Annotated in this window: 52 protein-coding genes and 3 tRNA genes; 39 read left to right on the top strand and 16 right to left on the bottom strand. The window is 63.6% G+C overall.

Annotated features, from left to right (window positions below):
- Positions 1 to 94: 94 nt before the first annotated feature.
- Positions 95 to 934 carry a universal stress protein gene (locus ACLB6G_RS05945; protein WP_410355228.1) on the bottom strand — a complete coding sequence of 280 codons (840 nt, stop codon included), beginning with the start codon at positions 932 to 934 and terminating at the stop codon, positions 95 to 97.
- 143 nt (positions 935 to 1,077) lie between these two features.
- Positions 1,078 to 1,830: a competence/damage-inducible protein A gene (locus tag ACLB6G_RS05940; RefSeq protein ID WP_410355227.1), complete on the bottom strand. Its 753-nt coding sequence runs from the start codon at positions 1,828 to 1,830 to the stop codon at positions 1,078 to 1,080.
- 172 nt (positions 1,831 to 2,002) lie between these two features.
- Here ACLB6G_RS05940 and wrbA point away from each other — a divergent pair, with 172 nt between their 5' ends.
- From wrbA to ACLB6G_RS05905, 7 genes are all read left to right on the top strand, one after another.
- The gene (gene wrbA / locus ACLB6G_RS05935) at positions 2,003 to 2,602 is read left to right on the top strand and encodes an NAD(P)H:quinone oxidoreductase type IV (protein ID WP_410355226.1); all 600 of its coding nucleotides are present in this window, start codon (positions 2,003 to 2,005) and stop codon (positions 2,600 to 2,602) included.
- Positions 2,603 to 2,741: 139 nt separating this feature from the next.
- Entirely contained in the window at positions 2,742 to 3,707 is a 966-nt protein-coding gene (locus ACLB6G_RS05930; protein WP_410355225.1) for an alpha/beta fold hydrolase, read from the top strand.
- Positions 3,708 to 3,741: 34 nt separating this feature from the next.
- Positions 3,742 to 3,827 (top strand) — tRNA-Leu (locus tag ACLB6G_RS05925).
- Positions 3,828 to 4,543: 716 nt separating this feature from the next.
- On the top strand, positions 4,544 to 6,157 hold the full coding sequence (locus ACLB6G_RS05920) for an ABC transporter substrate-binding protein (RefSeq protein ID WP_410355224.1): 1,614 nt from the start codon (positions 4,544 to 4,546) through the stop codon (positions 6,155 to 6,157).
- Positions 6,158 to 6,435: 278 nt separating this feature from the next.
- The gene (locus tag ACLB6G_RS05915; protein WP_410355223.1) at positions 6,436 to 7,392 is read left to right on the top strand and encodes an ABC transporter permease; all 957 of its coding nucleotides are present in this window, start codon (positions 6,436 to 6,438) and stop codon (positions 7,390 to 7,392) included.
- 12 nt (positions 7,393 to 7,404) lie between these two features.
- A complete protein-coding gene (locus tag ACLB6G_RS05910) occupies positions 7,405 to 8,466 on the top strand; it encodes an ABC transporter permease (RefSeq protein ID WP_410355222.1) in 1,062 nt (353 codons plus the stop codon).
- A 4-nt stretch (positions 8,467 to 8,470) separates the two neighbouring features.
- On the top strand, positions 8,471 to 10,129 hold the full coding sequence (locus ACLB6G_RS05905; protein WP_410355221.1) for an ABC transporter ATP-binding protein: 1,659 nt from the start codon (positions 8,471 to 8,473) through the stop codon (positions 10,127 to 10,129).
- Positions 10,130 to 10,175: 46 nt separating this feature from the next.
- Here the strand turns inward: ACLB6G_RS05905 and ACLB6G_RS05900 are convergent, their stop codons facing one another.
- Entirely contained in the window at positions 10,176 to 10,298 is a 123-nt protein-coding gene (locus tag ACLB6G_RS05900) for a hypothetical protein (RefSeq protein WP_410355220.1), read from the bottom strand.
- A 338-nt stretch (positions 10,299 to 10,636) separates the two neighbouring features.
- On the opposite strand from ACLB6G_RS05900, the gene ACLB6G_RS05895 reads away from it, so the two are divergent.
- The 6 genes from ACLB6G_RS05895 (at position 10,637) to ACLB6G_RS05870 (ending at position 16,907) form a co-directional block, all read left to right on the top strand.
- Positions 10,637 to 11,587, top strand: coding sequence for an MBL fold metallo-hydrolase (locus ACLB6G_RS05895; protein ID WP_410355219.1), 951 nt, complete (start codon positions 10,637 to 10,639; stop codon positions 11,585 to 11,587).
- 79 nt (positions 11,588 to 11,666) lie between these two features.
- Positions 11,667 to 13,274 carry an FAD-dependent oxidoreductase gene (locus ACLB6G_RS05890; RefSeq protein ID WP_410355218.1) on the top strand — a complete coding sequence of 536 codons (1,608 nt, stop codon included), beginning with the start codon at positions 11,667 to 11,669 and terminating at the stop codon, positions 13,272 to 13,274.
- Between the two features lie 12 nt (positions 13,275 to 13,286).
- On the top strand, positions 13,287 to 13,490 hold the full coding sequence (locus tag ACLB6G_RS05885; protein ID WP_410355217.1) for a DUF2783 domain-containing protein: 204 nt from the start codon (positions 13,287 to 13,289) through the stop codon (positions 13,488 to 13,490).
- 53 nt (positions 13,491 to 13,543) lie between these two features.
- Complete coding sequence (gene hmgA / locus ACLB6G_RS05880; RefSeq protein ID WP_410355216.1) at positions 13,544 to 14,902, top strand: homogentisate 1,2-dioxygenase; 1,359 nt, start codon at positions 13,544 to 13,546, stop codon at positions 14,900 to 14,902.
- Between the two features lie 20 nt (positions 14,903 to 14,922).
- Complete coding sequence (gene fahA / locus ACLB6G_RS05875; protein WP_410355215.1) at positions 14,923 to 16,167, top strand: fumarylacetoacetase; 1,245 nt, start codon at positions 14,923 to 14,925, stop codon at positions 16,165 to 16,167.
- A gap of 185 nt (positions 16,168 to 16,352) precedes the next feature.
- Positions 16,353 to 16,907 carry a VOC family protein gene (locus ACLB6G_RS05870; protein ID WP_410355214.1) on the top strand — a complete coding sequence of 185 codons (555 nt, stop codon included), beginning with the start codon at positions 16,353 to 16,355 and terminating at the stop codon, positions 16,905 to 16,907.
- Between the two features lie 82 nt (positions 16,908 to 16,989).
- Here ACLB6G_RS05870 and ACLB6G_RS05865 read toward each other — a convergent pair whose 3' ends face one another.
- Both ACLB6G_RS05865 and ACLB6G_RS05860 read right to left on the bottom strand, forming a co-directional pair.
- Positions 16,990 to 18,150, bottom strand: coding sequence for an alpha/beta hydrolase (locus ACLB6G_RS05865; RefSeq protein ID WP_410355213.1), 1,161 nt, complete (start codon positions 18,148 to 18,150; stop codon positions 16,990 to 16,992).
- A gap of 132 nt (positions 18,151 to 18,282) precedes the next feature.
- Positions 18,283 to 19,737: a TrkH family potassium uptake protein gene (locus ACLB6G_RS05860; protein WP_410355212.1), complete on the bottom strand. Its 1,455-nt coding sequence runs from the start codon at positions 19,735 to 19,737 to the stop codon at positions 18,283 to 18,285.
- Positions 19,738 to 19,933: 196 nt separating this feature from the next.
- Between ACLB6G_RS05860 and ilvA the strand changes: the two genes are divergently transcribed.
- From ilvA to ACLB6G_RS05840, 4 genes are all read left to right on the top strand, one after another.
- On the top strand, positions 19,934 to 21,187 hold the full coding sequence (gene ilvA / locus ACLB6G_RS05855; RefSeq protein WP_410355211.1) for a threonine ammonia-lyase IlvA: 1,254 nt from the start codon (positions 19,934 to 19,936) through the stop codon (positions 21,185 to 21,187).
- Positions 21,188 to 21,202: 15 nt separating this feature from the next.
- On the top strand, positions 21,203 to 22,231 hold the full coding sequence (locus tag ACLB6G_RS05850) for an alpha/beta hydrolase (RefSeq protein WP_410355210.1): 1,029 nt from the start codon (positions 21,203 to 21,205) through the stop codon (positions 22,229 to 22,231).
- 42 nt (positions 22,232 to 22,273) lie between these two features.
- Entirely contained in the window at positions 22,274 to 23,857 is a 1,584-nt protein-coding gene (locus ACLB6G_RS05845) for a Na/Pi cotransporter family protein (RefSeq protein WP_410355209.1), read from the top strand.
- Between the two features lie 119 nt (positions 23,858 to 23,976).
- Entirely contained in the window at positions 23,977 to 25,170 is a 1,194-nt protein-coding gene (locus tag ACLB6G_RS05840) for an MFS transporter (protein ID WP_410355208.1), read from the top strand.
- A gap of 3 nt (positions 25,171 to 25,173) precedes the next feature.
- Here the strand turns inward: ACLB6G_RS05840 and ACLB6G_RS05835 are convergent, their stop codons facing one another.
- Complete coding sequence (locus ACLB6G_RS05835) at positions 25,174 to 26,148, bottom strand: alpha/beta hydrolase (RefSeq protein ID WP_410355207.1); 975 nt, start codon at positions 26,146 to 26,148, stop codon at positions 25,174 to 25,176.
- 135 nt (positions 26,149 to 26,283) lie between these two features.
- Between ACLB6G_RS05835 and ACLB6G_RS05830 the strand changes: the two genes are divergently transcribed.
- Positions 26,284 to 27,618 carry an MFS transporter gene (locus ACLB6G_RS05830; protein ID WP_410355206.1) on the top strand — a complete coding sequence of 445 codons (1,335 nt, stop codon included), beginning with the start codon at positions 26,284 to 26,286 and terminating at the stop codon, positions 27,616 to 27,618.
- Between the two features lie 18 nt (positions 27,619 to 27,636).
- Here ACLB6G_RS05830 and ACLB6G_RS05825 read toward each other — a convergent pair whose 3' ends face one another.
- Together ACLB6G_RS05825 and ACLB6G_RS05820 are read right to left on the bottom strand one after the other, a co-directional pair.
- The gene (locus ACLB6G_RS05825) at positions 27,637 to 28,437 is read right to left on the bottom strand and encodes an SDR family NAD(P)-dependent oxidoreductase (protein WP_410355205.1); all 801 of its coding nucleotides are present in this window, start codon (positions 28,435 to 28,437) and stop codon (positions 27,637 to 27,639) included.
- Positions 28,438 to 28,531: 94 nt separating this feature from the next.
- Positions 28,532 to 29,182: a ChrR family anti-sigma-E factor gene (locus ACLB6G_RS05820; protein ID WP_410355204.1), complete on the bottom strand. Its 651-nt coding sequence runs from the start codon at positions 29,180 to 29,182 to the stop codon at positions 28,532 to 28,534.
- A 226-nt stretch (positions 29,183 to 29,408) separates the two neighbouring features.
- On the opposite strand from ACLB6G_RS05820, the gene ACLB6G_RS05815 reads away from it, so the two are divergent.
- From ACLB6G_RS05815 to ACLB6G_RS05790, 6 genes are all read left to right on the top strand, one after another.
- Positions 29,409 to 30,446 (top strand): cysteine synthase A, encoded by a 1,038-nt coding sequence (locus ACLB6G_RS05815; protein WP_410355203.1) that lies wholly within the window; start codon positions 29,409 to 29,411, stop codon positions 30,444 to 30,446.
- Positions 30,443 to 31,180: an alanyl-tRNA editing protein gene (locus ACLB6G_RS05810; RefSeq protein WP_410355202.1), complete on the top strand. Its 738-nt coding sequence runs from the start codon at positions 30,443 to 30,445 to the stop codon at positions 31,178 to 31,180. The genes ACLB6G_RS05815 and ACLB6G_RS05810 overlap by 4 nt, the downstream gene beginning before the upstream one ends.
- Before the next feature lie 6 nt (positions 31,181 to 31,186).
- Positions 31,187 to 31,660 carry a GFA family protein gene (locus tag ACLB6G_RS05805; protein ID WP_410355201.1) on the top strand — a complete coding sequence of 158 codons (474 nt, stop codon included), beginning with the start codon at positions 31,187 to 31,189 and terminating at the stop codon, positions 31,658 to 31,660.
- A gap of 6 nt (positions 31,661 to 31,666) precedes the next feature.
- Positions 31,667 to 32,518: a 3-mercaptopyruvate sulfurtransferase gene (sseA, locus tag ACLB6G_RS05800; protein ID WP_410355200.1), complete on the top strand. Its 852-nt coding sequence runs from the start codon at positions 31,667 to 31,669 to the stop codon at positions 32,516 to 32,518.
- Positions 32,519 to 32,559: 41 nt separating this feature from the next.
- On the top strand, positions 32,560 to 33,048 hold the full coding sequence (locus tag ACLB6G_RS05795; protein WP_410355893.1) for a GNAT family N-acetyltransferase: 489 nt from the start codon (positions 32,560 to 32,562) through the stop codon (positions 33,046 to 33,048).
- Between the two features lie 100 nt (positions 33,049 to 33,148).
- Positions 33,149 to 33,724: an OmpA family protein gene (locus tag ACLB6G_RS05790; protein WP_410355199.1), complete on the top strand. Its 576-nt coding sequence runs from the start codon at positions 33,149 to 33,151 to the stop codon at positions 33,722 to 33,724.
- Between the two features lie 128 nt (positions 33,725 to 33,852).
- On the opposite strand, the gene ald is transcribed toward ACLB6G_RS05790, so the two are convergent.
- Positions 33,853 to 34,971: an alanine dehydrogenase gene (gene ald, locus ACLB6G_RS05785; RefSeq protein ID WP_410355198.1), complete on the bottom strand. Its 1,119-nt coding sequence runs from the start codon at positions 34,969 to 34,971 to the stop codon at positions 33,853 to 33,855.
- 144 nt (positions 34,972 to 35,115) lie between these two features.
- Between ald and ACLB6G_RS05780 the strand changes: the two genes are divergently transcribed.
- Complete coding sequence (locus ACLB6G_RS05780) at positions 35,116 to 35,589, top strand: Lrp/AsnC family transcriptional regulator (protein WP_410355197.1); 474 nt, start codon at positions 35,116 to 35,118, stop codon at positions 35,587 to 35,589.
- 15 nt (positions 35,590 to 35,604) lie between these two features.
- On the opposite strand, the gene ACLB6G_RS05775 is transcribed toward ACLB6G_RS05780, so the two are convergent.
- Genes ACLB6G_RS05775 through ACLB6G_RS05760 form a run of 4 tightly spaced genes read right to left on the bottom strand, consistent with a single transcriptional unit; the run spans position 35,605 to position 40,569 of the window.
- On the bottom strand, positions 35,605 to 36,858 hold the full coding sequence (locus ACLB6G_RS05775) for a class I SAM-dependent methyltransferase (RefSeq protein WP_410355196.1): 1,254 nt from the start codon (positions 36,856 to 36,858) through the stop codon (positions 35,605 to 35,607).
- Between the two features lie 60 nt (positions 36,859 to 36,918).
- Entirely contained in the window at positions 36,919 to 37,752 is an 834-nt protein-coding gene (locus ACLB6G_RS05770; protein WP_410355195.1) for a DUF1365 domain-containing protein, read from the bottom strand.
- 16 nt (positions 37,753 to 37,768) lie between these two features.
- Positions 37,769 to 39,106, bottom strand: coding sequence for an NAD(P)/FAD-dependent oxidoreductase (locus ACLB6G_RS05765; protein WP_410355194.1), 1,338 nt, complete (start codon positions 39,104 to 39,106; stop codon positions 37,769 to 37,771).
- Positions 39,103 to 40,569, bottom strand: coding sequence for a cryptochrome/photolyase family protein (locus ACLB6G_RS05760; protein ID WP_410355193.1), 1,467 nt, complete (start codon positions 40,567 to 40,569; stop codon positions 39,103 to 39,105). The genes ACLB6G_RS05765 and ACLB6G_RS05760 overlap by 4 nt, the downstream gene beginning before the upstream one ends.
- Positions 40,570 to 41,060: 491 nt before the next feature.
- Between ACLB6G_RS05760 and ACLB6G_RS05755 the strand changes: the two genes are divergently transcribed.
- The 7 genes from ACLB6G_RS05755 to ACLB6G_RS05725 all read left to right on the top strand — a co-directional run bounded on the left by ACLB6G_RS05755 (position 41,061) and on the right by ACLB6G_RS05725 (position 46,625).
- Complete coding sequence (locus ACLB6G_RS05755; protein ID WP_410355192.1) at positions 41,061 to 42,320, top strand: tyrosine-type recombinase/integrase; 1,260 nt, start codon at positions 41,061 to 41,063, stop codon at positions 42,318 to 42,320.
- Complete coding sequence (locus tag ACLB6G_RS05750) at positions 42,320 to 42,925, top strand: hypothetical protein (protein WP_410355191.1); 606 nt, start codon at positions 42,320 to 42,322, stop codon at positions 42,923 to 42,925. Before ACLB6G_RS05755 ends, ACLB6G_RS05750 begins: the two co-directional genes overlap by 1 nt.
- 64 nt (positions 42,926 to 42,989) lie before the next feature.
- On the top strand, positions 42,990 to 43,208 hold the full coding sequence (locus ACLB6G_RS05745; RefSeq protein ID WP_410355190.1) for a helix-turn-helix transcriptional regulator: 219 nt from the start codon (positions 42,990 to 42,992) through the stop codon (positions 43,206 to 43,208).
- Positions 43,205 to 43,396: a hypothetical protein gene (locus tag ACLB6G_RS05740; protein ID WP_410355189.1), complete on the top strand. Its 192-nt coding sequence runs from the start codon at positions 43,205 to 43,207 to the stop codon at positions 43,394 to 43,396. Before ACLB6G_RS05745 ends, ACLB6G_RS05740 begins: the two co-directional genes overlap by 4 nt.
- A 360-nt stretch (positions 43,397 to 43,756) precedes the next feature.
- Positions 43,757 to 44,287, top strand: coding sequence for a hypothetical protein (locus tag ACLB6G_RS05735; RefSeq protein WP_410355188.1), 531 nt, complete (start codon positions 43,757 to 43,759; stop codon positions 44,285 to 44,287).
- A 474-nt stretch (positions 44,288 to 44,761) separates the two neighbouring features.
- Positions 44,762 to 45,040 (top strand): hypothetical protein, encoded by a 279-nt coding sequence (locus ACLB6G_RS05730; protein WP_410355187.1) that lies wholly within the window; start codon positions 44,762 to 44,764, stop codon positions 45,038 to 45,040.
- 190 nt (positions 45,041 to 45,230) lie between these two features.
- Positions 45,231 to 46,625 carry a phage major capsid protein gene (locus tag ACLB6G_RS05725; protein WP_410355186.1) on the top strand — a complete coding sequence of 465 codons (1,395 nt, stop codon included), beginning with the start codon at positions 45,231 to 45,233 and terminating at the stop codon, positions 46,623 to 46,625.
- Positions 46,626 to 46,818: 193 nt separating this feature from the next.
- Here ACLB6G_RS05725 and ACLB6G_RS05720 read toward each other — a convergent pair whose 3' ends face one another.
- The 3 genes from ACLB6G_RS05720 to ACLB6G_RS05710 form a co-directional block, all read right to left on the bottom strand.
- A complete protein-coding gene (locus tag ACLB6G_RS05720; RefSeq protein WP_410355185.1) occupies positions 46,819 to 48,831 on the bottom strand; it encodes a calcium-binding protein in 2,013 nt (670 codons plus the stop codon).
- 510 nt (positions 48,832 to 49,341) lie between these two features.
- Entirely contained in the window at positions 49,342 to 49,575 is a 234-nt protein-coding gene (locus ACLB6G_RS05715; protein WP_410355184.1) for a hypothetical protein, read from the bottom strand.
- Between the two features lie 312 nt (positions 49,576 to 49,887).
- Positions 49,888 to 49,962: transfer RNA gene (locus ACLB6G_RS05710), tRNA-Asn, on the bottom strand.
- Between the two features lie 221 nt (positions 49,963 to 50,183).
- Between ACLB6G_RS05710 and ACLB6G_RS05705 the strand changes: the two genes are divergently transcribed.
- The 7 genes from ACLB6G_RS05705 to ACLB6G_RS05675 all read left to right on the top strand — a co-directional run.
- Positions 50,184 to 50,429 carry a hypothetical protein gene (locus ACLB6G_RS05705; RefSeq protein ID WP_410355183.1) on the top strand — a complete coding sequence of 82 codons (246 nt, stop codon included), beginning with the start codon at positions 50,184 to 50,186 and terminating at the stop codon, positions 50,427 to 50,429.
- Positions 50,430 to 50,650: 221 nt separating this feature from the next.
- Positions 50,651 to 50,724 (top strand) — tRNA-Cys (locus ACLB6G_RS05700).
- Between the two features lie 117 nt (positions 50,725 to 50,841).
- Positions 50,842 to 51,498: a protein-L-isoaspartate O-methyltransferase family protein gene (locus ACLB6G_RS05695; protein WP_410355182.1), complete on the top strand. Its 657-nt coding sequence runs from the start codon at positions 50,842 to 50,844 to the stop codon at positions 51,496 to 51,498.
- A 114-nt stretch (positions 51,499 to 51,612) separates the two neighbouring features.
- Positions 51,613 to 53,007: a TolC family outer membrane protein gene (locus tag ACLB6G_RS05690; protein WP_410355181.1), complete on the top strand. Its 1,395-nt coding sequence runs from the start codon at positions 51,613 to 51,615 to the stop codon at positions 53,005 to 53,007.
- Positions 53,008 to 53,226: 219 nt separating this feature from the next.
- Complete coding sequence (locus tag ACLB6G_RS05685) at positions 53,227 to 54,009, top strand: PopZ family protein (protein WP_410355180.1); 783 nt, start codon at positions 53,227 to 53,229, stop codon at positions 54,007 to 54,009.
- A 155-nt stretch (positions 54,010 to 54,164) separates the two neighbouring features.
- Positions 54,165 to 54,545, top strand: a complete 381-nt coding sequence (locus ACLB6G_RS05680) for a YbhB/YbcL family Raf kinase inhibitor-like protein (protein WP_410355179.1) — start codon at positions 54,165 to 54,167, stop codon at positions 54,543 to 54,545.
- Positions 54,546 to 54,650: 105 nt separating this feature from the next.
- The coding region (locus ACLB6G_RS05675) for a valine--tRNA ligase (protein ID WP_410355178.1) at positions 54,651 to 56,401 on the top strand (1,751 nt) is incomplete at its 3' end.

Genomic DNA, 56,401 nt, shown 5'->3' with positions numbered 1-56,401 from the left:
ACAATCGCCTTGATGTCGGTCAAGACGGGCGATGATTGCGCACGAAAAAGCCCGCCGTTGTGCACGGCGGGCTGCATCGTGCCAGGCAAGAGCGTCAGCGCGACATGAGCGTGATGGTCGGCATGGACTTCAGCACGGTGCGCGTGACGCCTCCGAACAGCCGCTCGGCCAGCCGCGAGTGGGAATAGGCACCCATGACGAGCATGTCGGCCTGCGTATCCGCCAGCCTGTTCTCGATGATGGCCGATGCCGGAACGCCGTCGGAGATTTGGGTTTCGACGGTGACGTCGACGCCATGGCGGGCGAGCACGGCCGCGATCTCCGCGCCGGCAACGGCGCCGCTCTGGTCGGCATTGGTCGGCGGATCGACGGTGAAGACCTCCACCTTGTCGGCTTCGCGCAGGAAGGGCATGGCGTCGAATGTCGCGCGGGCGGCTTCGCGTGTTCCGTTCCATGCGACGAGGACCCGGCCGATGTTCGAGGGCATACGGGCAGCGTAGGGTACGAAGAGGACGGGCCGGCCGCCTTCGAACAGCAGCGCTTCCACGTCGTCTGCCGGGGCGGCCGCATTGCCCGGTTCAGGCTGGCCGGCGATCACCAGGTCCGCGCAATAGGCCGACGAAAGGGCGGCCACGGCGCTGTCGCCGATGAAGCTCTCCATGTCCCGCCATTCCAGCGAAACGCCGGCCGCGCGGGCCTTTTCCGTCATTCGATCCTTCAGTTCGCGGGCACGCTCCCGGCCTTCCTCGATATTGGTTTCCAGCACGCCGGCATCGGGAAAGCCGATCGGCGTGGCATAGGCCGCGGCGCTCGGTTCCGCATGGACGGCGATGATGTGGCTGTCGTTCTTGCTGCCCACCAGTATGGCCGTGTCGAGCACACGGGCGCCGGTTTCCGCGTCGGGGATGATCGTGACAATGGTCTTGTAGGTCATGGGGGCGGTCCTCTCCCTAGTTCGGACCCGGAGCCTGTCTTGATCGGCTTTCCGGTGTCGCTTCATCAAGGGTAACATGAGGGGCCGCACATCCAAGCGCCTTGATCGGCATCAATAGCCGGGCAGGGGATCGGACCGGGTGCCTACATGTTCGGCGCTCCGGCCTCGATGCGTGCGCGCACCATCGCTTCCACCGCTGCGACCGCCGGCGCGAGCGCGTCCTCGGAGCGTGCCCGCACGACGATATCCGTCCAGAAACGCGTGCCCTCGTATTTCGGATAGGAACCGATCACCGTGCCGGGATGGTCTTTCTGGATGGCGGCCAGCAGGTCGCCGATCGTGCCCTCGCCGAACGGGCAGTGGACCGAGCGCGAGATCAGGCGCGCACCGGTCTTGAGCGTCGGCATCACGTTGTCGAGCATGGCCTGGAAGATCGAGGGAACACCGGCCATCACGTGGACGTTTCCGATGATGAAGCCCGGCGCGACCGAGACCGGGTTGTCGATATGCGCCGCGCCGCGCGGCATGCGCGTCATGCGTTGACGCGCGGGCGTGAACTCCATGCCCCGCTTCTCGTAGTGGGCCGCCAGCAGTTCGAAGGCTTTCGGGTCGTTATCGCAAGGGAGGCCGAAGGCTGCCGCGATGGCGTCGGCGGTGATGTCGTCGTGGGTCGGGCCGATGCCGCCAGAGGTGAAGACGTAGGTGAAACGATGACGCAACGCGTTCACCGCCTCGACAATGGCCGCCTGCTCGTCTGCGACCATACGGATTTCCCTAAGGTCGATGCCCGCGGCCGTCAGCATGTCCGCCAGATGGCCGGCATTGCGGTCCTTGGTCCGTCCCGAAAGGATTTCGTCGCCGATGACCACCATGCCGGCCGTAACGATCTCGCCCATGCGCGTTCACTCCTGTTGTGGCAGAGGAAAATCCGCCATCGCGCGCGCTCGGACAAGTGCTCATTTCGGTGAACGATGCGTCGTCCGCTGTTCATCTTTTCTCGGCTGAAGGAGCCCGTATGTCAGGGGTGTCGCGGATCAGCCGTCCGCATGAACGCTGAAGGAGACTGCAATGACCAGGGTTCTGGTTCTCTATTATTCAAGCTGGGGACACATGGAAGCGATGGCCCGGGCCGCCGCCGAAGGCGCGCGCGAAGCAGGGGCCGACGTCACCGTGAAGCGCGTTCCCGAGCTCGTGCCCGAAGATGTCGCCAAGGCCGCGCACTACAAGCTCGACCAGGAAGCCCCTGTCGCGGACCCGATGGAACTCGCCGACTATGACGCCATCATCTTCGGTGTCTCGACACGCTATGGCATGATGGCGGCGCAATTGAAGAATTTCCTCGACCAGACGGGTCCGCTCTGGGCCAAGGGTGCGCTGATCGACAAGGTCGCCTCGGTGATGTCATCCACAGCCACCCAGCATGGCGGCGCCGAACTGGCGATACTCACGACCCAGGCCGCACTTCAGCACCACGGCATGATCATCGTTCCGCTGTCCTATGCCTATGACGGTCAGACCGGCAATGACGTCGTGCGGGGCGGTTCGCCCTACGGCATGACGACGACCAGCAACAGCGACGGCTCGCGCATGCCGAGCCAGCAGGAACTGGAAGGCGCGGCATTCCAGGGCCGCCGCGTCGCGACCATCGCCGCAAGACTGAAGGGCTGATAGCCGGACCCGTCCGTCCACAGCCGGAGGCCGGGGCGCGCAGCCCCGGCCTTTTTGCTGCGCCATGCCATTGCAGCAGGCGCGATCATGGGCCACATTCCCCGCACAGGCCATTCACCAAAGGGGAATTCCGGCTCCCATGGGCTCGCCCGTTCTTCTCTCGATCTTCCTCGGTCTTTTCGCCGTGGCATTGCATGTCTGGTGGTATGCCAGAAAGACCAGCGGCATCGCCCGGTTCGCAGAGACCATGGTTCCGCCAACCGGCAAGTTCGTCACCGTCAACGGCCGGAAATTCCACGTGGAAGACAGGGGCAAGGGCCGGCCGGTCGTCTTCATCCACGGGCTGGGCGGGAACCTGCATCATTTCGACATTCCGCTCTGGCCGTCCATGGGGCAGGGCTACCGCCTGATCGCCATCGACCGGCGCGGATCGGGCTATTCCGCGCAGGACTGGGGCGATGACGGCACCCTGACCACGCATGCGCGCGACATCGCCGCAATTCTCGACGAACTTGGCGTGGAGAACGCGCTCTATGTGGGGCATTCGCTGGGTGGCGCCGTTGCCCTGGCGGCTGCCCTGACGACCCCGGAAAAGGTGGCCGGCCTTGCACTGATCGCGCCGCTCACCAGTTTCGTCCCCGAGGTCGCGCCGGAATTCCGTCCCCTCCATATCCGCTCGCCGCGCCTGCGGAAGTTCCTTGTCCACACCTATGCCATTCCGGCAGCGGTCAAGGCGACGGAGGCGACGCTGGAATTCGTCTTCGGTCCGCAAAGGCCGCCGGAGGACTACGCCGTTGGCGGCGCCGCCTTGACAGGTGTTCGCCCGTCGCACTTCTACGCCACCTCGACGGATCTCGTCAGTGTCGAACGCGATATGCCCGCGATCGAGGCCCGGGTGGGCGAGATCACGATGCCGGCGGCTGTGCTGTTCGGCACCGCTGATCGCGTCCTCGATTTCCGCCGCCACGGATTGTCCATGGAAAAACGCCTGCCGGGATGCGAGGTGCGCCTCCTCGATGGCGTCGGCCACATGGTGCAATACGCGGCGCCCGAGGCAACCGCCAATTTCGTCAAGTCGATGGCTGCGCGCGCCCTTCCGGCTTGATCGGATCGCCGGTCCGGGCTACCGGACGGATCGTGCCCCCTTGGCGGAACTGGTAGACGCAAGGGACTTAAAATCCCTCGGCCTTCGGCCGTGCCGGTTCGAGCCCGGCAGGGGGCACCATTTCAGATTTTCCTGATTGTTTTTCCTGTGCTTTCCCGCCCGCCTGCGGCCGGTTTCCGAATCGCTCGTCGCCGTTGCGCGCAGCAGGGCTTGATGCCGGCTTGCCGCGAAAGCGCAATACCGGACTGGCTCCGGCCCAACCATCGGCAACACTTCAGCAAGCGCTGGTTCGTGCGCCGCCGGGAGTGTTGCCGGGATGGATCGGGATCAATCATGAATTGCAATCCGGGGATTGATTCGGAACGGCAAGGTCAAAAAAAAGTGTTGCATCACTGCAAAACGCGAGTGCGCGAAGTTTTTTTGTATCGCGAGTTGAACACTTGCAAAATCTTGCAGCCTCGGGTCAGGGCGCTTCATCTGGCCGCTTTGCCATGCCCGGATTGACCGGAAAACCCGGCGGCAGGTCGAAAACAAATCAATATACCAAAAGCAAAAATACGAAATATACTTATCAAAAAAGTCGTTATCCATACGACATAAGTGTGGACAAGTATAATAACAATTGAAATATGCCATGTTTTCGCAATGCAATATCGATGCCACGCGAATTTCCGGTGCCGGAATATAGTGTTGGTATGGACCTTTGTGCTCTCACATGCTTCGATCAGGGCAGCACCAATTCATGCCGTGATCATGATGTTTCGTGGTCCGGCTCTCAGTGTGCGTCATGCGGCCGCGCTCTCGGCCGCCAAACAATGGGAACAGAAGGAGGAACCATGTCAAAGGGATCCGATCAGCAGCTCATCGAACGCATCGCGCAGGAAGCGCGGCTTGGCCGCGTATCGCGGCGCGAATTCATGTCGTGGACGATGGCCGCCGGCCTGACGGCGTCCACGGCCAGCGGCCTGTGGACGACAAACGCTCATGCCCAGGCACCCAAGCGCGGCGGGACGTTCCGCTGGGGCATTCATGACGGCAACACGTCCGATACCCATGATCCGGGAACATATGTCACGCGCCAGATGATTTTCCTAGCCCACCAGTACCGCAGCTACCTGACGATGATCAATCCGGACAACACGCTCGGTCCGGACCTGGCCACCGAGTGGACGGCGACCCCCGACGCGGCCGAATGGACCTTCAAGCTCAACGAGAACGCGACCTTCGGCAAGAGCGGCAACAAGGTCACCGCGAAGGACGTGGTCGCCTCCATCAACCACCATCGCGGCGACAAGACCACGTCGGCAGCCAAGGCGCTCCTGACCGATGTCACCGACGTCAGGGCCGATGGCGATCATGCGGTCGTGGTCACGCTTGCCCGCGGCATCGCCGACCTGCCGTGGCTGATGACCGACTACCACCTCGCCATCTGCCCGGCCAACGATGACGGCACGATCGACTGGCAGGGCGGCGACGGCTGCGGTCCCTACAAGATCGACAACGGCGAATTCGGGGTCAGCTGGTCGCTCAGCCGCAATGAGGGCTGGCATGGCGAGGGCGCCTATTTCGACAAGGTCGAGATGATCATCCTCAACGATCCGAATGCACGCCAGACCGCGCTCGTCACGGGCGATGTGGACTGCGTCTCGCTGGTCGAACTGAAGACGCTCGCCCTGCTGGAGCGCAATCCCAACATCATGGTCGACAATGTGCCCTCCGGCGCCGCGATCACCATGCCGATGTTCTGCGACACCGCGCCCTTCGACAATGTCGACGTCCGCAACGCGCTGAAACTGGCCATGAACCGCGACGAGATCGTCGAGAAGATCGCGTTCGGTGCTGCCACGAAAGGCAACGACTTCCACCTTTCGCCGGTCCAGCCCTACTGGCCCGAGGACATCCCGCAGCGCGAATACGATCCGGACCAGGCCAGGTCGCTGCTCAAGAAGGCCGGTGCGGAGAACCTGTCCGTCAGCCTTTCCACGGCCGACAGCGTCTTCTCCGGAGCCGTCGACATGTGCGTCCTCTATGCCGAGCAGGCCAAGCAGGCCGGCATCAACATCAAGGTCGTGCGCGAGCCCAATGACGGATACTATTCCGACGTCTGGCTCAAGAAGCCGTTCACGGCGGTCTCGTGGGGTGCGCGTCCGACGCCGGACGTCATGTTCACGCTGGCCTACAGCAAGGGCGCTGCCTGGAACGAGAGCCACTGGGAGAACGAGCGGTTCAACGAGCTGCTTCTCATGGCCAAGTCGGAACTCGACGATGCCAAGCGCGCCGAGATGTATCACGAGATGTGCATGCTGATGCGGGACGATGGCGGAACGATCATCCCGTTCTTCAACAACTTCGTGTTCGCACGCAGCTCCAATGTCCAGCACAATGGCCAACTGGCGGCAAGCTGGGCCTGCGACGGCGGTCGCGCGCCGAGCCGCTGGTGGTTCAGCTGACGAAAGGACGGGCAGGGGCTTCCGGCCCCTGCCTTGCAGGGCATGGGTTCGCGGCCGCGCCAACGGCCGTGGACCCTCATGTCGGCCACCGCTCCGGCCGATCGATCCGGGGCTTGCCGCGGGACCGGCAAAGGCGCACCCTGATCCGGGGTTTGCCCGGCAGTTCCCGCGCCCTTGCATTCCGGAAACACGCCGGCAAGCGCTAGGCAACAAGAAGATGGGGCGCTTTCCGGCCAGCGGCCGCGCAAAGACGCCCGGAAGAGAAGGGACACTCGGTCATGGGGGACATCGTCTCACTCGTAGGCAAACGGCTGGGCCTCGGCCTGTTGACGCTGTTTGTCGTTTCAATCCTGATTTTCTTCGCCGTCGAGCTTCTGCCCGGCGATATTGCGGAGGCGGTTCTCGGTCAGAGCGCAACGCCCGAAACGGTGGCGGCGCTGCGCGAACAGATGGGCCTGAACCAGCCCGCGCCGATACGTTACCTGGACTGGCTCGGGGGTGCCTTGACCGGTGATTTCGGCACGTCGCTGGTTTCCGGCGAGCGCGTGAGCGCGGCCATCGGACCGCGTTTCATGAACACGCTCTTCCTGGCGAGTTACGCCGCCGTCATCGCGGTGCCTTTCGCCATCATCCTCGGCATCATCGTCGCGCTGTGGCGCAACACGGCGTTCGACCGTGTCGCCAACGTGCTGACCCTGACGTCGATCTCGTCGCCGGAATTCTTCCTCGGCTACATTCTCATCCTCTATCTCGCTGTGAAGACCAACGCCTTTCCGGCCATTGCCAGCCTGCGACCGGGCATGGATTTCTTCGAGATCCTGCATCGCACCTTCCTGCCCGCGCTCACGCTGGTGCTGGTGGTGACCGCCCACATGATGCGCATGACGCGCGCGGCCATCATCAACCTCCTGTCCTCGCCCTACATCGAGATGGCGCGGCTGAAGGGGGCGCCGGCCTGGAAGGTCATCACCCATCACGCCCTGCCCAATGCCTGGGCGCCGATCATCAACGTCGTCGCCCTGAACCTGGCCTACCTGATCACCGGCGTCGTCCTCGTCGAGGTCGTCTTCGTCTATCCCGGCATCGGCCAGCTTCTCGTCGATGCGGTTTCCAAGCGCGATTTCCCGGTCGTCCAGGCCTGCTGCCTGATCTTCGCGGCGACCTTCATCCTGTTGAACCTGCTGGCCGATGTCGGGGCGATCCTGACCAATCCGCGCCTCAGGCATCCGAAGTAAGGGAGGGCAGCCATGAGCACGTTTGTCATCGGCTATTACAGCCTTCTCATCGCCGCTTCCTGCCTCGCCGCCTATTACAAGCGGCGTGAGCCCTTCCTCATCATTTTCGGCCTGACCCTCATCTCCATCGTGGTGGGAATCGTCGGCGGCATCGGCGCCCTGCGCGCCATCACGATGGCTGTCGGATTGCTGGCCCTGGCCGCGGGCATGTCCTACGCCTTCAAGGAGTTCCTGGTCATCCTGGCTCCGGAACGCATCGCCAAGGAATTGCGGACCGCGCCGCTGACGGCAAGCTTCGGCATGTTCGTCATCTTCATCTACGCCATCGCCGGCATCTTCGCGCCGGTGATCGCGCCGCATGGCGAGGCGGAGGTCATCGCCTCTTCCTTCGCGCCAGCCGATGCCAACATGCTGCTCGGTGCCGACCAGCTCGGCCGCGACATGTTCAGCCGCATCATCTACGGCGCGCGCAACTCCGTCGGCCTGGCGCTGCTGGCAACGGGTCTTGCCTTCGTCATGGGCGCTCTTGCCGGTCTGCTGGCCGCCACGCGCGGCGGCTGGTTCGATCAGGTCATGGGCCGCACCGCCGACGTGGTCATGTCGGTGCCCTCGCTCATCTTCGCCCTGCTGATGCTGTCGATCTTCGGCACCAACCTGGCCGTCATCGTCATCGTGGTGGGCATCATCTATTCGCCGCGCGTCTTCCGTCTGACGCGGGCCGTCGCGGGCAATGTCGTGGTCATGGACTATATCGAGGCCGCCAAGCTGCGCGGCGAGGGCAACTGGTATCTCATCCGCAAGGAGATCCTGCCCAATTCGACCGCGCCGCTCATCGCCGAGTTCGGCCTGGAATTCTGCTTCGTCTTCCTGCTGATCGCCGGACTGTCCTTCCTCGGCCTCGGCATCCAGCCGCCCACGGCCGACTGGGGCTCCATGGTCCGCGAGAACGCGACGCTGATCTCGTTCGGCGAACTGACGCCGCTCATCCCGGCCGCGGCCATCGCGCTGCTCACCGTCGCGGTGAACTTCGTGGTTGACTGGATGCTCTACCGCTCCTCCGGCTTGAAGGAATGATCCCATGGCAAAAGACAAGAAAAAAGACGTCCTGCTGAAGATCCAGGACCTTCGCATCGAGGCCTATGCCGACGAGAAATGGTTCGAGATCGTCCACGGCGTCGACCTGACGCTGCATCGTGGCGAAGTGCTCGGCCTGATCGGCGAATCGGGTGCCGGCAAGTCCACCATCGGGCTGGCCGCCATGGGCTTCGCCCGTGACGGCTGCCGCATATCCGGCGGGTCCATCGAGTTCGACGGCATGGAACTGACCACCACGCCGAAATCGGCGCTAAGGGCCCTGCGCGGTTCGCGCATCGCCTACGTGGCGCAGTCGGCGGCGGCATCCTTCAATCCTGCCCACAAGATCATCGACCAGCACACCGAAGCCCCGCTGCACTATCGCATCCAGAAGCGCGTCGAGGCGCAAGAGGACGCGATGGAGCTTTACGAGCGCCTGCGCCTTCCCAACCCGCAGGAGATCGGTTTCCGCTATCCCCACCAGGTCTCGGGTGGTCAGCTTCAGCGCGCCATGACCGCCATGGCCATGGCCTGCAGACCCGATCTCATCATCTTCGACGAGCCGACGACCGCGCTCGACGTGACAACCCAGATCGAGGTGCTTGCCGCCATTCGCGACATCGTCGACCAGTTCAACACGGCCGCCATCTACATCACCCATGACCTGGCGGTCGTCGCCCAGATGGCGGATACCATCAAGGTGCTGCTGAAGGGCAAGGAGGTGGAGGAGGCGCCCACCGCCGAGATGCTGGAGAACCCGCAGGAAGACTACACAAAAAGCCTGTGGGCTGTGCGCAGCTTCAAGCGGGACCAGAAGCCGCGGCCCACCGACCCGAACGTCAAGCCTGTCATATCGGTGCAGCACGTGGACGCGGCATATGGCGACACCAAGGTTCTCGATGACGTGTCCTTCGATGTCTATGAAGGCATGACGGTCGCCGTTGTCGGCGAATCCGGCTCCGGCAAGTCCACCACTGCGCGCTGCATCACCGGCCTCCTGCCGCCGCTCAAGGGCGAAATCCTGTTCCGGGGCGAAAAACTGCCGCCAAGCTACAAGGACCGCACAAAGGACCAGTTGCGGCAATGCCAGATGATCTACCAGATGGCGGACACGGCGCTCAATCCCAAGGTCCGTATCTCCGAGATCATCGGCCGTCCGGCGCAGTTCTACATGGGCCTGCAGGGCATCGACCTGAAGAACCGCGTGGACGAACTGCTCGATCTCATCGAACTGGAACCGTCCAAGTATTACAACCGCTATCCGACCGAGCTTTCAGGTGGTCAGAAACAGCGTATCGGCATTGCCCGGGCGCTGGCCGCGGAGCCCTCCTTCATCATCTGCGACGAGGTGACGAGTGCGCTCGACCAGCTTGTGGCCGAAGGAATCCTCAAGCTGCTCGACCGGCTGCAGAAGGATCTGAACCTGTCCTACATGTTCATCACGCATGACCTGGCAACGGTGCGCTCGATCGCCGACGAGGTCGTCGTCATGCAGCATGGCAAGGTGGTCGAACAGGGCCCCAAGGACGAGATGTTCACGCCGCCGCACCATCCCTATACCGACCTGTTGCTGTCGTCGGTGCCTGAAATGGATCCGAACTGGCTTTCGACCCTGCTCGAGGAGCGCGGCGTCGACAATATCGGGGAAGCGGCGAATACCTGAGACGGCATGAAACGGCGGGCCGGGCAAGGCCCGCCGTTTCACGCGGTTATCCCGTCATCGACATGCCGGTCAGCACCATCGTGGCGATGATCGCCACGTAAATACCGGCCAGGGCATGCCAAGTCGCTGCGCGCGTGCTGATTTCGCGGATCCACTGGTCCCTGGTCATGTCTGCACCTGTTCGGCTCAAGGAATTTCGCGCCCGGAAGCAAATGCATCCGGACGCTCGAAGTTCCCCCAATATAGTCATCCGATTGTGCAGTGCGATACCAAATGCGTCGTCGCCTGTTCAATTCGTGCCATTCCGCGACATTTTTCGTTTTTCCGGGGCCGGCGGCGCTCATGCATTGCGGCCGGTTCCGATGCGGGAGCGGGGAAATATCGCCTGCAGGGCGCGCCGGTATCCGCTGGGTCTTGTTAGTTACAAAATTGACTGTCACATACGTAACCAACGAGACGGTGGCCCAAGCCGCCGCGAAAAGACCGTTGAGAAAGAGGGATGAAACGATGGCAAAGGCCTTTGCGTCGCAGGGCGACCTGTCCGAAAAGAAGATCAGTTTTACCGAGGTTGGCAAGGGGCTGTGGGCTTTCACGGCCGAGGGCGACCCGAATTCCGGTGTCATCATCGGCGATGACAGCGTGATGATCGTGGAGGCGCAGGCCACGCCGCGCTTGGCCAACAAGGTGATCGAGAAGGTGCGTGAAGTCACCGACAAGCCGATCACGCATGTCGTGCTGACCCATTATCATGCGGTGCGCGTGCTGGGCGCCTCGGCCTTCGGGGCGCAGCAGGTCATCATGTCGGACACGGCCCGGGCCATGGTGGTCGAGCGCGGCCAGGAGGACTGGGACAGCGAGTTCCAGCGTTTCCCGCGCCTCTTCGAAGGCCATGAATCGATTCCCGGCCTGACCTGGCCGACCACGACCTTCTCCGATTCCATGACCGTCTACCTGGGCAACCGCCGCGTCGACATCATGCATCTGGGCCGTGCCCATACCGCCGGCGATGCGGTGATCCATGTGCCCGACGAAAACGTCATGTTCACCGGCGACATCGTCGAATATCATTCGGCCTGCTATTGCGGCGACGGCCATTTCAACGACTGGGGCTTCACGCTGGACGCCATCAAGTCCTTCGACGTGGACGCCATCGCGCCGGGCCGCGGCGACGCGCTGGTCGGCAAGGCGATGGTCGAGACCGCCATCGAGAACACGCGCGACTTCGTGGAAAGCACCTACCGGCCGGCTGTTCGCGTTGCCGCGCGCGGCGGGACGCTGAAGGATGCGTGGGATGCCGTGCGCGCGGAATGCGATCCCAAGTTCGCCGACTATGCCATCTACGAACACTGCCTGCCTTTCAATGTCGCGCGTGCCTATGACGAGGCCCGCGGCATCGACACACCGCGCATCTGGACCGCCGAGCGCGACATTCAGATGTGGGAGCAGTTGCAGGGCTGATTGCTGGCGGCCGGTACCGGAACGGGGCCCATGAGCCTCTGCGTGCCGGCCGGCCATTGATTCTGTCCGGGAGGAAGAGATGAGCAGGATATTCGAGACGCCGCTGTATCCTTACAAACGGTGCGCTGACCAGGATGCCGCCAAGCCGGTGCGTCATCCGGTCGTTGTCGTGGGAGCGGGGCCCATCGGCCTTGCCGCTGCCATCGACCTGGCGCAGCACAATGTGCCGGTCGTGGTGCTGGACGAGAACGACAAGGTCTCCTGGGGTTCGCGCGCAATCTGCTTCGCCAAGCGGCCGCTGGAAATCCTCGACCGGCTCGGTTGCGGCGATCCCATGGTGGACAAGGGCGTGACCTGGAACACGGGCAAGGTTTTCTTCGACGACCGCCAGGTCTACGCCTTTGACCTGCTGCCGGAGGACGGCCACAAGCGCCCGGCCTTCATCAACCTGCAGCAATATCATTTCGAGAAATACATGGTGGACCGGGTCTTCGCCCTCCAGGCGGAAGGCAAGCCGGTGGAAATCCGCGGCGGCTCGCGGGTCACATCCGTCAAGGCGCTGGACGACGGCGTCCGCCTCACGGTGGAGACGCCCGACGGTCCCTACACGCTGGAGGCCGGCTGGCTGATCGCCTGCGACGGGGCCGGCTCGCCGATCCGCGCCATGATGGGCCTCGACTTCGTCGGCCGCGTCTTCGAGGACAATTTCCTCATCGCCGACGTCATCATGGAAGCCGACTTCCCGACCGAACGCTGGTTCTGGTTCGATCCGCCCTTCAACCGCGGCCAGTCCGCGCTTCTCCACAAGCAGCCGGACGGGGTCTGGCGCATCGATCTCCAGCTTGGCTGGGATATCGACAAGGAGAAGGAAAAGAAGCCGGAGAACGTCATACCCCGGCTGAAGGCGATGCTCGGCGAGGACGCGAAGTTCGAGCTGGAATGGGTCTCGATCTACACCTTCCAGTGCCGCCGGATGGAGAAGTTCCGCCATGGCCACGTGATCTTCGCCGGTGACGCGGCGCACCAGGTCTCGCCTTTCGGTGCGCGCGGCGCAAATTCCGGCCTCCAGGACACCGACAACCTGGTCTGGAAGCTGAAACTCGTCATGGACGGCATGGCGCCCGACAGCCTGCTCGACAGCTATGATGTCGAACGCATTCACGGCGCCGACGAAAACATCCTGAACTCGTCGCGCTCGACGGACTTCATCACGCCGAAATCGGAAATCAGCACGATCTTCCGCAATGCCGTGCTCGACCTGTCGGAACGCTTTGACTTCGCCCGTCCGCTGGTCAATTCCGGCCGCCTTTCCGTGCCCTGCACCTATGACGGCTCGCCGCTCAACGGGCCGGATTGCGACGCCATGCCGAGGCGAACGCGGCCCGGATCGCCGGCGCCCGACGCGCCGTTGCCGGACGGCTCCTGGCTGATCGACCGGCTGGGCGGCGCTTTCCAGATCGTCACCATTGACGCAGATGCGCCGGATTCGTTGTGCGACAGCGGCATCTGCGCGACCCGTCTTGCCCTTTCGGCCAGCGACAACCCCGCATTGCGCGAGCGTTATCTGGGCGAGGCGAAGTCCGCCGTCTACCTGATGCGGCCCGACCAGCACGTCGCAGCGCGCTGGGAAGGCTATGACGAAAGTGCCGTGCGCGCCGCCATCAACAGGGCCGTCGGGCGGATCTGAGGAGACAAGAGCATGAACGCACTCAACACCGCGCCCAATATCGCCCGTCCGGACGACTTCTACGCCCGGCTTCTGGCGGCCCATGAAGGCCTCACAAAGGCCGAAAGCGACGCCTTGAATGCGCGACTGATCCTCATCCTGGCCAACCATGTCGGCGACATGGATGTGCTCGACGCCGCCCTGCGGGCCGCCGCCAGGCCCTCCGGGCAGGATTGAGGCGGTCCCGGCCAAGGGGACTGCAAAACGCCGTTTGACAGGGAGTTGACCCCATGAACATCCAGACGAAACGCAAATACATCCAGCAGGACCAGACCGGCGCCATCACGCCTGGTTACATGCCCGGCTTCGGCAATGACTTCGAGACCGAGGCGCTTCCCGGCGCCCTGCCGCAGGGCATGAACAGCCCGCAGAAATGCGCCTACGGGCTTTATGCCGAACAGCTTTCCGGCACGGCCTTCACCGCGCCCAGCCATCAGAACGAGCGGACATGGTGCTACCGCATCCGCCCGTCGGTGAAGCATTCGGCGCGCTACCGCAAGATCGACGTGCCCTATTGGAAGACGGCGCCCCATGTCAGCGACGACATCATCTCGCTCGGCCAGTACCGCTGGAGCCCGGTGCCCCATGCCGAGGAGCCGCTGACCTGGATCACCGGCATGCGTACCATGACGACGGCTGGCGACGTCAACACGCAGGTGGGCATGGCAAGCCATGTCTACCTCGTCAACACGTCGATGGAGGACGACTATTTCTACTCCGCCGACAGCGAACTGCTCGTCGTGCCGCAGGCCGGCCGGCTGCGCTTCTGGACCGAACTCGGCATCATCGACCTGCAGCCGCAGGAGATCGCCGTCATTCCGCGCGGTCTGGTCTATCGGGTCGAGGTGGTGGAAGGCCCGGCGCGCGGCTTCGTCTGCGAGAATTACGGCCAGAAGTTCGAACTGCCGGGCAGGGGCCCGATCGGCGCCAATTGCCTGGCCAATCCCCGTGATTTCAAGGCGCCCGTCGCTGCCTTCGAGGACCGCGAGGTGCCCTCCACGCTGACGATCAAGTGGTGCGGCCAGTTCCATGTCACCGAAATCGCGCAGTCGCCGCTCGATGTCGTCGCCTGGCACGGCAACTACGCGCCGGTGAAATACGATCTCACTGCCTATTGCCCGGTCGGCGCCATCCTGTTCGATCACCCCGATCCGTCCATCTTCACGGTGCTGACCGCTCCGTCCGGCCAGCCGGGCACGGCCAACATCGACTTCGTGCTGTTCCGCGAACGCTGGATGGTGGCCGAAAACACCTTCCGGCCGCCCTGGTACCACAAGAACGTCATGTCGGAACTGATGGGCAACATCTACGGCATCTACGACGCCAAGCCGGAAGGCTTCGTGCCCGGCGGCATGAGCCTGCACAACATGATGCTGCCGCACGGGCCGGACAAGCAGGCCTTCGAGGGGGCCTCCAATGCCGACCTGAAGGCGGAGAAGCTGGACAACACCATGTCCTTCATGTTCGAAACCCGCTTCCCGCAGCACCTGACAGAGTTCGCCGCGAAGGAAGCCCCGTTGCAGGACAACTACATCGACTGCTGGGCCGATCTGGTGAAGCACTACGACGGATCGCCCAAGGGCAAGTGAGAAGGACTGGAGACGCAATCATGACCGCATTGAAGCGATCCTGGGTCGAGAGCGCCAATGCGCCGGAGACCGGATTTCCGCTCAACAACCTGCCCTATGGCGTCTTTTCCACCGGTGAGGGCAAGCCGCGCTGCGGCGTCGCCATTGGCGACATGATCCTCGACGTGGCCGCCCTGGAGGCCGCGGGCAAGCTGAACTACGAGGGCGCGCTGGAAACCGGCACATGGAATGCCTTCATGGCCATGGGTCCGGTCGCCTGGGACAAGCTGCGCGGCGAACTGACGGCGTTGCTCGCCGAAGGGTCGCCCGCCCACGCGGACGTGGAGCCGCATCTGGTGCCCATGGCGGACGCCACGCTGCACATGCCCTTCGCGGTGACCGAGTACACCGACTTCTATGCCGGGCGGAACCACGCCTTCAATGTCGGCGTGATGTTTCGCGGGCCTGAAAACGCGCTGCCGCCGAACTGGCTGCATATCCCCATCGGCTACAATGGCCGCGCTTCCTCGGTCGTCGTGTCGGGCACGCCCGTCGTGCGTCCCAACGGTCAGTTGAAGGGCCCGGATGACGCGGCGCCACGCTTCGGACCGTCGCAGCGTTTCGACCTGGAACTGGAGATGGGCGCCATTGTCGGCCAGCCGTCGAACGGGCCGATCTCGGTCTCGCAGGCCTTCGAGAACATCTTCGGCTACGTGCTGCTGAACGACTGGTCGGCGCGCGACATCCAGGCCTGGGAATACCAGCCGCTGGGACCCTTCCAGGCCAAGGCGACCGCCACCACGATCAGCCCGTGGATCGTCACGTCCGCCGCGCTGGCACCGTTCCGCACCTCCACGCCGGCGCGCGAAAAGCCCTTGCTGCCCTATCTCGCCGAACCTGGGCCGATGCTCTACGATATCCAGCTGGAATTCGGCCTTACGCCGGAAGGCGGCGAGGAAACGGTCCTGTCGCGCACCAATTACCGCGAAATGTACTACTCCTCCGCCCAGCAGCTTGCCCATCACACCTCGTCCGGCTGCCCGATGCGCGTCGGCGACCTGCTGGGTTCCGGCACGATCTCCGGGGCCGAAAAGGAAACGCGCGGCTCGCTGCTGGAACTGTCCTGGGGCGGCAAGGAACCGGTCGCCATCAAGGGCGGCGGCACGCGCAGCTTCATCGAGGATGGCGACACGGTCACGCTTCGCGGCCATGCCCAGGGCGACGGCTACCGCATCGGATTCGGTGCATGCGCGGGCAAGATCCTGCCGGCCAGGCCGGTCGGCTGACGCATCGATCCGCTCTGCGATGAGACAATGCAGCGGCGGGCCTTCGGGTCCGCCGTTTTTCTTTTTCGAAGCCTGTGATCCGTGTTGATAGTTACAAAAACAACAGTTACGAACGCAACTATAAGCGCGAATGGCCGGCCGGCACGATGCCCGGCCCGCGCCAGGCCGGAATAGGGAGAAAGCCGATGACAGCCGTACCGAAACTCGACCGCATCCACCATGTCGCCTACCGCTGCAAGGACGCCAAGGAAACCGTTGAATGGTATGTGAAAAACCTCAACATGGATTTCGTTCTGGCGATCGCGGAGGACCATGTGCCGTCCACCCATGAGCCGGACCCCTACATGCACGTGTTTCTCAACGCCGGCAGCGGCAACGTGCTCGCCTTCTTCGAATTGCCGACCAAGCCGGAGATGGGCCGCGACGAGAATACGCCGGCCTGGGTGCAGCACATCGCCTTCAAGGTGAAGGACCGCGACACGCTCATTGCCTTCAAGGAGCAGCTTGAGAAGAACGGCATCGACGTGCTCGGCGTGACCGATCATTCCATCTTTCATTCGATCTATTTCTTCGATCCCAACGGCCATCGCGTCGAACTGGCCTGCGACGATCCGGAGGAAGAGGCGATGAAGAAGAAGCTGGACGAGGTGAAGTGGGACATGCTGGAGGAATGGGCGCGCACGAAAAAGGCGCCGAAGCATGCCGATTGGCTTCACGCCAAGGAATTGTCCACCGTCTGACAGGATTTGCCGCCCCCGGCAAATGGCCTCGGTGAGGCATGACGCGGCCTTCGGGCCGCGTCTTTTTTTGGGCGGCAGGCTGCTATTGCGGCAGCGCCGTCTGGAACACCGCCTGGGGCGTCGTGATGATGACCCGGGCTGTCGATTCGAGCACGCTCCCGACGCCAACGCCGAGCGTCAGCAGGCTGTCGCCGAGCTTGTTGCGGTCCGGCTGGAACCTTTCCCCGTCGCGCAGGCGTTCGCCGAGCAGCGTGACAAGTTGCGGGTTCTGGGCGAATTTCGTGTGATTGATACCGCTGCTGCCAGCTTCCGTCAGATCGACCACGACGACGCCGAGTTCCGCGATTTCCTTGTCGTCGGTATAGGCGCCGAGGCGCGGCTTGTTGCCGGCAAGCGCCTGGCTCAGCTTGAGCGCGCGGTCGTCGCGCGACAACAGCACGAAGAAGGGCGTCCGCGGCTTTCCGTAGCGCTCCATCTGTGCCTTGAACACGTCCGCGGAAATGTCGGGCGAGGCGAGGATGACATCGCCGAGCCGTCCGCCAAGTGTCGGGTCACCCGCGATCTTGAGCTGGCGCAGCGCTTCCATCGTCACCCAGCTTCCCATGGAATGGGCCATCACGTCGATTCGGCGCGGATTGGCGCGGGCCGCCAGGCGGAGCGTGTATTCCAGCGCGTCGCGCGCCGCCGTCGCGCTGTCGCGGTCATAGATGTAGTCGAGCGCATTGCCGCGCGAGGCCCAGCTGAACAGGATCGCCGTGCCCTCGAAGCCGGTATCGTGGACGATCTGCGTGATGCGGAACAGTGCATCGGCAAAGGTGTTGCGGTAGCCATGCACGAAGACCAGCACATCCTTGCCGCCGCCCGGCCGGGCGGTCTTGGCGAAGACGTCGGAATTGGCGACCGGCCGGATGGCGGTTGCCACGAAATGGCGTGACGGATCGGGCAGGCCGCGCGAAACGCGCTCGGTTTCGCCGATCTGGTGATCGGGTGGAACGGAGACGGTGATCTCGTTGAAACGGATGCCTTCGCCCCGTTCTCCGTTATAAAGAATGTCCGGATTTTCGTCCGGCGCGCGCGTCGTCGCGACCAGGATGCGGTGCTGGGTGGCGCCCTGGGGGACGCCGGCGGCAATCGCCTCCGCGGCCGTGATACGGCGCGTCGCGATATCGCTTGCACAGCCGGCAAGCGGAACGATCAGGGCCATGAAGGCCAAGAGGGTCAGGCGCACGGAACGGGCGGGCATGGGCGTCTTTCTGCAAGGGCAGCGCACCCTATCGCGAAGCATGCTGCAATGCAAAGTGGCAGCGGTCACGATGCCGTCAACCCTTGGCCGGAAAGCGCAGCCCGTTGCAGCCGTGTAACAGGTGGTAAGGTATCAGCGCCGCCAGAAGGCCGGCGTGAAGAGGATGAGAACCGCCAGGATTTCCAGGCGCCCGAGCAGCATGCCGGCGGCCATGATGTACTTGGCGATGTCGGACAGGCTGGAGAAATTGCCGGTCGGGCCGATGACGTCGCCGAGCCCGGGGCCGACATTGGTGATGGCCGACAGGGCGCCGGTGACGGCGGTCTCGAAATCGAGCCCGGTCGCCGAAAGCAGCACGATCAGCACGCCCCAGATGACGAAGAAGGCCGCGATGAACAGCACCACGGCCCGCTGCGTCTGCTCTTCCACAGGTCGCGACCCGTATTTCACCGGCAGGATGGTGGACGGATAGATCAGGCGTTTCAGGCCGTTGGAGAAGACCTGGAAGAGGATGTAGAAGCGGTAGGCCTTGATGCCGCCGGTCGTCGAGCCCGAACAGCCGCCAAGGAACATCGCCACGAAGATGGTCGCCACCGTGTAGGGACCCCAGGCGCCGTAATCGGTCGAGGAATAGCCGGTGGTGGTGATGATCGAAACGAAGTTGAACGTGGAATGGGTCAGCGCGAAGAAGAAGGGGATGCGGTCGGTGACCGTGATCCAGATCGCGTTGGTGACCGAGAACAGCACGATCAGGCCCAGAAAGACGCGGATCTGCGGATCGAAGAACACGTCCCTGCGGCCGCGAACGGCAAACAGGATGAGCACGGCGAAGGGCAGGCCGCCAATGGTCATGAAGATGGTGCTCGTCCAGATGATGGCCGGCGATGTGTAGAAGCCCATCGACGCATCGTGGGTGGAAAAGCCGCCCGTCGCCATGGTGGTCATGGCATGGTTGACGGCGTGGAACAGCGGCATGCCGGCCAGGGCATAGGCCACCGCGCAGATCAGCGTCAGCAGCGCATAGATCGAGATGATCGACACCGCATAGGTGGAGAATCGGGCGAATGGCTTGTCCTCCTTGTCCGACGATTCGATGCGGAAGAAGGACACGCCGCCGAGTTTGAGGAACGGCAGCAGGAAGACACCGAGCGCGATGACGCCGAGCCCGCCGATCCATTGCAGGATCGAGCGCCAGAGCAGCAGCCCCGGCGGCATGTCGTCCAGCCCCGTCAGCACGGTCGCGCCGGTGGCCGTGATCGCCGAGACGGTTTCGAAAACGGTGTCGGCGAATCCCAGTTCGAGCGAAGAGGCCAGGAAGGGAAAGGCGCCGGCGACGATCATGGACAGCCACAGGAGGTTCACCAGCAGGAAGCCGAACCGGCTGTTGATGGCAGGTGTAGGAACGCGTGTCGCCATCGCAACCGCCGACGACAGACCCGACAAGAAGAAGGCCGACAAGGCGAAGGCTTTCCAGTCCGGGTTGTTGAAATAGAGGTCCACGGCCGCCGGGATCAGCATGGCCACCGACATGTAAAGCGCAAAGATGGAGGCGACGAAGACCGCCGCGCGAACCGTGTTTGCGTTCAAACCGCCATCCCAGTGCTTTCGCGGCCAGCCTTGCGTCGCCGCGGCCATCGTTCCATAACGGCCGTCTTGCCGCGTATGCGCCGGCATGTCGGCCCTCGGCTTTCCTTAGCCTATGCTTGCCCGCCGGTCACCGGGCAAGGCCGGTTTGTGCGATAAATTTTCCGGGTGCGGACGATCCCGGGCGAAAGGATGCGCCATGAGCGGATTCACGAAGAGCGTCGAAACCACCGCCCGGGCCCTGCGCGATCTGTTCGCGGTCACGCCCCTGCAGCGCAACGACTATCTCTCGCGCAAGTATCACGCCGATATCTGGCTGAAGCGCGAGGACCTGACGCCGGTGCGCTCCTACAAGTTGCGCGGCGCCTACAATTTCATGCGCAAATCGGTGGATCGCGGTGGTGACCGGATATTCGTCTGCGCCTCGGCGGGCAATCATGCGCAGGGCTTCGCCTTCACATGCCGCCATTTCGGCCGCAAGGGTGTCGTTTTCATGCCTGTCACCACACCGCAGCAGAAGATCGACAAGACCGTCGCATTCGGCGGCAGGCATGTCGAGATCCGGCTTGTCGGCGACATTTTCGACGCCTGCTACAAGGCCGCCATTGCCTATGCGAAAGCCGAAGGCGGCGAACTCGTGCCGCCCTTCGACCACAAGGACATCATCGAGGGCCAGGCGACGGTGGCGCTGGAAATCGGCGAACAGTTGCCGCCGGGCGTGGCCGCGGACCTGTGCCTTCTTCCCGTCGGCGGCGGCGGACTTTCGTCCGGCGTCATCCGCTATTGGCGCGAGGCGGGTGGCGCGCCGCGGTTTGTCCTGTGCGAACCGGCCGGCGCGCCGAGCCTGAAACGCAGCCTGGAGGCCGGCCGCCGCATCCGGCTCGACCAGGTGGACAATTTCGTCGATGGCGCGGCCGTGGCGGAGATCGGTGCCGAACCCTTCCGCCATCTCGAGGCCCTGTCTGCCGGCGACGTGCTCCTGATGCCGGAAAACCGGCTGTGCTCGACCATCATCGACATGCTGAACGTCGAGGGCATCGTGCTGGAACCGGCGGGCGCGCTGGCGGTCGATGCGCTCAAGGACATTCCCGCCGCCGACCTGCGCGGCAAGACAGTGGTCTGCGTCACCTCGGGCGGCAATTTCGACTTCGAGCGCCTGCCCGACGTGAAGGAACGTTCGCTTCGCTTCGAGGGGCTGAAGAAGTACTTCATCTTCCGCTTTCCGCAACGCCCGGGCGCGCTCAGGGACTTTCTCGATCTTTTGGGCCCGCAGGACGATATCGTGCGCTTCGAGTACCTCAAGAAGTCGGCACGCAATTTCGGCTCGGTGCTGATCGGGATCGAGACCCGGGACCCGCGCAACTTCCCCCGGCTCAAGAAGCGGTTTGACAAGGAGGGCTGGGGCTATCAGGACATCACCGAAAACGAGATTCTCGCCAACCTGATCATCTGACGCAAGGGCCCGTGCATGTTCCAGAAGATCGCCATCGCGATCGGCATTTCCATCGCGATCTATTTCTCCATTGCCGTGGCTCTCGTGTTCAGCGAAGCGCCGCCACCGGTCGGCGGCAATACCGGCGACGGCGATTCGCTCGATTTCGCCGAAGCCATGGAGGCCGACTATGCCGGCCTGCCGGACGCAACCTTGTACAAGACCCGCGACGGCACGGACCTGGCTTATCGGCGTTACGATTCCGCCGTGCCCGGCGCTCCCTATCTGGTCCTCGTCCACGGCTCGGGCTGGAATTCCATGCAATGGCATCCGCTGGCCATGTGGCTGTCGCGGGAGGGCCTGGCGACGGTGATCGCGCCGGACATGCGCGGCCATGGCGTGAACCCCGAGCCGCGCGGCGATGTCGGCCATATCGGCCAGTTGGAGGAGGACATGGCGGACCTGATCGCCGTCATCCGGCGTCCGGGCGATCCGCGCAAGGTCGTCCTCGGCGGTCATTCCTCCGGGGGCGGCTTCGTCATCCGTTTTGCCGGCGGCAAGCCTGCCGTGCCGGTTGACGGCTATCTTCTGCTCGCGCCCTTCCTGAAATACGATGCGCCGACGATGCGGCCCAATTCCGGCGGCTGGGCCCAGCCGGCGACGCGGCGGATCATCGGTCTCGTCATGCTCAACCGGATCCGCTTTCCGGCGCTCAATCACCTGCCGGTCATTTCCTTCGACATGCCGAAATCCGTTCTCGAAGGTCCCTATGGCGATCTGGCGACGACCGAATACACGTACAGGATGAATGTCAGCTTCGCTCCGCGCGATGACTACGAGGCCGATCTCCGCGCCATCGGCAGGCCGCTGCTGGTCCTGGCGGGCGGCGCGGACGAGGCTTTCCGCGCGGACCGCTTCGAACCCGTGATTGCGGCGCAGACGGACCAGGGCACCTACGCCGTCCTGCCGGGGGTATCGCACCTTGGCATCGTGATGGGCGAGGCTGTGCGCCCGGTCCTGGCGGACTGGCTGCGTGACCATTTCCCGGCAGGGGATAGCGACTGAGATGAAACGGGCGAGGGGCGCCGCGAAGGCCGGGCTGCAACGATGATCGACGACATCCTTCTTGCCATCGGCGGCGTCGGGCTGTTCATCCTGGGCATCGGCATGCTGACCGACGGCTTGCGCAGCCTGGCCGGCGGCATGTTGCGCCGCCTGCTCGCCCGCTTCACCACCAATGCCGCCTCCGGCGTTCTGACCGGCGCCGCGCTGACCGCCGTCATCCAGTCATCGGGTGCCACCACCATCACCGCCGTCGGCCTTGTCGGCGCGGGCGTGCTCTCCTTCCATCAGGCGCTGGGCATCATTTTGGGCGCCAATATCGGCACCACGGTCACCGGCTGGATCGTCGCTGCCATCGGCTTCAAGCTGAAGCTCGGCACGATCGCCATGCCGCTGCTGCTGGCCGGCGTTCTCACCGCCATGTTCGCGCCCGGCCGCTGGCGCCATGCCGGCGAGGCGCTCACCGGCTTCAGCCTTCTCTTCATCGGCATCGATGCCATGCAGCGCGGCATGGTGGCCTTCGAGGGACTCGTGACGCCGGAGACATTTCCCGCCGATACCATCGCCGGACGGATTCAACTGGTCGGCGTGGGTATCGCCATCACCCTGATCACCCATTCCTCGTCGGCCGGCGTGGCAACCGCGCTTGCCGCCCTTTCGGTCGGTACGGTGACCTTGCCCCAGGCCGCAGCCATGGTCATCGGCATGAACATCGGCACGACCTTCAGCGCCGCCCTCGCCACGATCGGCGGGTCTCAGGCCGTCCGCCGCACCGGCCTTGCCCACGTCATCTTCAATGTGATGACAGGTCTCCTGGCCTTGGCCTTGCTTGACCTGTTTTCCACGGTCGCGATGCCGCGCATCCATGCGCACGGTGACGAACAATTCGCGCTGGTCGCCTTCCATACCGCCTTCAACGTGCTTGGCGTGCTGCTCGTCCTGCCCTTCACCGGTGCTTTCGCGCGCCTCATGGAAAGACTGGTTCCCGAACGCGGCCCCTCGCTCACCGCCATGCTCGACAAGCGCCTGCTGGCAGACGTGGAAGCCGCGGCGGACGCGGCGACGGCCTGTGTCCGCCTGCTGGTCGCCGAGATGGAAGGTCACGTCGCCGCCCGCCTGTCATCGGCGCGCAAACCGCGCGCGAACGACCTTGTCCGGCTGCGCGCGGCGAAGGAGGGCCTGGTGGACTATGTCGCGGCGATCCCCAGCACGGCATGGAACCGGGACCGGGTGAACGCCTTCCTGCACGTATTCGACCATCTTGAGCGGCTGTTGCGCCGCTGCGAGGATGACGAGCGCCTGTCGATCATGCCCCATGACAGGCGGTTGTCGCGGCTGGCGCGCGTTTTCGTGCGGGTCATCGATACCTCCCGACCGCTCGACGAAATGACACGGTCTGCCCGCTATGCCCGGCTGGAGACCATCATTCGCAGCCAGGAGGAGCGCTATCGCATGGACGTGATCGGACATGCCGCCCCGGTCCCCGCGACGATGCACGAAATCGCCATGCGTCTCGATGCGATGCGCTGGCTGCATCGCGCCGCCGCGCATCTGTCGCGAATTCATTTCCATCTCGTCGATGCCGCAGACGCGCCGCACCAGTCCGCGCAGGGCGAGGGGAGAATTTGAACCGGCGGCTGAAAAAGCTTTGTGTGGCGGCGACTTGCCAGTTTGCACCATTCGGTGCCATTCACGCTGGCCACGGCAAGGCCGGGCGTTGAAGCCCGGAAACGGGGAGGAAAGATCAGATGGCCGGCATCGCCGCGCTCGCGCTTGCATATGTCCTGTCGCAGTTCTACCGCTCTTTCCTGGCCGTCCTTGCCCCCGCACTGATCGAGGATCTCGGCGCGACCAAGGCCGACCTCTCTGAAGCTTCGGGCGCCTGGTTCGTCGCCTTCGCGCTCATGCAGTTCCTTGTCGGCGTCTCGCTGGACCGCTTCGGTCCGCGCCTGACCGCGGCCGTCATGCTGGGGGTTGCCGGCGGCGGTGGCGCGTTTCTTTTCGCGGCGGCGACCGCGCCGTGGATGATCACGCTGGCCATGGTGCTGATCGGGATCGGCTGCGCGCCGGTGCTCATGGCTGCCTTCTTCATCTTCGCGCGCGCCTATTCGCCGGCGCGGTTCGCCCTTTATGCATCCTGGATGGTGGCCTTCGGCTCGGCCGGCAATGTCATCGGCGCCACGCCGCTGGCCGCCGCCGGCGAAGCCTTCGGCTGGCGTCCGGTCATGGCCGGACTTGCGGTCATCACCCTTGCCGTGGCGGCCTTCATCCTCGCCGTCCTGCGCGACCCGCCGCGCCTTGAGAACGAGGGCAGGTCGAGCGGCTTTGCCGGTTACGGTGAACTGATGCGCATGCGGGTCCTTTGGCCGATCATCCCGCTGGTCGCGATCAACTATGCCGCGACCGCCGGTATTCGCGGTCTTTGGGCCGGTCCCTATCTGGCCGATGTCTATACCGCCGATGCCCTGGTGATCGGCAACGTGACGCTCGCCATGGCCCTGGCCATGGTCGCGGGCAGCTTCGCCTACGGTCCGCTCGACCGCGTCTTCGGCACGCGCAAATGGGTTGCGGCCGGTGGCAACGCCATCGCGCTCGGCGCGATTCTCTGGCTGTTTCTTTCGCCGGCTGCCGGGCTGGCAGGCGTCACTGTGGCGTTCGTCGTGATCGGTCTGGCGGGCATGAGTTACGGAATGCTCATGGCCCATGCGCGCGCCTTCCTGCCGCCCCATCTCACCGGGCGCGGTGTCACGCTGATGAATTTCTTCTCCATCGGCGGCGTCGGCCTGATGCAGTTCCTGACCGGCTGGGTGGTGACCGCGTCGGCAGTCCCCGGCGAACCGCAGGCCGCCTATGGCGCGCTATGGCTTTTCTACGCCGCTGCGCTCGGCCTCGGGCTTGCCGTCTATCTGGCGTCGCGGGATTCGCGTCCCGAACCGGTCTGAGGCTTAGAGACCCAGGCCCCGAATCCAGGCGGCCGTTTCAGTGGCCAGCCGTGCCGTGGTGTTGGGGGAGAGGACGTCCCCGGCGATCACGTGCTGCGAGGGGTCGGCGCTGTCGGTCACTTCGATGCTGGCATGGGGCGCGGCCCATTTCGACGCCTTTTCGGCGGTCGCGGCCTGGTCGACCACCGCGTCGTCCGGCGCGTAGATGAACAGGGCCGGAACGCCGATCGTTTCCGGAAAGACGCTGTTGGCCAGATCGACCGCCGCTGCCATCGGCATCAGCGCGCGGGTCGGATAGCGGGTTGTCCAGTATTTCGCATGGTCCGGGTTGCGGGGTTCATAGGAGCGTTCCGGACCGATCAGGAATTCGGCGAATTGCAGGCCCCAGGGCTGGCTGAGCAGGAAGGAACCGGCCGCCTTCAGCCGGAAGTTGGGCGAGATCAGCACCAGCGCGTCCATGTCCCCCGCCAGCGCCGGTTGCGCGGCTGCCCAGGTCGCCAGCGAACCGCCGGTCGACGTGGCGATGACGATGACCTTCTCGCCTATGGCCTTGCCGACCGCCACAGCCTCGGCGAAGTCGTTGATCCAGTCGTTGACGGATGCCTGCGCCAGCGCCTCGCCGTTCTGGCCATGGCCGGTCAGGCGCGTGAAGAAGAGGTTTGCGCCCAGTTCGCGGGCCACGAGATCGGGCAGGGGCCGCGTTTCCTGCGCGGTGGCGGAAAAGCCATGCACATACACGATGGCGAGCGGCGTGCGCGCCTTCGAGCGCGGAAAGGCCCAGACGATCTGCTTGCGTGCGCCTTCGCGGATGCCCGCGACATTGGCTTCGCTGCGCGCGATCGCGGCTTCCGGATCCGCGCCGATACCGGCCCTGTCAATCGTGATCGAGGTGTCCACAGGTGTTCGCGGCCCCACCAGAAAAAGGACGCCGCCGGCGATCACCAGAAAAACCAGCGCCCGGATGATCTTGCGCAGCATGTCCATGCCTCCCCTTGAACCCGCGACCCATAGCGCGATGGCCGGCATTTAACAATCGGTCCCGCAGCGTCACGCGGCGCGAAGAACCGCCGGGCCGGCCGTTCCGTAAGAGGCATGGTCAGAAGGAACCCGCCGATGCCCGCCGCCCGCCTGCCACTTGCAACCATTGTCGCCTATGGCCTTCCGGCCATGCCGGTGGCGGCGCTGACATTGCCGCTCTACGTCGTGGTGCCGACATTCTATTCCGAGACCGTCGGCCTGCCATTGGCCATGGTCGGCGCCATCCTCGTGGCCGTGCGCCTGTTCGACGCGATCAACGATCCGCTGTTCGGCTGGCTGGGCGACCGGATGGGCAACGGCTTCGGCCGCCGCCGCACCATGGTCGCCCTGGCCCTGCCGGTCACCGCCTTCGCCGCGTGGAAGCTGTTTGCCCCGCCACCGGAAGCTTCCGGCGTCTATCTCGGCCTCTGGATGGCGGTCCTGACCGCCGGCTTCAGCGCCATGCTGCTGTCCTGGTCGGCCTGGGGCGCGGAACTGGCCGGCGGCTATCGCGAACGCAGCCGCATCACCGGCTGGCGCGAATCCTTCACCGTCATCGGCACGCTGGCAGCCATCGCCATTCCCTTTGCGATGTCGGACGGCGAGGATATCGGCCGCGAGGGCATGGCGGCGCTCGGCATCGCCGTAGCCGGTGGCCTGATGGCTTTCGGCGCACTGATGTTGCTGGCGGTGCCCGAACCGGTGGATCACTCGGTGACCCGCCTTGCCTTGCGCCAGAGCCTTGCCGCCATGGCCGCCAACAAGCCGTTTCTCAGGCTCATCATTGCGTACTTCGTGAACGGGCTCGCGAACGGGATTCCGGCCACGCTCTTCCTCTATTTCGTTTCCGCCCGGCTTGGCGCGCCGGACATGCGCGGCCCGCTTCTGTTCCTCTATTTCCTTTGCGGACTGGCTGGCGTCCCGGCCGCCACATGGCTGGCCGCACGCATCGGCAAGCACCGCGCCTGGTCGCTCGCCATGGTCCTGGCCTGTGCCGTGTTCGCCTTCGCACCCTTGATCGGAACGGGCGACATCATCGCCTTCGGCGCGGTCTGCGTCGTCACCGGTTTCGTGCTCGGCTTCGATCTTGCGCTTCCGCCGTCCATACAGGCCGACGTGATCGACGCCGACACCGCCGCATCCGGCGCGCAGCGTTCGGGCATCTATTTTGCCGCCTGGAGCCTGGCGACCAAGCTGTCGCTTGCCGCCGGCGCGGGAATCGCCTTTCCGCTGTTGTCGCTCTCCGGCTTCGATCCGGCGGCAGGCGCCGCGAATTCGGCTTTCTCGCTTTTCGTCCTTGCCGCGCTCTATGCCTGGGCTCCGGTGGCGCTCAAACTGCTGGCCGTGGCGCTGATGTGGTCTTTCCCGCTGGATGAGGCGGGACAGGCCGAGGCCCGCCGTCGCATCGAGACGCGCGGCAGGCTGGCCTGAGGTTGATTGGGCGCGTGCTCAGTCGCGCAGCGGGCGCCGGTTCCAGCCCATGGCCCGCTTCATGACGGGAAAATAAAGCCCCCAGGGAAGCAGGTTGATGGCCTTGAGCAGGAAGGCGAAGCGGCGCGGGAAGGCGGTTTCGAAGCCGCCGCTTTCCAGGCCCGTGACGATCCGGCCGGCCGCATCGCCGGACTTCATCAGGAAAGGCATGGGAAAGCGGTTCTGTTCGGTCAGCGGCGTGTCGACGAAGCCCGGATTGAACACCTGGAGCCGGATGTTCATCTTGTCGAAATCGAACTTCAGCGATTGCGCCATGTAATTGACTGCCGCCTTCGACCCGCCATAGGCCGAGGCCAGCGGAAGGCCGCCATAGGCCGATACGGAGCCGACAATGCCGATCTGGCCGCGTCCGCGGCCGCGCATGGATTCGGCCACCGGAACCAGTCCGTTGAGCACGCCGAACAGGTTGACCTCATAGGTCTGGCGGAACTTCTCCGGGTCGGGCTTTTCCCCTTGCACGGGCCAGTAATTGCCGGCCACGAACAGGGCGAGCGCGATCGGGCCGTGCGTGTCCTCCAGCGTCCGCACGAGGTCCGCCATGGCCGCGGCGTCCGTCGTGTCGCCGGCTGCGGGGATGATGGATCCCTCCAGCGCGGCGGCCGCGTCTGCCAGGTCATCGAGCTTGCCGGCGCTGCGCGCGGTCGCGACAACCCGCCAGCCCTTGGCGGCCATTTGCAGGGCGACCTCGCGTCCGATTCCGCTGGACGCGCCGGTGATCCAGGCGATGCCGTCTTGCGGCTTCGCGCGATAGTCACTCATGGAATGCTCCAATTCGTTTATCCTGACCGGATATACGAAAAAGAAGGCCCGCCGGTTTCCCGGCGGGCAGTGGGGCATTCATTCTTGAGCTGTCTCAGGCCAGAAGGATGTCGGACAGGCGCTGGCCGATGGAACCGGTCAGCCTCAGCGGGCCGTCGGTGACGGCCATGCCGATGCAAGGGGTCGTCTTCTCCGCGATCGGGCGGTGATCCACCGTCTCGTCGTTCACGGAAATGTCGCCGCGCGCATACCGTCCGGTGTCGTCGTTGAATGCGCCGTCGAGGACCAGCGACAGTTCCATGCCTTCGTGGGTGTGCTTCGGGATCGCGCGGCCCGGCTTGATCCAGAAAAGTTCGACGTGGCAGCCGTCGATCTCGCCCAGTTCGAAGTCGCGGAAACCGGGCATTCTCGTCTTCCACGGAATCTCGTCCGCGTTCATGCCGATGAAGCCCGCGATGGCGCGGGGCAGCAGCCCGTCGGAAGGCACCGTGCGCGGAAGGCGGATTTCCGGTGCGCGCGACGCGAAAATGCGTTCCAGGCATGCATCGGCGGAATGTATCGGCGCCGGCTCCATGTGTTCCAGGACGTCCCCGGCGAGCGTCTCGAGCCCGTTGACCATGCCCCGGTTGACCGGCGAGATCTCCAGATGGGCATCGACCAGCACGCGCGCTGGCTCCGGCAGCAGACCGGACACGTAGCGCGCCAGAAGGGCGTCGATTCGTTCCTGTGTTTCCGTGTTCTTCAAGTTCGTTTCCCCTGGCCCGGAGTTGCACCTTCACTCCGGCATTGCGAAGTTCTGCCTGATCTACGCTGTTCTGCGCAATCCGGATCACCGGCAAAACAAGTCCGGCTTTTTGCCCCGGTGAGACAAAAACTGCCAAAACCCGGGTTCAGGCGCAAAAACGCTGCTTGCAAGGCCGCGCTGCGGTCCATACCCTTCCGGCGGCAATGAAGGAAAATACGGGAAAAACATGACCGCGTCAGTACTTGAGTGCATCGGCAATACGCCGCTGATCCGTTTGCGCAAGGCGTCCGAGCAAACCGGATGCGAGATCTACGGCAAGGCGGAATTCATGAATCCGGGCCAGTCGGTCAAGGATCGCGCCGGGCTGTTCATCATTCGTGATGCCGAGAAGCGCGGCTTGCTGGAACCCGGTGGCCTGATCGTGGAAGGCACCGCCGGCAATACCGGCATCGGCCTGACCGTCGTCGCCAAGGCGCTCGGCTACCGCACCGTCATCGTGATTCCCGAGACCCAGAGCCAGGAAAAGAAGGACGCCCTGCGGGTGCTGAGCGCCGAACTGATCGAGGTTCCCGCCGTCCCCTATCGCAATCCCAACAACTATGTGAAGGTGTCAGGGCGGCTCGCCGCGCAGCTGGCCGAGAGCAGCCCGCATGGCGCCATCTGGGCCAACCAGTTCGACAACACCGCCAACCGTGACGGCCATGTCGCGACCACGGCCGCGGAAATCTGGGCGCAGACGGGCGGCAAGGTGGACGGTTTCGTCGCCGCCGTGGGCACTGGCGGCACCCTGGCGGGCGTTGCCATGGGTCTCAAGGCGAGGAATGCGGACGTGAAGGTGGCGCTGGCCGACCCGATGGGCGCGGCGCTCTACAGCTACTACACGACCGGCGAAATGAAGTCGGAAGGCTCCTCCATCACCGAGGGCATCGGCCAGGGGCGCATCACCGCGAACCTGGAAGGCTTCACGCCGGATTTCGCCTACCAGATCGGCGATGACGAGGCATTGCCCGTCGTTTTCGACCTCGTGCAGGAGGAAGGGCTTTGCCTTGGCGGATCGTCGGGCATCAACATTGCCGGCGCCATGCGCCTGGCCCGCGAACTCGGCCCCGGCCATACCATCGTGACGATCCTGTGCGACTATGGCACGCGCTACCAGTCCAAGCTTTTCAACCCGGATTTCCTGCGGTCAAAGGACCTGCCATTTCCCGCGTGGATGGAGGCAAGGAGCGACATTGCCGTCCCCTTCGAGGATGCCGAAGCATGAGCGCGACCCAGTGCCTGTTCCGTGACGACGCCTATCTCTCGACAGCCGAGGGCAGGGTGGTTGCCGTCAACGATCGTGGCGGCATCATCCTCGACAGGACCGTCTTCTATGCCACCTCGGGCGGCCAGCCGGGCGATACCGGCCGCCTGGAGCGCGCCGACGGTTCCATGATCGAGATCGCTGCCACCGTCACCGGCGAGACCAAGGACGAGATCATCCATGTGCCGGCCAACGGCCAGCCCGTGCCCGAAGTGGGCGAGACGCTCGTCCTGCACATCGACTGGGACCGGCGCTACCGGCTGATGCGCATGCACACCGCCTGCCATCTGCTGACTGTCGTCTGCCCCTTCCCGATCACCGGCGCTTCCGTTGGAGAGGAGGAAAGCCGCGTCGATTTCGACATTCCCGACGCCGCCTTCACCAAGGAGGAAGTGACGGCCCGGCTCATGGATATCGTCAACGGCGCGCATCCGGTCTTCACGAAGCTGATCGCGGAGGCCGACCTCGCGGCCAATCCGTCGCTGGTGAAATCCAAGAACGTGCGCCCGCCTTCCGGCGCCGGCACCATCCGCCTTGTCTGCATCGGCGAGGACGGCACGGTCGACAGCCAGCCCTGCGGTGGAACCCACGTCTCCACGACCGAGGAGGTCGGCGCCATCCACATCGGCAAGATCGAGAAGAAGGGGCGGGAAAACCGCCGCTTCCGCATCCGCTTCGGCGCGCTTCCGGGGTAGTGTATTATGAAGCTGGAAGGCTCCTGTCATTGCGGATCGGTGCGGTTTTCCTGCCAGAGCGACACGCCCGTTCCCTACCAGCGCTGCTATTGCTCGATCTGCCGCAAGACGCAGGGCGGCGGCGGTTATGCCATCAACCTGAAGGGCGCGGCCGATACGCTGGTGGTGGAGGGGCGTGAGATGGTCTCCGTCTATCACGCTGTCATCGACGGCGAGGAGAGCCCGGCCGCGCGGCATTTCTGCGCCCGGTGCGGTTCGGCCCTCTGGCTCCACGACCCACGCTGGCCCGATCTGGTCCATCCCTTTGCCTCGGCCATCGACACGCCCTTGCCGAAGCCGCGGGAAACGACGCATATCATGCTCGCCTTCAAGCCTGCATGGGTGGACGAACCGGGCGCGGATGCGACGCGCTGTCACGATGGCTATCCCGACGAATCGATTGCCCAATGGCATGAACGGACCGCAAACAGGACGGATTGAAGCAGGATGAGCAGCGAAGAAACCCCCGTGATCGTCACCGCCGGCTGGCTTCAGGAACGTCTGGGCAAGCCGGGTCTCTCCATTGTCGACGGCTCCTGGTATCTGCCGGTGCAGAACCGCGACCCCAAGGCCGAATACGCCGCCGGCCACATTCCCGGCGCCGTCTTCTTCGACCAGGATCTGGTGGTGGAACCGGGTGTCGACCTGCCGCACGCCCTGCCGTCGCCGCTGGAGTTCGAACGCCATGCCAGTTCCATGGGGATCACCGTCCACGACACGATCGTCGTCTATGACGGGCCGGGTTTCTTTTCCGCGCCGCGTGTCTGGTGGCTGTTCCGCACATTCGGCGCGCGGGACGTGCATGTCCTTGAAGGCGGGCTGGATGGCTGGAAGCGCGAAGGCCGTCCGGTGACCGCAGAGCAGACCCACTGCGCCGGGGCCTTTTTCAAGCCGTCCTTCGACCGCTCTGCGGTCGTCTCCTTCGACGAGATGCGTGACATCGTGAAGACGGGCAGCGCGCAGGTCGTTGACGCGCGCCCGGCCGGGCGTTTCGCCGGAACCGACCCGGAGCCGAGGGAAGGGGTGCGTTCCGGCCACATGCCCGGCGCACTCAATGTTCCCGCGCTCGACCTCTCGCGCGATGGCAAGCTTTTGCCGCGCGGCGAACTGGAAGCACGATTCGAGGCGGCGGGTGTCGACCTCTCCGGTCCGGTCGTCACCTCCTGCGGGTCTGGCGTGACGGCCGCCGTGCTGATCCTGGCGCTGGAACAGTTGGGCCATTCCGGCCACCGTCTCTATGACGGCTCCTGGACCGAATGGGGCGGGCGAAGCGACACACCGGTCGAAACCGGGGGCTGAGAGCCGTGAGCCTGCTGGAAACACGCGTGACGCATCTGGAAATGCGCTCGCGGCCGGCTCGCATCCCGATGCCGCTGGGACCCCGGCTGGCGCTGATGCGCGCGCCGTCGATCCCCGTCGCCTTCTATCGCTGGCTCTACGAACAGGTCGGCCGTCCCCATCACTGGCAGATGCGGCGCGGCCTGGACGATGCCGCGCTTGCCGGCGCCATCCATGACGCCACGGTGGAGATCACGGTCCTCTACTGTGACGGCGCGCCGGCCGGCTTCTTCGAACTGGGCCTGGCGGGCCTGCCGGAGGCGGTCGAGATCGTCTATTTCGGCCTCCTGCCTGACTTCCAGGGCAGGGGGCTGGCGCGCTTCTTCCTGTCGGAAGCCATTCAGGCGGCCTTTGCCCACGATCCGGAACGGGTGACGCTCCAGACCAACACGCTGGACAGCCCGCGCGCCCTCATCCTCTACCAGAAGGCCGGCTTCCGGGCCGTTTCCTGGTCAATGCAGCGCATCGCCGCCTGGGGAGACGACGGTTGATCGCTCCTGTTGCATCCTGTTCATGCTGGCTTCAGGAATCCGGTGGCAACCTCGCCTTGCACAACAGACAGCCTCGCCGGTTCGATGCAGGAGACCTTCGATGATCAATCGCCGTGCCATCTTCACCCTTGCCGCCGGAGCGGTAGCCGCCGTTTCCATGCCCGGCCTTGCCTCCGCCCAGTCCGGAAACACGCCGTCCGCGGCCACCATCCAGCGCAGGCTTGAAGCCGCGCCACGCCGCGCGCTGCGGCCGGAACGCCGGGTCAGCGTGGAGGAATTGAAGCGGCGGCCTGAAATCCGGAGGGATTATGCGCCCTCCATCGACATCCAGACGATCAACTTCGCCTTCGGTTCGGCGGAAATCCCCTATCGCGAGTTCTACAAGGTCGAACAGATCGCCATCGCGATGCGCAATATCCTGCGCCGCCGCCGGCACGAAATATTCCTCATCGAAGGCCATACCGACGCTGTCGGCTCCAACCGGTCCAACCAGATCCTGTCCGAACAGCGTGCCCGGTCGCTCGCCCGCGTTTTGAACGGCGAGTTCGGCATCCCGTGGCGGGCCATGGAAACCGTCGGCTATGGCGAGGAATATCTCCTCGTGCCGGTGCCTTACGAGGAATGGCGCAACCGCCGCGTTACCCTGCGCCGTGTCACAGACATCGTGCGCCGGTAAGGCGCAGCCGGAAACACGAAGGCCCGCCGCAGAACGGCGGGCCTTCCTTTGTCCGGGTCCTGGAGCCGCAGCGATGGCCTGGCCCCGGCTCCTGCCTTTCGGCGTGCGGAACCGGACGGGAGGATTCGTCAGGCGACCTTGAGAGCCTGTTCGGGCGCGGCCATCTCGTACCCCAGGGCCTCGGCCACGGGGCCATTGGTGATGCGGCCGCGATGGACGTTGAGCCCGTTGCGCAGATGCGGGTTGTCGGCCAGCGCCTTGAGACCCTTGTCGGCCAGTTGCAGGCCGTAATGCAGCGTCGCGTTGTTCAGCGCATGGGCCGAGGTGACCGGAACGGCACCCGGCATGTTGGCAACGCAGTAATGGATGATGCCGTCGACCTCGTATGTCGGGTCGGCATGGGTGGTGGCCTTCGATGTCTCGAAGCAGCCGCCCTGGTCGATGGCGACATCCACCAGCACGGCGCCCTTCTTCATGCCCGACAGCATTTCCCGGCTGACCAGCTTGGGCGCGGCCGCACCCGGAATGAGCACGGCGCCGACCACGCAATCGGCCGAGAAGCACTCCTCTTCCAGTGCCTCGACGGTGGAATAGCGCGTGTGCACGCGGCCGTTGAAGATGTCGTCCAGCTGGCGCAGGCGCGGGATCGAGCGGTCGATGATGGTGACATCGGCACCAAGGCCGACCGCCATCTTCGCCGCGTTCAGGCCGACAACGCCGCCGCCGATGATCGCCACCTTGCCCGGCAGCACGCCCGGCACACCACCCAGCAGCACGCCGCGTCCGCCATGGGCCTTCTGCAGCGCCGTGGCGCCGGCCTGGATGGCAAGCCGCCCGGCCACTTCCGACATCGGCGCGAGCAGCGGAAGGCCGCCGCGATCGTCCGTCACCGTTTCATAGGCAACGGCCGTGACGCCGCTGTCGATCAGGCCTTTGGTCTGCTCCGGATCGGGCGCCAGATGCAGATAGGTGTAGAGGATCTGGCCTTCGCGCAACTGCACCCATTCCGACGGCTGCGGCTCCTTGACCTTGACGATCATGTCGGCCTTGGCGAACACCTCTTCCGCCGTCTTGGCGATGGCCGCCCCGGCGGCGCGATAGGCGTTGTCATCGGCACCGATTCCGGCGCCCGCACCGGCCTCGACGATGACCTCGTGGCCATGCGCGATGTATTCGCGCACCGAGCCCGGCGTCAGGCCGACACGGTATTCGTGGTTCTTGATTTCCCTGGGGCATCCAATGCGCATTGCGCTCTCCTCGACGGCGAATTCAGATGCGACTCATTGTCTCTGAAAAGACGCAGAAGGGGTTTGCATTGTTCCGGTTCGCCCCTTGAAAATTCGGTGAAATCTTGTTCAAAAGGGCCGTTGCCACGCAAGAGGTTTGCGCAATTGAATTTAGACAAGATTGATATTGCCATCCTGTCCGCCCTTCAGGCGGAGGGCCGGATTTCCAACGCCGCGCTTGCCGAGAAGGTCGGCCTGTCGCAGTCGGCCTGTTCGAGACGCCTCGATGCGCTCGAAAAGGCAGGCGCGATCCGCGGCTACCATGCGCGCCTTCACAACAAGGCACTGGGATTCGGTCTGACCGCGATCGTCCACATCTCGCTGTCGGGACAATTCGAGAAGACGCTCAATGACTTCGAGGCGGCTATCAAGCGCGTTCCGAACGTGATGGCCTGTTTCCTTGTTGCCGGCGAATACGATTACATCCTTCGCATCGCCGCGCGCGATCTCCAGGACTACGAGCGCATCCACCGGGACTGGCTGACCGCGCTGCCGCATGTCACGAAGATCAATTCCACCTTCGCCCTGCGCGAAGTGGTGGACAGGGCCGGGCGCGGCGTCGATCCGCAACTGCTCTGAAAAAGCAACTGGGCATCACGCCCGGTAGACCACCTGCCGCACGTCGATATATTCGCTGCGGAATCCCGCCTCGCAATAATGCAGGTAGAATTCCCACAGCCTGCGGAAGCGCAGGTCGAAGCCGAGCGGCACAATGCGGTCCCAGGCGCCGTGGAAACGCTCGCGCCATTCCGCCAGCGTGCGGGCGTAATCCTGGGGAAACAGCCGCTCGTGGATATAGTCCAGCCCTGCCGCCTTGCCCTGGCGGACCAGTTCGGTCGGCGAGGGGAGCATGCCGCCCGGAAAGACGTAGCGCTGGATGAAGTCCGGCCGCTTCCGGTAAAGCGGAAAGGCATCGTCATTGATGGTGATGATCTGCATGCCCGCGGTTCCGCCCGGCTTGAGCGCCTGCTTCACCTTTGAGAAGAAGACCGGCCAGTATTCCTCGCCCACAGCCTCGAACATCTCGACCGACGCGATGCGGTCATAGCGGCCTGCTTCGTCGCGGTAATCCTGGAAGCGGATCTCCACCCGGTCGGAAAGCCCGGCCTCATGGATGCGGCGCGACGCGAATTCGTGCTGTTCGCGGCTGATCGTGAGCGCGGTCACCCGCGCACCGGCCTTGCCCGCCTGTTCGGCGAACCCGCCCCAGCCGCAGCCGATTTCGAGAACGTGGTCGCCCGGACGGATGCCGGTGTCGTCGATCAGCGCCTGGTACTTGGCCCGCTGCGCCGAGGCCAGGTCATTGGCGCCCGTGGCGTAGAGCGCGGAGGAATAGGTCATCGTCTCGTCGAGCCATTCCCGGTAGAAGGCATTGCCGAGATCGTAGTGCGCGGCGATGTTGCGCCGCGAACCGCTGCGGGAATTGCGGTTGAACCAGTGGCGCAGCCGGTGCAGCGCGCTCAGTAGCGCCGATCCGCCGGCCAGTTTCTCGCCTTCCTCCGTGTTGACGATGAAAAGTTCGAGAAACGTCGTCACGTCCGGGCTTTCCCAATCCCCGGCCATGTAGGTTTCGGCCACGCCGATCGTCCCGCCGGTGATCGCGCGCATTGGCAGGTTCCAGTTGTGCAGGATCACCTGGGCATCAGGGCCGGGACCGTTGCCGCCCACCTTGATGGCGCGCCCGTCCGGCATGCGGATGGCAAGCGAACCGCGCGGCAGGTTGACCAGGGTCTTGAGCACGGCCCTTATCCGCGCCGGAACGCCGCGTGCCATATCCGCCACGTCGCCCGGACTTGTCAGGCGTATCGCGCCATCGAAAGCGTCGCCCGCGGTGTGTTCATGCGCCATCTTTCACTCCTTGCTTGCCGATAGCTGCTCGCCGGAACACTTTTTCATTAGAGTAGCCTGTCATTCACCGGGTTCAAGGGCATGTCGGTTTGCCGGCGCGCCGTGCGGCGGCGGGCTGGAATGAAAACGCGCGCCCTTGAGCCAGAGTTTCAGCGCTTCCCAGTGGATGCCGCCGATGACCTTCAATGTCATGAACGGCATTGTGAGCAGCAGTGCCGCGACCGTCGCGGTGTTCAGCGCCCGCGCGGTTCCGTTGAAGGTCGCAGCCAGCACGGGCGTCCCGTGTTCGGTCTCGTGGATCCGCAGGCGCGCCTCCCGTCCCGGCGGCATCACACGGAAATGGTAATGCGCATCCATCGAGATGAAGGGCGAGACGTGGAAAAGCTTGGGCTGGTTCTGGCGCAGGCCTGCCGGCGAAAGCTCTCCCGGCGCCACCGGGACCACATAATCATGGTGGCCGCCAAAGGTGTTGCTCACCGCATAGATGACGGCGATGAGCCTGCCGTCCGCGGCATGGCAGAACCATGTCGAAATCGGGTTGAACACATGGCCGAACACGCGCGGATAGGTCATGAGCAGGATGCGCGCCGCCGGCTCCGGCACACCGGCACGGGCCAGAAGCGTGTCTGCCTGGCTGCGCAGCGTCGCGAACCCGTCGCGCAGGTGATCGCTGGCCTGGAAGGAAACCGGCGCGGCGCGGTTGACCCCGAACAGCGGCGACAGGCCGCCCGCCTCGTCGAGCCGGTCGATGTCGATGACGAGGCTTGTCACGCCATAGGTGAAGCGGTGCCCGAAGGGTTTGAGCCGGTGGTGCATGACCTGGCCCGCATAGAGCGTGGCGGCCGCTTCCGGCGGCGGCCCATTGTCCTGGAGGTTCCTGGCGCGTGCTTTCATGATTTCCGCCGCTGGTTCACTCGGCCGCCACAAGGCTGTCGCCGGCCGGCATGGCCGGTTCGCGCCACGGGATGACCGCGCCAAGCTGTTCCGCGGCCGCAAGTCCGGACTTCAGGCCGTCCTCGTGAAAGCCGTAGCCGGTCCATGCGCCGGCATACCAGGTGTTGCGAACGCCCTGAAGCGCAGGCAGCGCCTGCTGGGCGGCAAGTGCTGCCGCATCGAACTGCGGATGCGCATAGCTGTATTCGCCAAACAGGGTTCCGGGCTTCGGCTCGCGCGGCGGATTGAGCGACACGAACAGGGGCGTGCGCGCATCGATGCCCTGGAGCTTGTTCATCCAGTAGGTCACGGCGACATCGGAAGACCCGTCGTCGCGGCTGTCGCGCAGGTAGTTCCAGGCCGCCCAGGCCTGCCGGCGGCGTGGCATCAGGCTTTGGTCTCGATGCAGCAGCACGCGGTTGTCGCGGTAGCCGACGGCCGAAAGGACCGAAGTTTCGGCTGGCGACGGATCCGCCAGCATGGCAAGCGCCTGGTCGGAATGGGTGGCTATGACCACGGCATCGTAGCGTTCGGCCCCGCGGGCGGAAGCGATTCGAACGCCGCCGTCTTCGCGATGGATCGAGACGACCGGTTCGCCAAGACGGATGCGGCCGGCAAGCGGGGCCAGCAGCTTCTCCAGATAGGTGCGTGCACCGCCCTTGACCGTGCGCCAGAGGGGACGCTCGAAATCGATCAGGCGATGGTTCTCGAAGAAGGTGATGAAGGTCTGCGCGGGAAAGTCCAGCATGCGGATGCGCGGTGTCGACCAGATCGCGGCGGCCATGGGTATCAGGTAATCGTCGACGAAGCGGTCTGAAAAACCGCGCAGCTTGAGATAGTTGCCGATGCTGATGCCGGTGAGCAACCCGGCTGCCTTGTCTTCGCGGCACTGCCGGTTGAAGCGCAGGATCTCGCGCAGCATCCACAGGAAGGGTACCGAAACGACATTGCGGCGCTGGGCGAACACCTGGGTCAGCGACGAACCGCACCATTCCAGCCGCCCGTTGTCGAGAGACAGTGCGAAACCCATGTCGCTTTCCACCGTTTCGACATTGAGATGGCGGAAGAGGGCCGTCAGGTTCGGGTAGTTCAACTCGTTGTAGACGATGAAGCCGGTATCGACGCTGATCGGCGTGCCGTCATAGTCGATGTCGACGGTGGCGGTATGGCCACCGGCGCGCGCGTCCGCCTCGTACAGCGTCACCTCGGCGCTGCTTGAAAGCGCCCATGCTGCCGAAGCCCCGGAAATTCCGGATCCGATCACCGCAATGCGCCGCCCCCGCGGCAACGTGAATTCCGTCTTGTGAATGGTCATGCTTCTCCCCGCATGGTCTTGTAGGCTTCAAGGGCGCTGTCGCGGGCCTGCTGGTGATCGACCAGCGGCACCGGATAAGTCTTGCCGAGCGTCACGCCGGCCTTTTCCAGAACCGGTCGCCCCGCTTGCCAGGGCTTGTGGATCCTGTCGGCGGGCATCGCCGCGAGTTCGGGCACGAAGCGGCGCACATAGTCGCCCTTCGTGTCGAACTTCTCGCCCTGCAGCACAGGATTGAAGATCCGGAAATAAGGTGCGGCATCGGCGCCGGAGCCGGCGACCCATTGCCAGCTTGCCGGATTGCTGGCCGGATCCGCATCGACCAGCGTGTCCCAGAACCATTGTTCCCCGTGGCGCCAGTGCACGCGCAGATGCTTGATAAGAAACGAGGCGGCGGCCATGCGCACGCGGTTGTGCATCCAGCCGGTCTGCCAGAGCTGGCGCATGCCCGCGTCGACGACCGGATAGCCGGTCTCGCCCTTCTGCCATGCCTCCAGCCGGTCGCCGATCGGCCCCCAGGGAAAGGCATCGAAATCGCTGTTGAAGTTCTTCGTGGCCAGGTCCGGGTTGTGGAACAGGAGGTGGTAGCTGAACTCGCGCCAGCCCACTTCCTTGCGGAAATGCTCGATGTCCTTTGCGCGCGCATCGATCTGCGCCCGGTCCTCGATGGCCTGGAAGATCTGCCACGGCGTGATTTCCCCGTGCGCGAGATAAGGCGAAAGGCGGGAGGTGCTTTCGATGTCCGGCCGGTCGCGCTCGTCGCGATAGCCCTTGATCGCGCCATCCAGGAAATCGGCGAGCAGGCCGTGCGCATGGTCCTCGCCGGGCTTCCAGGTCTCGCGCAGGCCGCCGGCCCAGTCGGGCTTCACCGGCAGCAGCCCCCAGTCGTCGAGGTTTTCCGAGGTCACCTTGCCGTCGTAAGGGCGCAGTTCACGCGGCGCGCTTGCAGGGCGCTGAAGCCGGAAGCCGGCGATGAAAGCGCGCCAGAAAGGCGAATAGACCTTGTAGTAACCGCCGGAGCCGGTCTTCATCTGCCATGGTTCGTGGAGCAGCGCACCGGCGAAGCTCTCCGCGTGCAGCCCGCGTTCCTTCAGCGATGACTTGAGTTCGGAATCGGCCTCCATGCCGCCCGGATCGTAGCGCCGGTTCCACAGCACCATGTCGGCGCCGGTTTCCTCGATGAGCGATTCCACCACGTCGCGCTGGATACCCGAACGCATGGACAGCCGCGATCCCGCCTTCTCCAGCGAAGTACCAAGCGACACGAGCGAATGGTGTAGCCACCACAGCCATGCCGCCCCCGGCGCGCGAAAGCGTTGTCCGCCTGTCTCGCGGATGTAGACGGGCACGACAGGCTTGCCGCTTCGCGCGGCCGCATCGAGCGCCGCATTGCCGACCAGCCGCAGGTCGTTGCGGAAGAGGACGAGAACAGGGCGGGCGGGATCGGTATCGTGCTTGAAGTCCATGAACTGCGTCTGGTCAGGGTGTCCGGCGTTCCCGTCCGGTGCGGATGGGCTCTCAGATGCTCGTTACGTGACGAATCGCCGGCCGGTTTCGTCGCGCCGGAAAAAATTCTTGTCTTTCACACATTTGTCAGCGCGGTCCCGCGATCGTGCCGCCGCGGGCACAAAACACCCGTCCAGACCGGGCGCACATGCGCCAGCGGCTGTTCATTCATCTGACATGCTGTCTGGAAAAATTTGGCTCCCCGGGCCGGATTCGAACCAGCGACCAACCGGTTAACAGAGGGTTTCCAGTGCTACAAGGCGGTATGTGCTGCAACGCATTGAGACAATCAACTTGCTGAAAAATCGACAAAAAACTGTTCATTGCGATTCGTTCTGTCGCATCGCATATCGACAAAGCGCATGTTCTGGCGTACCTATTTCCGCACCTATTTAGAACCGGTTGCCCGCTGGGCAGAAAAAACCGGTTTCTTTTTCGGAAAGGGCGCGACATGCCGACCACGGAATTGACCGACCGCTTCTGCCAATCTGCAAAGGCGCCAGGTGGCAAGCAGATCGACTACTTCGACACGCTAGTGAAGGGACTTTGCCTTCGCGTCTCTCCGGCTGGCACGCGAGCGTGGAACCTCGTCTATACCAAGCCGGGAAGCGGCAAGCGTGCCCGTATGAAGTTGGGCCGGTATGGGGAAATGACGCTTAGTGAGGCGAGGGCGGCGGCTAGAAATGCGCGCGCCAACATCGGGGAGGGCACCGACCCTATTCAGGAGAAAAAAGAGCAAGCCGCATCGCAAACCGTGGCCGACCTCGTGGAGAACTACGTCAAACGTCACGCTGCGACAAAGCGCAGCGGGGACGAGATTGCGCGACGCCTTCGCAAGAACATCTCGCAGATGATAGGGGCCATCAAGCTGACAGACCTGCACCGGCGCGACCTGACAAGGTGCATCGATGCCGTGAAGGATCGCGACGCTCCGGTTGAGGCTAATCGGCTCTTCGAAGATATGCGCGCGATGGTGCGGTGGGCGAGGGGGCGAGGCGACCTTGACGAAAACCTTGTCGAAGGGATGCGGCGACCGGCGGACGTCGAAGCCCGTGAACGCTATTTGACCGTCGCCGAAATCAAGACCATGTGGTCCGCACTGCCCGAAACGGATATGCGGGAATCGACCCGACGCATAATTCGCCTATGCCTTGTCACCGGTCAGCGTGTCGGAGAAATCACCGGCATGACCCGCGATGAAGTTGATCTAGATGCTGCCGTCTGGACCATACCGGGCAGTCGGGCAAAGAACGGGCGCGAGCATGTGGTGCCGTTGTCGGATATGGCAGTCGCCATCCTTCGCGAGCAAATCGAAGACGTGGAGGCATTGGCAGAACGAAAAGACCGTGTGGTCCCGACATGGGTGTTTCCCGGACCCGGCTTTCGTGCCGCTGTCACCGGGGCATCTGTGCCGAAGGCCATCAAGCGGCTGGAAAAAGACAGTGCCGTCATGGGCATAGAGCCTTGGACCCCGCACGATCTACGAAGGACCGCAGCGACGCATATGGAGGAAATCGGCATCAGCCCGTTTATCGTCGGGCACGTGCTCAATCACGTCAGCGTCACAAAGGCCAGCATTACCAGCCGCGTCTATGCCCGATATACCTACGACAAGGAAAAGCGCGAGGCGCTGGACCTATGGGCAGATCGGCTCACCGTCATAATCGAGGGGCAGGGGGCCGTCGTGCCGATGCGTCGGGAGATGGCTTGATGGGGCGGACGAAAACGACGAGAGGCAACGGCATCACGGCTGAGGAAATCGTCAAATACGATGGAGAAGATATTGCGCAGGCGTTGAAACAGTTTTGTGATGATTGGAATGCAGCAATTGACGAAGGCGGTGGAGACTTTGGCGCCGTAACGCTGTCGGCAATGAGAGGATTTCGAATCATCGTGAAGCAGGAGGGGAAGGGGCCTCATGTCCGGGATAGCATCCCTTGGTTCGCGCAACAGATCGTTCAGCTTCACAATATCGCCAAGGCTGAGATAGCTCGCGGCAACGCCGATTCTGCTGCTCGTTTCGCTTATGAGATGGGTGTGTTGGTGGAGCGAGTCCGCATGAAGTCCGGTTGGGAACCTGCTGCCCTTACCGGACAAAAGGTTCGCCATGAAACGCCGGGTGCAATCCGCGGCGGTCGGCAAAAGGGGCAGACCCTTGCTCGTGATGTTGCGCTAGCAAAGGAATTTCTGGCACGACGCTCACGTTCACGACTGTCCGACACGGCCTTGAAAGCATCGCTCGGTGCCGACCATGGCCTAAGCCGCAGCGCGTCAATCGACGCAGTTAATCGCGGCCTCAAGAAAGTGTCCGGCTAACCGGCGAAACCGGACGGCACATGAATGAAGTTCCTCGCATCGGAAACAGACGCAAGGAACCTTCATGGAACAGATTGCTGAACTGGTCGATGAGACCATGGCCTGCAAGATCATCGGCGGAACCGAAACGCCTATTCATCGCTCGACCCTATGGCGCGGCATCAACGCTGGCCGCTTCCCCAAGCCCCTGAAAATCGGACCTGGCACGAACCGCTGGCGGGTTAGCGAACTGGTCGCATTCATCGAGCGGGCCGCTGCCGAACGCGATGAGGTGGCGGCATGAGCGGCCTCGATCACGAGAGCACGGTGCAAATCGACGAGGCGGCCCGCTGGTTGGCTCGCCTGCCGAACCGGGAACGGAAAGCCCTTTCTCCCATCGTTCCGGCGTTGAAGGCCCGTTTCGGCTTCACGGCGGGCGAGGCTTGCGCAGCGATCCGCGAAGCGAACCTTATTCAGGGGAGGGCGCCTTGATGCTAGCACCTCCCGACAAAAAACCGGCTTCCGGGGCAACGGAAACCGGTTCTGTTGTGCGGTCAAAGCGGGGCCGTCTTGACCGTAGGAACAATAACAAGCCGACCGCGAAAACGCAACGCGAAAGCCCGCAAGCGGCATGGCGCAAGCGAAATCCTAAGGCAGCTTGGGCGCACTCTTGCCTTCAATCGGCGCTGCGGCGTGGCCTTATCGAAAAGGGGCCTTGTGAAGTCTGCGGCTCGCTCGAAGTCGATGGTCATCACGATAATTACGACGAACCCGGAAAGGTTCGCTGGCTCTGCCGCAAGCACCACAAGGAACACCACAAGGCTGAACAGGAGCAGCGGAAGGGGGGCGGCCATGGCTAGCCGTCTCTTTTCGAAGGTTTCCCCGGCAATCTGGTCTTCGCCACGGTTCCGCAAGGTCTCAGCAGGGGCGCAAATATCGCTGTTTTACCTCATGACCAACGCCCACGTTGATAGCACGGGATGTTACCGCTTGCCGGTGGGCTATGCCTGCGCAGACACCGGCCAGGACGCGGACACATGGCAGCGGCACATTGGCGAACTCTGCGAAGCCGATTTGATCCTGGTCGATGAGGCGGCGGAATATGTCCTCATTCGGCGTTGGTTCAAGCACAACCCGCCGATGAGCCTTGACCACCTGACCGGCACAAAACGGCGCGTTGCCGAAATCGAAAGCGATCCACTGCGGGAAGCCTGCGAGGAAGAACTAGCGCAGGCGGAAGCCGAATTGCTGGCCCGTCTCGAAGCCAAGGCAAAGGACAAGCCAAGGGGCAATCCTCCTTCAAAGCGGAATGTTTCCGACCTTGTGACAGGTGCAGGCAGGCATCTGATGGAGACAGGCTACATGGGAGGGCGTGGCCGATGAGACACCCTGCCCACACCCTCCGCACACCATGCCGACACAGTGACATGACACCCACCCTACACGGTGTGGACACCCTGGGGACTTACCAAGACCTAGACCTATACCAATACCGGAGACCGGCGCGAACTCGCAAACGGTGCTGCTGTTATCAACGCGGCAAGGGGCTTGGGAAAAGGGAGCCAAGCGGGACTGTTTCGTCCCGTGCTTCCCCGCCAATACAACTCAAACCGAAAGTGCAGGATTGGAACGGCAACCCCTCAAGGGGAGGGCCTATCAATTCCTTGCGTTCCATCAGACGGAAACCGGTGTCGGCCCATGACGATGGCGCTAACACAGGAAATCCGCTCGCGCGCGCAGGGAGGGAGGGGTGTCCTGTTCCTTGGCGGCGGCCATAAGGAAACCGGTGGCGGAACACAAAAACCATAAACCGTTACGGAAAACTTTCCATGTTAACCAATCGAGAAAGGCGGGCCGATGACTGACCGCACTGCACTTTCCCTTGCTGCCTCTCCTGACCTCGCCACCCTCCGCGCGGAACTGGATCGGGCCTTGGACGAAATCGAGAAAGATCGCCTTCCCGTTGACCAGCTTGGCCCGGAACTCGTCCGCCTGGGCGTCGGCGTCTCCCTGCCGTTCACCGGCCTTCCTGAAACCATGATGGCGCTGCATGGCCTGCTGCATCAACTTGCCAACGCTTTCCCCGAAGACTGGCAGATCGCGAAAGCGCGGATGAGGTGCAGGGGACAGGCATGATGGCTTGCATTCTCGGCCAATTTGTTCTATATTTGTTCTGTCTTCGCGGGCATGTGGCTGATGGCCTTTCGCTCCGCTCGGCCCTTTCGCTGGCAATGTCGATGACAAGCGCAGCGGTTGAACCTCCAGGAAACAACTGGCGGCGACCGATTGCGTTTGCACGTCCCGCCTACCGAAAAGGAACAAACCAATGACGGTTTCTCTCTCCCGTGAACAGCAGCGCGCCATGCGCAAGCACGCGATGGCCTCGCTGCGGAAACTCAACTTCTCCGATCTTGAGCGGATCGAATTGCACCGGCTCGACTGGTCCGACCTGAACGCTCGCGCAAAGGCGGTGAAGCTGGAAGCGCGCGCCATGGCTGACCGCATTTCAGACGACCTCGACAAATCCGAGGCGGCCGAAATCGAAGCGGCGTATGACGGCCTTACGGAAATCCTTGACGCGATCGAGGATGAGAAAGACAAGCGCTCCGAACTCGGCAATCGCGGCCCGCGTGAACATGGCGGCGACCTTCGACGCCCTGGTGGCGCCTATGCGGAAGCGCGCGGCGCTGACGATGGGCGGACGTTTACGCCGGATTTGATCGACGTGGCGTCCACTGGGCTGACTCGCGAAATGCGCATGGCTGACCATGTGCGCAAGCTGGCGGTTCCGCGCCATGAAGGCTTGACGCCCGGCGCTTATCTGCGGGCGATGTTCACGGGCGCGAAGACCGACGCCGAACACCGCGCGTTGTCGGAAGGCACAAATTCCGCCGGCGGTTTCACTGTCCCCGACATTCTGTCCTCGCAGTTCATAGACGCGGCCCGGAAGGCTGCCACGGTGTTTCGCGCAGGCGCGATCACGGTGCCGCTTTCCTCCGACAACTTGGCAATTGCCAAGGTGGCGACAGACCCGGTTCCGGCTTGGCGTAACGAGAATGCGGCGGTTGCGGAAAGCGATCCGACGTTTGCCCAGGTGACGTTCACGCCTCGCAGTCTGGCGGTTCTGGTAAAAGTCTCACGTGAAGTCCTGATGGACTCCATCAACATGGAAACGCTCTTGCCGTCGATCATGGCCTCGGCCATGGCGGTGGAACTGGACCGCGTGGCCCTGTTCGGATCGGGCAGCGCACCGGAGCCGAAGGGCATCGTGAACATTACGGGCGTCGAGGAAGTCGCGCACGACGATACGCTGGACAGCTATACGCCGCTGATCTCGGCCCGTACGAAGGTGAAGACCAACAATCACCCGGATGTGACGGCCTACATCATGCACCCGCGTGACGAAGGTGTGTTGGCTTCGCTTGCGGCGACGGACGGACAACCGCTCATGGTTCCACCTGCCATCGCAAATATTCCGATGCTGGCAAGCACCTCGGTGCCGACTGACGAAGGTTCGTCTTCGCCGCCGAACGAAAGTTCGATCATTACGGGCGACTTCTCGAAGCTGATGATTGGCATTCGCCATGAAATCCAGATTGAAGTTCTCCGCGAACTGTATGCCGGGAACGGCCAGATCGGTTTCATCGCACATCTGCGGGCTGACGTTGCAGCGACGTATGAAAATGCGTTCTGCAAGATCACCGGCATAACCCCGGCATAACGAATAGCGCGCGGTTTCCGCACAGTCCCCGCGCGCTTCGGACCGGGAGGGTTTTCCTTGATCTACCTCCCGGTCCGCCTTTCGCGGCCTGTCGAGCACACTTTCTAATTCGTGGCGGAAACACAGGCGAACCGTCGCGAACTGACCGGCAGGTTTTGGCCGTGAAGCCTGACGGTCCTCACATTATTCAGATTCAAAGGATGAAATCGCTGGCATCGATCCCGAGGCCGGTGCCGCGCAGCTCAATACGGAAGTCAGCCGCGCCATCTCCGTTCACATCGCCCTCGATGAAGGTCAGGCCGGCATTTTCGTAAGACCGAACCTGGCCGGCTGCGCCGGTGAAGAAGGAGCCGACATAGGTGAAGGCTTGGTCGCCGGTGATGCCCGTGTTCGCGTCAAGCGCGGAGAGGTCGAACCTGTCGAGACCGTTCTGGAAATCCTGGATACGGTCGCGAACCCCGAACAGGAGCCCGGAATCGGAAAGCGAAAGGTATACGAACGTGTCGGCGTGGTTGCCGCCACAAAGGATGTCACGACCTTCGCGACCCCGCAGCGTGTCATTGCCGTTGTTACCGAGAATAATGTCGTTTCCAGCTCCGCCGTCGATCAGGTTGACTTGGGCGGAGCCGTAGAGACGGTCGTTGAAATTGGAACCGACAAGGTTCTCGAAGCCGGAGATCGTGTCGCCGGTCGCGTCCCCGCCAGTCGCCGTGTTTCCGCCGAGAAATACCTGGACCGCAGCACCGGAATCCGCGTAGCTCAGTGTGTCGAAGCCGGCCCCGCCGGACAGGACGTCCGCCCCCGCGCCGCCCCGGATCGTGTCGTTACCGCCTCCGCCCAGCAGCGTGTCGTTGCCGCCGGCGCCAATGAGCGTGTTATGGTTCGCGTCGCCAGCCAGCGTATCGCCATGTGCCGAACCGGTCAGGTTCTCGATGGACGTCAGCGTATCCCAGGTCGCATGCCCCCCCCAGGCGCCGCCAGTCGCAAGGTTGATGTTCACGCCCGCATTCGAACCGGTATAGGCCGCCGTGTCGATGCCCGTGCCGCCATTGAGCGTATCACCCCCCTCGCCGCCGACGAGGATGTCGTTTCCGCCATTGCCATAGATGAAATCGGTTCCGGCGCCGCCGTAGAGAATGTCATTTCCACCGCTGGCGATGCCGAAATTGTTGCCCCAGTCACCGTATAGGGCATCGTTGCCATCACCGCCGTAGATAACGTCGTCGCCTCCCGACAGCGTGCCGCTGTTATTCCAGACATCGCCACAGATGGTATCGTCGTTGCCTAGGCCATAGAGCGTGTCATCGCCGCCGAAGATTCGTGCTCCGACGTCGAAGATCGCTTCGCCGTCGCCGTAGATCGTATCCATGTTCTGGGTCGCGGAGATCACGTCGTTGCCGCCCGAGACAAAGCTTGCGGCCCCGGTGACGGTGACGAAATCACCGTAGGCATAGATAGAGTGTGTCGCTAGTTCCAATGCCGTGATCGTGTCATCGCCGCCGATCAGCGTGCTGTCGGTCACATAGGCGACATCCCCGTGCGCATGTGCGATCGGATCTGCCGGCAGGCTGGTTGCCTGGATGATCGTATCATCGCCGCCGATAACGGTTGAACCGTTTTGCATCCCCGCACCGTCACCGCCGATGATGTCGTAGAAATTGTTGAACGTATCATCGCCGCCGATCACGTTAGCGCCATCGGCGTTGTAGAAATCGCCATAATAGAACTGGTTGCCGCCATTGCCGCCGCTGAAGGTGTCATTGGTGCCCCATTCGAAATCGCCAGGGAAAAGGTTCGGCACACCCCCGCCGAAAGCAGACCCGCCGAATGTGGTGTTTGCATTGGTGAGGATCGTGTTTTCGCCGTCGAGCACCACGGCCCAGAAATCGTTGCTTTCATTGACGCCGTCATTGTTGGCCAACTGGATCAGCGGGACCGATATGCCGGTGATGACGATGTCCGGCGTGGCGGGGCTGTCGTTGTTGACGTCAATGGTAATCGAGGTGATCGTTCCGGCGGTTGGCGTGATGATTTCGTTGATCTCGAAAACCGTTATCCCTGTGCCAATGGCCGTGACCACGTGGCCGGATGTGGTCTGCCATCTGTAGAAGGTTGAACTGTGGCTGACATAGTTCGCGAAATCCGCCGAATAGTCGGAATAGAAGTTGTACTGGTTCAGTTGGTTGGTGAGATTGATGATTGCCATTGTCTCTCTCCCTGTCCGGTTCGGATCGTCGTGTGATCCTCAAGTATCCCACGTTGGGCTTGCCGGCCTCCCGGACCATAAACGTCCGTTCATTGAAGCTCGGATATCGAATATATTTTAGCTTCAAACGAAACCGCCGGAATTGACCGATGTCATTCGCCGGCATCCGGTCGACGGAGCATCAAGACAGGATCAGATGCCTTGCCATGGGCACTGGGAAGAGAGCCCAGAAGCAGGTATCTAATGGCCTGCGGCCCATGCGCGACGTACGAACCAACAGTGTCCTCATGGCTGTTGGGGCTGAAGGCTTGTCTTTCAATAGCCAACACGGCGTCGGCGCGGCTGTCGCAGACGCCTGACGGCGCGCCCTTTACCCACGAAAACCACTGCCATCGCTGGCCGTCCTGGTGCCGGTAAATCCGGCCCACGTCCACGCCGTCGCGTTCAAATACAAAGTCGTAAGGCTTGTCAGGCCAGGTCCGTTTCCAAGGCATGGTGGGCAGTATGCGTCTAGTGCAATGAACGTGGACAAACCGCTTGCCGGATTTTTGTCAGGCGCTCGCCTATGCGCACTTCAACTGCGGCCAATCCGGCGTCATCCAGCGGCTTTTCCATCACGACGACACCAAACCCTTGTACGGCATCAAGCGCGGCCTGACGGGCCTGTGTGGCGTCCTCAATGCCCACCGCGACCGGAAACGATCCGTCGCCGTCCTCAACGATGAAAAGCCAGCCTTTGGACATTCGGAAACCCGCCTGCTTGCGCCACGAAGACGATAGGCACAGCCGGTTAAGATAGAGACCTAAACAAGGAAAGGGCGATGCCGGTGGAAATGGTGGGGCGGCGCTCCAGGTCATCGGCGCAAAGAGTCCAGCGAGTCGACCAACAATGCCAATGAGACGCGCAACCGGTTCTGTGATGCCTGCCGGAAACCGCGCAGGCGGGCAGGGGCGGCATCGGGCAATGAAAAGCCTAGCAAACCACGTTTGCGTACCTATAGCGTACCTATTGGTTATTAGTGCCTATTGAGCGTCTTGCTAAGTCTTTGAAAAATTTGGCTCCCCGGGCCGGATTCGAACCAGCGACCAACCGGTTAACAGCCGGTTGCTCTACCACTGAGCTACCGGGGAAAGCCTGCTCGCGTTGGAGTGCTGCGCCTATAGCAAACCGGATTCGGTTTTGCCAAGGCGCAAAATCAAAAAAAATGTCCTGCGCCGTTTGTGGAGGGTCGCCAGCCACCTACATGCCGGCCAGCGGAGCCGGAAAGCATTTACCGCGTTATGATGTGATGAAGCGCGAAAGGCGAAGGCAGGACGGCATGCAGAGCGACAGGAAAACGGCAGGACCACGCATGCACCTGTTCGGCCGGACGTATCATCTGCCGCAATCGGCGATCGTGCGCCGCGTGATCGGCATTGGCCTGGTCCTGTTCGGTTTTCTCGGCTTTCTTCCGGTTCTCGGCTTCTGGATGATTCCGCTCGGTCTTCTTGTCCTCAGTCACGATTCGCCCTGGATCAGGCGCTGGCGGCGGCGCGCAACCGTGAAGATGGGCCGTCGCAACGGCAATGGCAAACCGCGCGGCCCCTCGTCGCGCTAGCTTGCCGTCCGCCCGCAATGGCCCTGCCGCCAGCCATTTCGGTGTCGGCGCCGCGCAACACCGGCCCTGCAATCGCGCTGAATGATTGCCAGCGTGCCGCAGGTGTCGATTTCCCTCTTGCGAGCCACGCCCTGACGGTCTATTCGGTTCGCGCTGTCGCACCGGTCTGTCCGGTGTGCGGCGGGAAAGCGGCGTCCGCTCCGGCGGGCATCATGTGTGGCGGCCTCGTGGCGGAGTGGTTACGCAGAGGACTGCAAATCCTTGCACCCCGGTTCGATTCCGGGCGAGGCCTCCAACATGCTTTCTCATTGGCGCGCGGGCTGGACGTTTGCTGCAACCGGTCACGGACAACAGGGCCGGGTCCGGTATTGCGCACCGCCATCGCGCACGCGAAAGCAGATGGGACGGTGACATGACTTCGGATTTCTCGCTCCTTCGCCGGCACATGGTGGACAGCCAGCTTCGCACGACCAGCGTCTCGGCGCTCGATGTGCTGGAAGCCTTCCTGTCTGTTCCGCGTGAAGAATTCGTTCCGGCGCGCAAGCGGGAACTGGCCTATATCGACGAGGATATCGAGGTTTCAGCCGGCCGTTACCTCATGGAGCCTTCTCCCCTTGCCAGGCTTGTTCAACTGGCCGGTGTCAGGCCGGACGACGTGGTCCTCGATGTCGGTTGCGCGACGGGCTACTCGGCAGCGATCCTCTCGCGCCTTGCATCCTCGGTGATCGCCACGGAACCGGACGAGGACCTGGCGGCCAGGGCCAGCGATACGCTTGCCGAACTCGGCTATGACAATGTCGTCGTCCTCAACCGGCCCCTTCGCGAGGGTTGCGCGCAGGAAGCGCCCTATGACGTGATCCTGATTGATGGCGCGGTGGACGAAGTGCCGCAGGCAATCCGCGACCAGTTGCGCGACGGCGGACGCCTCGTTGCGGTCGAAGGCACCGGCAACGCAGGCGTGGCCAAGGTTTATGTGCGCGACGGAGATATCGTCTCCGGCCGCCGCGCCTTCAACTGTTCCGTTCGCATGCTCCCCGGTTTCGAGCCGAAGGCGCAATTTCAGTTTTGACATTGCGGTGCAAATGCGGTGTCCTTGCACACGGCATGGACGGCATTGTCGCCCGGTGGGGCCGGGACCGGGAAGATAGGGCGAAGCACCGATTGTAGACTGGAAGGTGAAGTTGTGACGCGTTTGTCCAGCACTCTGAAGGCAGTTCTTGCTGTCCTACCTCTTGTTTTGCCTGCGGGTTCCGCATCCGCGGAGACCATCATGGGCGCATTGCAGAAGGCCTATGCGAACAATTCGCAGCTCAATTCCGACCGGGCCGGCGTGCGCATCCAGGACGAGGGCGTGGCGATCGCCAAGTCCGGCTACCGCCCGGTGATCAGCGGCATCGGTACGCTCAACTACAGCTACAGCGGCTTGAGTGGCGGCACGCGCCTGTCCACCGGCAGTTTCGGAATTTCGATCTCGCAGACCCTTTTCGACGGGTTCCAGACGCGCAACTCGGTGAACGCCGCCGAAGCGCGTGTCCTGGCGGCGCGCGAGAACCTGCGCAATTCCGGCCAGAACGTCTTCTTCGACGCGGCCGCCGCCTACATGGATGTCATGCGCGACCGCCAGATCGCGGTGCTTCGCCAGCGCAATCTCGAGTTCCTCGAGGAACAGGTGCGCGCGGCACGCTCACGCTTCGAGGTGGGCGAAGGGACGCGCACCGACGTGGCACAGGCCGAGGCCAGCCGTTCGGCTGCGCGCGCCCAGCTTTCCGCTGCCCAGGCCCAGGCGCGGGCCAGCGAGGCGACCTATCGCGAAATCATTGGCGAGGAACCGGGCGACCTCAAGGGCGCCGGTCCGCTCGACAAGCTGCTGCCGCCGTCGCTTGAGAGCGTGCTGGCGCGCGCCGAGGCGAACCATCCGGCCATCCAGGCCAACAAATACCTGGCTGACGCCGCCAATTACGTGGTGAAGGCGAACGAAGGCGCTTTCCTGCCGCAGGTATCGGCCGAGGCCAGCCTCGGACAGAATTATCGCCATTCGGTCTCGCGCCAGATCTCGCCGCTCATCCCGACGCACAACTACCAGGAATACAGTTCCGGCAGCGTCGGCGTGACGGTCCGGGTGCCGATCTACCAGGGCGGCCGCGCCTCGGCCACGGTGCGCCAGTCCAAGGAACAGCTTGGCCAGGCGCAGATCAACATCGACGTGGTGCGCGATCAGCTTCGCCAGAATGCGACGGCGGCCTGGCACCAGTACATGGCGGCAAAGACGGCGCTCTCCGCCAACAAGGACCTCGTGAACGCCGCCCGGCTTGCCCTCAACGGGGTGATCGAGGAGCGCAATGTCGGCCAGCGTACGACACTGGACGTGCTGAACGCCCAGGCCGATGTCATCACGGCGCAGTTGACCCTGCTGCAGGCCGAACGCGATCTCGTCGTCGCCAGTTATGCCATCCTCTCGTCCACCGGTGACCTTTCGGTGCGCAAGCTCAATCTCCAGGTTGCCGAGTACAAGCCCGAGGAGCATTACGAGGCCGTCAAGGACAAGTGGTTCGGTCTGAGAACACCGGACGGCCGCTAGGTTCCACCAGCCGGGCGTTCGGACAAAGCCGCCGTGAGGCGGCTTTTTTCGTTGTCGCCCCACCCGTTCGCCGGCGCGGAAACGAAAACCTGTTGGCAAACCGGGGCTTCCCTTGCACGGGGATTCTCATTTGCCGGAGCGTCGTCTACGCTGTTGGTTGATTCGAGGCCGGAACGGGCTCCGGCGGGGAAAGTACCAGGCAAAGGCGGCGAACAGGCGATGGCACAGGCAGGCAGCGCGCAACGCGAACCCTCCATGGAGGAAATTCTCGCCTCCATTCGCAAGATCATTGAGGAAACAGAGCATACACGCGAGGAAACGCCGGCCGCGATGCCTCAGTCTCAGGGTGCCGGGGCTGAGAGCGGTGACGCTTCGGCGTCTGCCGCCGAGGCGCCTGCGCCTCGTGAAGCCGACATTTCGGCGTTCCGGCAGGCGATCGCCGATATCGGAGATGACGCCGGCGCGGCAGCGCAGGACCGGCCCGTGGATGACGGTGGCAGCCTGACACTAGCCGAGGTGCAGCGGCGCCTGGCGCGGGAAGGGCAGGCCGGCGCCGAACCCATGTCCTCCGACGCAGCCGGGAGCGCCGGCGACTTCGATTTCATCGACGACATGACCCCGGCTCTTGCGGCCGATGACGAACCGGAATTGCAGGAAGAGGCCATGCATCCGGCGGAGGCCGGACCCCGCGCGCCGGCAGCGGACAGTCACGCCGCCGGTGACCGCCAGGCTTCGGGTGAGGCGGTGCCGCGTTCCTCCGCTTCGGCAACAAGGCCGGCCCCGGCGCCGCGTCCCGCGCTTTTGTCCCCGAATGTCGGGCGCCAGGTCGCGGGCTCCTTCGATGAACTCAAGGAAGCCTTCATGGCGTCGCGCCAGAAGAGCTTCGACGAGATGGCGCAGGAAATGCTGCGTCCAATGCTGCAGGATTGGCTCGACAACAACCTCCCTGTCCTCGTGGAACGGTTGGTCCGCGAGGAAATCGAGCGGATCGCGCGCGGCTGACAGCGGCACCGCCCCGGACCGGGATACGGGGCGAATGTCTCTGCCGGCGGCCGTTTTGCCGGCCTCGCGTCGGGAATGTCGCACCGCCGCCGCTTGCCAATTCGCTATCAAGGGTAGATGCTCCTCTTGGGTTACGCGCACGGAGGAGACAAGGCATGACGCGTTTCTGGATGATGCTGATGGTCATGGCGGGACTGGTTTTCACGCTGCCCGCCAACGCCATGAGCCTGGGTTTTTCCTGGGGCCCGACGAAGAAGTGCTTTGACAGCAAGTCCCCGCCGATGAAGCTGTCGGGTGTGCCGAAGGGCACTGCCAAGCTGCGCTTCCGCATGGTCGATCTGGACAAGCCGGATTATCCCCATGGCGGCGGAACGGTGAAATGGTCAGGTGGCACCAACGGTGCGCTGCCCTATGGCGCGTTCCGCTACAAGGGGCCGTGCCCTCCGAACCCGCACACCTACCGGTTCACCGTCGACGCACTTGACGCCAGCGGCAAGAAGCTCGGCACGGCGCAAGCCAGCCGCCGCTTCCCGTAAGAGCATCCGCCGGCGCTGGCGATTGAAACCGCCGCGCGGTTGACTTGGCGCGAGCGTTCGGATTTACCAGCCGTCACGTTAATCCGATGCTCCAGCAGGTTATTCATGCTTGACAAGACCTATGACGCGGCGGCCATCGAGCCCCGGATCGCGACGAAGTGGGATGAGGCCGATGCGTTTCGCGCGGGCGCGGGTGCCGGCCAGGGCGCGGAGACGTTCTGCATCGTGATCCCGCCGCCCAATGTTACCGGTTCGCTGCACATGGGCCATGCGCTCAACAACACGCTCCAGGACATTCTCGTCCGCTTCGAGCGGATGCGTGGCAAGGACGTGCTCTGGCAACCCGGCATGGACCATGCAGGTATTGCCACGCAGATGGTCGTCGAGCGCCAGCTTGCCGAACGCGGGGAACCCCATCGACGCGACATGGGGCGCGAGGCCTTTATCGACAGGGTCTGGCAGTGGAAAGACGAATCCGGTGGCATGATCTTCAACCAGCTCAAAAGGCTGGGAGCCTCCTGCGACTGGGCGCGCGAACGCTTCACCATGGACGATGGCCTCTCGAAGGCCGTTCTCGAAGTCTTCGTGACGCTTTACAAGGAAGAGCTGATCTACAAGGACAAGCGCCTCGTCAACTGGGATCCGAAGCTTCTGACGGCGATTTCCGACCTTGAGGTCGAACAGGTCGAGACAAAGGGCAACCTTTGGCATTTCCGCTATCCGCTGGCCGATGGCGCCACCTACGAACATCCCTACAACCTCGACGAGGAGGGCAACCGCATCGGCTGGAAGCCGTCCGATGGCGAGCCGGCCGGTTACGAGACGCGCGATTACCTCGTGGTCGCCACCACGCGGCCCGAAACCATGCTCGGCGACACCGGCGTGGCGGTCCATCCGGATGATCCGCGCTACAAGGATCTCGTCGGCAAGCACGTGATCCTGCCGCTTGTCGGCCGGCGTATTCCCATCGTTGCCGACGAATACCCGGACCCGGAAGCCGGCACCGGCGCTGTGAAGATGACGCCCGCCCACGACTTCAACGATTTCGACGTTGGCAAGCGCCACCACTTGCCGGCCATCAACATCCTGACCGTCGATGCGCGCATCACGCTCAAGGAAAACGATGATTTCCTGGAAGGCCTGCAACAGGAAGGCAAGCTGCTGCAGACACTTGAGGACCTGGACGGGCTCGACCGGTTCGAGGCCCGCAAGGTCGTCGTCGCCAAGATGGATGAACTGGGCCTGCTGGCCGCTGTCGAGCCGCATGTGCACATGGTGCCCCATGGCGATCGCGGCGGGGTGCCCATCGAGCCCTACCTGACCGACCAGTGGTATGTGAACGCCGCCGAACTGGCCAAGCCAGCCATTGCGTCCGTGCGCGAGGGCAGAACGAAATTCGTCCCGAAGAACTGGGAAAAGACCTATTTCGACTGGATGGAGAACATCCAGCCCTGGTGCATTTCGCGGCAATTGTGGTGGGGACACCAGATCCCCGCCTGGTACGGACCCGACGGCCAGGTCTTCGTGGAAAAGGATGAGGAAACGGCACTTGAGGCCGCCATCCAGCATTACATCTCCCATGAAGGGCCCTGGAAGGCCTGGGTCGAGGAAAAACTCGAAAACTTCAGGCCCGGCGAAATCCTCGAGCGCGACGAGGATGTCCTGGATACCTGGTTTTCGTCCGCCCTGTGGCCGTTTTCCACGCTTGGCTGGCCGGACAAGACGCCCGAACTGAAGAAGTACTACCAGACCGACGTGCTGGTGACGGGCTTCGACATCATCTTCTTCTGGGTTGCCCGGATGATGATGATGGGCCTGCATTTCATGGACGAGGAGCCGTTCCAAACGGTCTACGT

Origin of the sequence: Zhengella sedimenti (assembly GCF_046506625.1) — a bacterium.
Classification (GTDB): domain Bacteria; phylum Pseudomonadota; class Alphaproteobacteria; order Rhizobiales; family Rhizobiaceae; genus Zhengella; species Zhengella sedimenti.
The sequence above is the reverse complement of the archived record's forward strand: the minus strand, read 5'-3'. Positions and strand labels throughout refer to the sequence as shown.

Excerpts from the sequence above, each read along its gene's own strand:
- ACLB6G_RS05945 (WP_410355228.1), bottom strand. The coding sequence starts at position 934 with ATGACCTACAAGACCATTGTCACGATCATCCCCGACGCGGAAACCGGC.
- ACLB6G_RS05940 (WP_410355227.1), bottom strand. The coding sequence starts at position 1,830 with ATGGGCGAGATCGTTACGGCCGGCATGGTGGTCATCGGCGACGAAATC.
- wrbA (WP_410355226.1), top strand. The coding sequence starts at position 2,003 with ATGACCAGGGTTCTGGTTCTCTATTATTCAAGCTGGGGACACATGGAA.
- ACLB6G_RS05930 (WP_410355225.1), top strand. The coding sequence starts at position 2,742 with ATGGGCTCGCCCGTTCTTCTCTCGATCTTCCTCGGTCTTTTCGCCGTG.
- ACLB6G_RS05920 (WP_410355224.1), top strand. The coding sequence starts at position 4,544 with ATGTCAAAGGGATCCGATCAGCAGCTCATCGAACGCATCGCGCAGGAA.
- ACLB6G_RS05915 (WP_410355223.1), top strand. The coding sequence starts at position 6,436 with ATGGGGGACATCGTCTCACTCGTAGGCAAACGGCTGGGCCTCGGCCTG.
- ACLB6G_RS05910 (WP_410355222.1), top strand. The coding sequence starts at position 7,405 with ATGAGCACGTTTGTCATCGGCTATTACAGCCTTCTCATCGCCGCTTCC.
- ACLB6G_RS05905 (WP_410355221.1), top strand. The coding sequence starts at position 8,471 with ATGGCAAAAGACAAGAAAAAAGACGTCCTGCTGAAGATCCAGGACCTT.
- ACLB6G_RS05900 (WP_410355220.1), bottom strand. The coding sequence starts at position 10,298 with ATGACCAGGGACCAGTGGATCCGCGAAATCAGCACGCGCGCAGCGACT.
- ACLB6G_RS05895 (WP_410355219.1), top strand. The coding sequence starts at position 10,637 with ATGGCAAAGGCCTTTGCGTCGCAGGGCGACCTGTCCGAAAAGAAGATC.
- ACLB6G_RS05890 (WP_410355218.1), top strand. The coding sequence starts at position 11,667 with ATGAGCAGGATATTCGAGACGCCGCTGTATCCTTACAAACGGTGCGCT.
- ACLB6G_RS05885 (WP_410355217.1), top strand. The coding sequence starts at position 13,287 with ATGAACGCACTCAACACCGCGCCCAATATCGCCCGTCCGGACGACTTC.
- hmgA (WP_410355216.1), top strand. The coding sequence starts at position 13,544 with ATGAACATCCAGACGAAACGCAAATACATCCAGCAGGACCAGACCGGC.
- fahA (WP_410355215.1), top strand. The coding sequence starts at position 14,923 with ATGACCGCATTGAAGCGATCCTGGGTCGAGAGCGCCAATGCGCCGGAG.
- ACLB6G_RS05870 (WP_410355214.1), top strand. The coding sequence starts at position 16,353 with ATGACAGCCGTACCGAAACTCGACCGCATCCACCATGTCGCCTACCGC.
- ACLB6G_RS05865 (WP_410355213.1), bottom strand. The coding sequence starts at position 18,150 with ATGCCCGCCCGTTCCGTGCGCCTGACCCTCTTGGCCTTCATGGCCCTG.
- ilvA (WP_410355211.1), top strand. The coding sequence starts at position 19,934 with ATGAGCGGATTCACGAAGAGCGTCGAAACCACCGCCCGGGCCCTGCGC.
- ACLB6G_RS05850 (WP_410355210.1), top strand. The coding sequence starts at position 21,203 with ATGTTCCAGAAGATCGCCATCGCGATCGGCATTTCCATCGCGATCTAT.
- ACLB6G_RS05845 (WP_410355209.1), top strand. The coding sequence starts at position 22,274 with ATGATCGACGACATCCTTCTTGCCATCGGCGGCGTCGGGCTGTTCATC.
- ACLB6G_RS05840 (WP_410355208.1), top strand. The coding sequence starts at position 23,977 with ATGGCCGGCATCGCCGCGCTCGCGCTTGCATATGTCCTGTCGCAGTTC.
- ACLB6G_RS05835 (WP_410355207.1), bottom strand. The coding sequence starts at position 26,148 with ATGCTGCGCAAGATCATCCGGGCGCTGGTTTTTCTGGTGATCGCCGGC.
- ACLB6G_RS05830 (WP_410355206.1), top strand. The coding sequence starts at position 26,284 with ATGCCCGCCGCCCGCCTGCCACTTGCAACCATTGTCGCCTATGGCCTT.
- ACLB6G_RS05825 (WP_410355205.1), bottom strand. The coding sequence starts at position 28,437 with ATGAGTGACTATCGCGCGAAGCCGCAAGACGGCATCGCCTGGATCACC.
- ACLB6G_RS05815 (WP_410355203.1), top strand. The coding sequence starts at position 29,409 with ATGACCGCGTCAGTACTTGAGTGCATCGGCAATACGCCGCTGATCCGT.
- ACLB6G_RS05810 (WP_410355202.1), top strand. The coding sequence starts at position 30,443 with ATGAGCGCGACCCAGTGCCTGTTCCGTGACGACGCCTATCTCTCGACA.
- ACLB6G_RS05805 (WP_410355201.1), top strand. The coding sequence starts at position 31,187 with ATGAAGCTGGAAGGCTCCTGTCATTGCGGATCGGTGCGGTTTTCCTGC.
- sseA (WP_410355200.1), top strand. The coding sequence starts at position 31,667 with ATGAGCAGCGAAGAAACCCCCGTGATCGTCACCGCCGGCTGGCTTCAG.
- ACLB6G_RS05795 (WP_410355893.1), top strand. The coding sequence starts at position 32,560 with ATGCGCTCGCGGCCGGCTCGCATCCCGATGCCGCTGGGACCCCGGCTG.
- ACLB6G_RS05790 (WP_410355199.1), top strand. The coding sequence starts at position 33,149 with ATGATCAATCGCCGTGCCATCTTCACCCTTGCCGCCGGAGCGGTAGCC.
- ald (WP_410355198.1), bottom strand. The coding sequence starts at position 34,971 with ATGCGCATTGGATGCCCCAGGGAAATCAAGAACCACGAATACCGTGTC.
- ACLB6G_RS05775 (WP_410355196.1), bottom strand. The coding sequence starts at position 36,858 with ATGGCGCATGAACACACCGCGGGCGACGCTTTCGATGGCGCGATACGC.
- ACLB6G_RS05770 (WP_410355195.1), bottom strand. The coding sequence starts at position 37,752 with ATGAAAGCACGCGCCAGGAACCTCCAGGACAATGGGCCGCCGCCGGAA.
- ACLB6G_RS05765 (WP_410355194.1), bottom strand. The coding sequence starts at position 39,106 with ATGACCATTCACAAGACGGAATTCACGTTGCCGCGGGGGCGGCGCATT.
- ACLB6G_RS05760 (WP_410355193.1), bottom strand. The coding sequence starts at position 40,569 with ATGGACTTCAAGCACGATACCGATCCCGCCCGCCCTGTTCTCGTCCTC.
- ACLB6G_RS05755 (WP_410355192.1), top strand. The coding sequence starts at position 41,061 with ATGCCGACCACGGAATTGACCGACCGCTTCTGCCAATCTGCAAAGGCG.
- ACLB6G_RS05750 (WP_410355191.1), top strand. The coding sequence starts at position 42,320 with ATGGGGCGGACGAAAACGACGAGAGGCAACGGCATCACGGCTGAGGAA.
- ACLB6G_RS05745 (WP_410355190.1), top strand. The coding sequence starts at position 42,990 with ATGGAACAGATTGCTGAACTGGTCGATGAGACCATGGCCTGCAAGATC.
- ACLB6G_RS05740 (WP_410355189.1), top strand. The coding sequence starts at position 43,205 with ATGAGCGGCCTCGATCACGAGAGCACGGTGCAAATCGACGAGGCGGCC.
- ACLB6G_RS05735 (WP_410355188.1), top strand. The coding sequence starts at position 43,757 with ATGGCTAGCCGTCTCTTTTCGAAGGTTTCCCCGGCAATCTGGTCTTCG.
- ACLB6G_RS05730 (WP_410355187.1), top strand. The coding sequence starts at position 44,762 with ATGACTGACCGCACTGCACTTTCCCTTGCTGCCTCTCCTGACCTCGCC.
- ACLB6G_RS05725 (WP_410355186.1), top strand. The coding sequence starts at position 45,231 with ATGACGGTTTCTCTCTCCCGTGAACAGCAGCGCGCCATGCGCAAGCAC.
- ACLB6G_RS05720 (WP_410355185.1), bottom strand. The coding sequence starts at position 48,831 with ATGGCAATCATCAATCTCACCAACCAACTGAACCAGTACAACTTCTAT.
- ACLB6G_RS05715 (WP_410355184.1), bottom strand. The coding sequence starts at position 49,575 with ATGTCCAAAGGCTGGCTTTTCATCGTTGAGGACGGCGACGGATCGTTT.
- ACLB6G_RS05705 (WP_410355183.1), top strand. The coding sequence starts at position 50,184 with ATGCACCTGTTCGGCCGGACGTATCATCTGCCGCAATCGGCGATCGTG.
- ACLB6G_RS05695 (WP_410355182.1), top strand. The coding sequence starts at position 50,842 with ATGACTTCGGATTTCTCGCTCCTTCGCCGGCACATGGTGGACAGCCAG.
- ACLB6G_RS05685 (WP_410355180.1), top strand. The coding sequence starts at position 53,227 with ATGGCACAGGCAGGCAGCGCGCAACGCGAACCCTCCATGGAGGAAATT.
- ACLB6G_RS05680 (WP_410355179.1), top strand. The coding sequence starts at position 54,165 with ATGACGCGTTTCTGGATGATGCTGATGGTCATGGCGGGACTGGTTTTC.